Annotated in this window: 58 protein-coding genes and 2 pseudogenes; 37 read left to right on the top strand and 23 right to left on the bottom strand. The window is 73.3% G+C overall.

Annotated features, from left to right (window positions below):
* The first annotated feature begins 89 nt into the window (after nt 1–89).
* From NX794_RS06025 to rocD, 4 genes are all read left to right on the top strand, one after another.
* Entirely contained in the window at nt 90–293 is a 204-nt protein-coding gene (locus NX794_RS06025) for a hypothetical protein (RefSeq protein WP_258777304.1), read from the top strand.
* A 36-nt stretch (nt 294–329) separates the two neighbouring features.
* Nucleotides 330–815: an Lrp/AsnC family transcriptional regulator gene (locus tag NX794_RS06020; RefSeq protein ID WP_258777141.1), complete on the top strand. Its 486-nt coding sequence runs from the start codon at nt 330–332 to the stop codon at nt 813–815.
* 153 nt (nt 816–968) lie between these two features.
* A complete protein-coding gene (gene ddaH, locus NX794_RS06015) occupies nt 969–1781 on the top strand; it encodes a dimethylargininase (protein ID WP_258777140.1) in 813 nt (270 codons plus the stop codon).
* On the top strand, nt 1778–2995 hold the full coding sequence (gene rocD / locus NX794_RS06010; RefSeq protein ID WP_258777139.1) for an ornithine--oxo-acid transaminase: 1218 nt from the start codon (nt 1778–1780) through the stop codon (nt 2993–2995). The genes ddaH and rocD overlap by 4 nt, the downstream gene beginning before the upstream one ends.
* Nucleotides 2996–3039: 44 nt before the next feature.
* Here the strand turns inward: rocD and NX794_RS06005 are convergent, their stop codons facing one another.
* From NX794_RS06005 to NX794_RS05995, 3 genes are all read right to left on the bottom strand, one after another.
* On the bottom strand, nt 3040–3660 hold the full coding sequence (locus NX794_RS06005) for a DUF305 domain-containing protein (RefSeq protein ID WP_258777138.1): 621 nt from the start codon (nt 3658–3660) through the stop codon (nt 3040–3042).
* A gap of 112 nt (nt 3661–3772) precedes the next feature.
* Complete coding sequence (locus NX794_RS06000; protein WP_258777137.1) at nt 3773–4174, bottom strand: DUF6153 family protein; 402 nt, start codon at nt 4172–4174, stop codon at nt 3773–3775.
* 58 nt (nt 4175–4232) lie between these two features.
* Nucleotides 4233–4811 (bottom strand): hypothetical protein, encoded by a 579-nt coding sequence (locus NX794_RS05995; RefSeq protein ID WP_258777136.1) that lies wholly within the window; start codon nt 4809–4811, stop codon nt 4233–4235.
* 138 nt (nt 4812–4949) lie between these two features.
* Between NX794_RS05995 and NX794_RS05990 the strand changes: the two genes are divergently transcribed.
* From NX794_RS05990 to NX794_RS05980, 3 genes are all read left to right on the top strand, one after another.
* Nucleotides 4950–5573, top strand: a complete 624-nt coding sequence (locus NX794_RS05990; protein ID WP_258777135.1) for a TetR/AcrR family transcriptional regulator — start codon at nt 4950–4952, stop codon at nt 5571–5573.
* Nucleotides 5574–5692: 119 nt separating this feature from the next.
* Nucleotides 5693–6418: a lysophospholipid acyltransferase family protein gene (locus NX794_RS05985; RefSeq protein WP_258777134.1), complete on the top strand. Its 726-nt coding sequence runs from the start codon at nt 5693–5695 to the stop codon at nt 6416–6418.
* A 75-nt stretch (nt 6419–6493) separates the two neighbouring features.
* A complete protein-coding gene (locus NX794_RS05980; RefSeq protein ID WP_258777297.1) occupies nt 6494–7507 on the top strand; it encodes an NAD-dependent epimerase/dehydratase family protein in 1014 nt (337 codons plus the stop codon).
* A gap of 52 nt (nt 7508–7559) precedes the next feature.
* Here the strand turns inward: NX794_RS05980 and NX794_RS05975 are convergent, their stop codons facing one another.
* The 8 genes from NX794_RS05975 to NX794_RS05940 form a co-directional block, all read right to left on the bottom strand.
* Entirely contained in the window at nt 7560–9155 is a 1596-nt protein-coding gene (locus tag NX794_RS05975) for an alpha/beta hydrolase (RefSeq protein WP_258777133.1), read from the bottom strand.
* A 138-nt stretch (nt 9156–9293) separates the two neighbouring features.
* Nucleotides 9294–10064, bottom strand: coding sequence for an urease accessory protein UreD (locus tag NX794_RS05970; protein WP_258777132.1), 771 nt, complete (start codon nt 10062–10064; stop codon nt 9294–9296).
* Entirely contained in the window at nt 10052–10726 is a 675-nt protein-coding gene (gene ureG / locus NX794_RS05965) for an urease accessory protein UreG (RefSeq protein WP_258777131.1), read from the bottom strand. Before ureG ends, NX794_RS05970 begins: the two co-directional genes overlap by 13 nt.
* 76 nt (nt 10727–10802) lie before the next feature.
* Complete coding sequence (locus NX794_RS05960; RefSeq protein WP_258777130.1) at nt 10803–11477, bottom strand: urease accessory protein UreF; 675 nt, start codon at nt 11475–11477, stop codon at nt 10803–10805.
* Nucleotides 11478–11488: 11 nt separating this feature from the next.
* Nucleotides 11489–13210, bottom strand: coding sequence for an urease subunit alpha (locus NX794_RS05955; protein WP_258777129.1), 1722 nt, complete (start codon nt 13208–13210; stop codon nt 11489–11491).
* Nucleotides 13203–13514, bottom strand: coding sequence for an urease subunit beta (locus tag NX794_RS05950; protein WP_258777128.1), 312 nt, complete (start codon nt 13512–13514; stop codon nt 13203–13205). Before NX794_RS05950 ends, NX794_RS05955 begins: the two co-directional genes overlap by 8 nt.
* 11 nt (nt 13515–13525) lie before the next feature.
* Nucleotides 13526–13828, bottom strand: coding sequence for an urease subunit gamma (locus NX794_RS05945; RefSeq protein WP_258777127.1), 303 nt, complete (start codon nt 13826–13828; stop codon nt 13526–13528).
* A gap of 226 nt (nt 13829–14054) precedes the next feature.
* Entirely contained in the window at nt 14055–14333 is a 279-nt protein-coding gene (locus tag NX794_RS05940) for a type II toxin-antitoxin system Phd/YefM family antitoxin (protein WP_258777126.1), read from the bottom strand.
* Between the two features lie 88 nt (nt 14334–14421).
* On the opposite strand from NX794_RS05940, the gene NX794_RS05935 reads away from it, so the two are divergent.
* The 3 genes from NX794_RS05935 to NX794_RS05925 all read left to right on the top strand — a co-directional run bounded on the left by NX794_RS05935 (nt 14422) and on the right by NX794_RS05925 (nt 16422).
* Nucleotides 14422–15060: an ATP-dependent Clp protease proteolytic subunit gene (locus tag NX794_RS05935; protein ID WP_258777125.1), complete on the top strand. Its 639-nt coding sequence runs from the start codon at nt 14422–14424 to the stop codon at nt 15058–15060.
* Nucleotides 15061–15067: 7 nt separating this feature from the next.
* The gene (locus NX794_RS05930; RefSeq protein ID WP_258777124.1) at nt 15068–15373 is read left to right on the top strand and encodes a hypothetical protein; all 306 of its coding nucleotides are present in this window, start codon (nt 15068–15070) and stop codon (nt 15371–15373) included.
* A 575-nt stretch (nt 15374–15948) separates the two neighbouring features.
* Nucleotides 15949–16422 carry a C40 family peptidase gene (locus NX794_RS05925; RefSeq protein ID WP_258777123.1) on the top strand — a complete coding sequence of 158 codons (474 nt, stop codon included), beginning with the start codon at nt 15949–15951 and terminating at the stop codon, nt 16420–16422.
* Nucleotides 16423–16535: 113 nt separating this feature from the next.
* Here the strand turns inward: NX794_RS05925 and NX794_RS05920 are convergent, their stop codons facing one another.
* Nucleotides 16536–16994 (bottom strand): ATP-binding protein, encoded by a 459-nt coding sequence (locus NX794_RS05920; RefSeq protein WP_258777122.1) that lies wholly within the window; start codon nt 16992–16994, stop codon nt 16536–16538.
* Nucleotides 16995–17207: 213 nt separating this feature from the next.
* On the opposite strand from NX794_RS05920, the gene NX794_RS05915 reads away from it, so the two are divergent.
* Nucleotides 17208–18068, top strand: coding sequence for a helix-turn-helix domain-containing protein (locus tag NX794_RS05915; protein ID WP_258777121.1), 861 nt, complete (start codon nt 17208–17210; stop codon nt 18066–18068).
* Nucleotides 18069–18077: 9 nt separating this feature from the next.
* Nucleotides 18078–18302 carry a DUF397 domain-containing protein gene (locus NX794_RS05910; protein ID WP_258777120.1) on the top strand — a complete coding sequence of 75 codons (225 nt, stop codon included), beginning with the start codon at nt 18078–18080 and terminating at the stop codon, nt 18300–18302.
* 106 nt (nt 18303–18408) lie between these two features.
* Here NX794_RS05910 and NX794_RS05905 read toward each other — a convergent pair whose 3' ends face one another.
* Nucleotides 18409–19536, bottom strand: coding sequence for an 8-amino-7-oxononanoate synthase (locus tag NX794_RS05905; protein WP_258777119.1), 1128 nt, complete (start codon nt 19534–19536; stop codon nt 18409–18411).
* Between the two features lie 147 nt (nt 19537–19683).
* Between NX794_RS05905 and bioB the strand changes: the two genes are divergently transcribed.
* From bioB to bioD, 3 genes are read left to right on the top strand one after another with little or no spacing between them, the layout of a single operon-like run.
* Nucleotides 19684–20943 (top strand): biotin synthase BioB, encoded by a 1260-nt coding sequence (gene bioB, locus NX794_RS05900; RefSeq protein WP_258777117.1) that lies wholly within the window; start codon nt 19684–19686, stop codon nt 20941–20943.
* Nucleotides 20936–22225 carry an adenosylmethionine--8-amino-7-oxononanoate transaminase gene (locus NX794_RS05895; RefSeq protein ID WP_258777116.1) on the top strand — a complete coding sequence of 430 codons (1290 nt, stop codon included), beginning with the start codon at nt 20936–20938 and terminating at the stop codon, nt 22223–22225. The genes bioB and NX794_RS05895 overlap by 8 nt, the downstream gene beginning before the upstream one ends.
* Nucleotide 22226: 1 nt before the next feature.
* Nucleotides 22227–22955, top strand: coding sequence for a dethiobiotin synthase (gene bioD / locus NX794_RS05890; RefSeq protein WP_258777115.1), 729 nt, complete (start codon nt 22227–22229; stop codon nt 22953–22955).
* Between the two features lie 35 nt (nt 22956–22990).
* Here the strand turns inward: bioD and NX794_RS05885 are convergent, their stop codons facing one another.
* The gene (locus tag NX794_RS05885; protein ID WP_258777114.1) at nt 22991–23365 is read right to left on the bottom strand and encodes a fic family toxin-antitoxin system, toxin component; all 375 of its coding nucleotides are present in this window, start codon (nt 23363–23365) and stop codon (nt 22991–22993) included.
* 4 nt (nt 23366–23369) lie between these two features.
* The gene (locus NX794_RS05880; protein ID WP_258777113.1) at nt 23370–23588 is read right to left on the bottom strand and encodes an antitoxin; all 219 of its coding nucleotides are present in this window, start codon (nt 23586–23588) and stop codon (nt 23370–23372) included.
* Nucleotides 23589–23919: 331 nt separating this feature from the next.
* Between NX794_RS05880 and NX794_RS05875 the strand changes: the two genes are divergently transcribed.
* From NX794_RS05875 to NX794_RS05850, 6 genes are all read left to right on the top strand, one after another.
* A complete protein-coding gene (locus NX794_RS05875; protein WP_258777112.1) occupies nt 23920–24732 on the top strand; it encodes an ABC transporter ATP-binding protein in 813 nt (270 codons plus the stop codon).
* Between the two features lie 4 nt (nt 24733–24736).
* A complete protein-coding gene (locus NX794_RS05870; protein ID WP_258777111.1) occupies nt 24737–27304 on the top strand; it encodes an ABC transporter permease in 2568 nt (855 codons plus the stop codon).
* Nucleotides 27305–27402: 98 nt separating this feature from the next.
* The gene (locus tag NX794_RS05865) at nt 27403–27828 is read left to right on the top strand and encodes a GNAT family N-acetyltransferase (RefSeq protein WP_258777110.1); all 426 of its coding nucleotides are present in this window, start codon (nt 27403–27405) and stop codon (nt 27826–27828) included.
* A gap of 151 nt (nt 27829–27979) precedes the next feature.
* Entirely contained in the window at nt 27980–29332 is a 1353-nt protein-coding gene (locus tag NX794_RS05860) for a hemolysin family protein (protein WP_258777109.1), read from the top strand.
* Complete coding sequence (locus NX794_RS05855) at nt 29329–30348, top strand: hemolysin family protein (protein WP_258777108.1); 1020 nt, start codon at nt 29329–29331, stop codon at nt 30346–30348. Before NX794_RS05860 ends, NX794_RS05855 begins: the two co-directional genes overlap by 4 nt.
* Before the next feature lie 109 nt (nt 30349–30457).
* Nucleotides 30458–31306, top strand: a complete 849-nt coding sequence (locus tag NX794_RS05850) for an SGNH/GDSL hydrolase family protein (protein WP_258777107.1) — start codon at nt 30458–30460, stop codon at nt 31304–31306.
* Nucleotides 31307–31363: 57 nt separating this feature from the next.
* Here NX794_RS05850 and NX794_RS36135 read toward each other — a convergent pair.
* Nucleotides 31364–32297, bottom strand: a pseudogene (locus NX794_RS36135) (alpha/beta fold hydrolase).
* A 149-nt stretch (nt 32298–32446) separates the two neighbouring features.
* Here NX794_RS36135 and NX794_RS05840 point away from each other — a divergent pair.
* On the top strand, nt 32447–33037 hold the full coding sequence (locus NX794_RS05840) for a TetR/AcrR family transcriptional regulator (RefSeq protein WP_258777106.1): 591 nt from the start codon (nt 32447–32449) through the stop codon (nt 33035–33037).
* Between the two features lie 39 nt (nt 33038–33076).
* Here the strand turns inward: NX794_RS05840 and NX794_RS05835 are convergent, their stop codons facing one another.
* Complete coding sequence (locus NX794_RS05835; protein ID WP_258777105.1) at nt 33077–33643, bottom strand: TetR/AcrR family transcriptional regulator; 567 nt, start codon at nt 33641–33643, stop codon at nt 33077–33079.
* Between the two features lie 152 nt (nt 33644–33795).
* Here NX794_RS05835 and NX794_RS05830 point away from each other — a divergent pair, with 152 nt between their 5' ends.
* The 5 genes from NX794_RS05830 to NX794_RS05810 all read left to right on the top strand — a co-directional run bounded on the left by NX794_RS05830 (nt 33796) and on the right by NX794_RS05810 (nt 38176).
* Entirely contained in the window at nt 33796–34701 is a 906-nt protein-coding gene (locus NX794_RS05830) for an SDR family oxidoreductase (RefSeq protein WP_258777104.1), read from the top strand.
* Nucleotides 34702–34896: 195 nt separating this feature from the next.
* Nucleotides 34897–36429: an MFS transporter gene (locus NX794_RS05825; RefSeq protein WP_258777103.1), complete on the top strand. Its 1533-nt coding sequence runs from the start codon at nt 34897–34899 to the stop codon at nt 36427–36429.
* 17 nt (nt 36430–36446) lie between these two features.
* Nucleotides 36447–36803: a hypothetical protein gene (locus tag NX794_RS05820; protein ID WP_258777102.1), complete on the top strand. Its 357-nt coding sequence runs from the start codon at nt 36447–36449 to the stop codon at nt 36801–36803.
* Entirely contained in the window at nt 36695–37183 is a 489-nt protein-coding gene (locus NX794_RS05815) for a siderophore-interacting protein (RefSeq protein ID WP_428985856.1), read from the top strand. Before NX794_RS05820 ends, NX794_RS05815 begins: the two co-directional genes overlap by 109 nt.
* A gap of 6 nt (nt 37184–37189) precedes the next feature.
* Complete coding sequence (locus NX794_RS05810) at nt 37190–38176, top strand: DUF3500 domain-containing protein (RefSeq protein ID WP_258777100.1); 987 nt, start codon at nt 37190–37192, stop codon at nt 38174–38176.
* Nucleotides 38177–38338: 162 nt separating this feature from the next.
* Here the strand turns inward: NX794_RS05810 and NX794_RS05805 are convergent, their stop codons facing one another.
* Both NX794_RS05805 and NX794_RS36025 read right to left on the bottom strand, forming a co-directional pair.
* The gene (locus NX794_RS05805) at nt 38339–38518 is read right to left on the bottom strand and encodes a hypothetical protein (RefSeq protein ID WP_258777303.1); all 180 of its coding nucleotides are present in this window, start codon (nt 38516–38518) and stop codon (nt 38339–38341) included.
* A gap of 19 nt (nt 38519–38537) precedes the next feature.
* Nucleotides 38538–38903, bottom strand: a pseudogene (locus NX794_RS36025) (FAD-binding protein); the annotation flags it as partial.
* Here NX794_RS36025 and NX794_RS05795 point away from each other — a divergent pair.
* The 3 genes from NX794_RS05795 to mug all read left to right on the top strand — a co-directional run bounded on the left by NX794_RS05795 (nt 38884) and on the right by mug (nt 41292).
* Nucleotides 38884–39225 (top strand): DUF4326 domain-containing protein, encoded by a 342-nt coding sequence (locus NX794_RS05795; RefSeq protein WP_258777099.1) that lies wholly within the window; start codon nt 38884–38886, stop codon nt 39223–39225. The pseudogene NX794_RS36025 and the gene NX794_RS05795 sit on opposite strands and share 20 nt — an antisense overlap.
* 73 nt (nt 39226–39298) lie before the next feature.
* On the top strand, nt 39299–40741 hold the full coding sequence (gene purB, locus NX794_RS05790; RefSeq protein ID WP_258777098.1) for an adenylosuccinate lyase: 1443 nt from the start codon (nt 39299–39301) through the stop codon (nt 40739–40741).
* A 62-nt stretch (nt 40742–40803) separates the two neighbouring features.
* Nucleotides 40804–41292, top strand: coding sequence for a G/U mismatch-specific DNA glycosylase (mug, locus tag NX794_RS05785; protein WP_258777097.1), 489 nt, complete (start codon nt 40804–40806; stop codon nt 41290–41292).
* A 28-nt stretch (nt 41293–41320) separates the two neighbouring features.
* Here the strand turns inward: mug and NX794_RS05780 are convergent, their stop codons facing one another.
* The 3 genes from NX794_RS05780 to NX794_RS05770 are packed head-to-tail and all read right to left on the bottom strand — an operon-like array spanning nt 41321 to nt 43448.
* Nucleotides 41321–41767, bottom strand: a complete 447-nt coding sequence (locus NX794_RS05780; RefSeq protein WP_258777096.1) for a hypothetical protein — start codon at nt 41765–41767, stop codon at nt 41321–41323.
* A gap of 41 nt (nt 41768–41808) precedes the next feature.
* On the bottom strand, nt 41809–42525 hold the full coding sequence (locus NX794_RS05775) for an ABC transporter permease (protein ID WP_258777095.1): 717 nt from the start codon (nt 42523–42525) through the stop codon (nt 41809–41811).
* 2 nt (nt 42526–42527) lie between these two features.
* On the bottom strand, nt 42528–43448 hold the full coding sequence (locus NX794_RS05770; protein WP_258777094.1) for an ABC transporter ATP-binding protein: 921 nt from the start codon (nt 43446–43448) through the stop codon (nt 42528–42530).
* A 107-nt stretch (nt 43449–43555) separates the two neighbouring features.
* Between NX794_RS05770 and NX794_RS05765 the strand changes: the two genes are divergently transcribed.
* The 3 genes from NX794_RS05765 to NX794_RS05755 all read left to right on the top strand — a co-directional run bounded on the left by NX794_RS05765 (nt 43556) and on the right by NX794_RS05755 (nt 46631).
* On the top strand, nt 43556–44710 hold the full coding sequence (locus tag NX794_RS05765; RefSeq protein ID WP_258777093.1) for a sensor histidine kinase: 1155 nt from the start codon (nt 43556–43558) through the stop codon (nt 44708–44710).
* 14 nt (nt 44711–44724) lie between these two features.
* Nucleotides 44725–45387: a response regulator transcription factor gene (locus tag NX794_RS05760; RefSeq protein ID WP_258777092.1), complete on the top strand. Its 663-nt coding sequence runs from the start codon at nt 44725–44727 to the stop codon at nt 45385–45387.
* 86 nt (nt 45388–45473) lie between these two features.
* Nucleotides 45474–46631 carry an ROK family transcriptional regulator gene (locus NX794_RS05755; RefSeq protein ID WP_258777091.1) on the top strand — a complete coding sequence of 386 codons (1158 nt, stop codon included), beginning with the start codon at nt 45474–45476 and terminating at the stop codon, nt 46629–46631.
* Nucleotides 46632–46762: 131 nt separating this feature from the next.
* On the opposite strand, the gene NX794_RS05750 is transcribed toward NX794_RS05755, so the two are convergent.
* Nucleotides 46763–47524 carry a GntR family transcriptional regulator gene (locus NX794_RS05750; protein ID WP_258777090.1) on the bottom strand — a complete coding sequence of 254 codons (762 nt, stop codon included), beginning with the start codon at nt 47522–47524 and terminating at the stop codon, nt 46763–46765.
* A 330-nt stretch (nt 47525–47854) separates the two neighbouring features.
* On the opposite strand from NX794_RS05750, the gene NX794_RS05745 reads away from it, so the two are divergent.
* From NX794_RS05745 to NX794_RS05730, 4 genes are all read left to right on the top strand, one after another.
* Nucleotides 47855–48685 (top strand): alpha/beta fold hydrolase, encoded by an 831-nt coding sequence (locus NX794_RS05745; protein ID WP_258777089.1) that lies wholly within the window; start codon nt 47855–47857, stop codon nt 48683–48685.
* A gap of 156 nt (nt 48686–48841) precedes the next feature.
* A complete protein-coding gene (locus tag NX794_RS05740) occupies nt 48842–50428 on the top strand; it encodes an alkaline phosphatase D family protein (protein WP_258777087.1) in 1587 nt (528 codons plus the stop codon).
* Nucleotides 50429–50577: 149 nt separating this feature from the next.
* Nucleotides 50578–51990: an SWIM zinc finger family protein gene (locus NX794_RS05735; RefSeq protein WP_258777086.1), complete on the top strand. Its 1413-nt coding sequence runs from the start codon at nt 50578–50580 to the stop codon at nt 51988–51990.
* Nucleotides 51983–54688, top strand: a complete 2706-nt coding sequence (locus NX794_RS05730) for a DUF7824 domain-containing protein (protein ID WP_258777085.1) — start codon at nt 51983–51985, stop codon at nt 54686–54688. Before NX794_RS05735 ends, NX794_RS05730 begins: the two co-directional genes overlap by 8 nt.
* The last annotated feature ends 28 nt before the right edge of the window (nt 54689–54716 follow it).

Here is a 54716-nt window from a genome sequence, read left to right as displayed (position 1 = left end):
TCACCGGCCGGCCCGGTGTCGGCGGAGCCATCCCCTCCGGGCCGGAACCGGGGCACCATGGGGGGACGGACCACGAGGAGGGTGTCGCGATGCCCAGATCCACGAACGGCTCCACGAACGGCTCCATGCCCGGTTCCACGAACGGCTCCGCCAAGGCGATGGGGGCACTCACGGTCGGCGGGCTCGTCGTGGTGACCGCCTACACGGTCGCGCTCGGCAGCAACGGCTGGCTGTGGTTCGGCTGGGTCGTACTGGGTCTGCTGACCCTCGCCATGGTCGTCACGCAGTCCTGAGACGCCGGGCGGACCGGCGCTGACTACAGTGCCCGCATGAACAGCAGGACGCCCTCGTTCGACGAGTTGGACCGCCGTATCGTCACCGCGCTGATGGCGAACGCCCGCACCAGTTTCGCCGAGATCGGCGCCGCGATCGGGCTGTCCGCGACCGCGGTGAAGCGGCGGGTGGACCGGCTGCGGGAGACCGGGGTGATCACCGGGTTCACGGCGACCGTACGGCCCTCCGCGCTGGGCTGGCGCACCGAGGCGTACGTCGAGGTGTACTGCGAGGGCGCGGCCCCGCCCCGGCGGCTGGCCGAGGTCGTCCGCAACCATCCGGAGATCGCGGCGGCCATGACGGTGACCGGCGGCGCGGACGCCCTGCTGCACCTGCGGGCGCGGGATGTGGAGCACTTCGAGGAGGTGCTGGAGCGCATCCGTGCAGAACCGTTTATTCGCAAGACGATCAGCGTGATGGTGCTGTCCCACCTGCTGCCCGAGAGCCCGGAGGCCGGCGCGACCCAGCCCGCGCCGGAATGAGCGCCGCCATGCGCAGCACTCCTGCGTGTGCTCCCCGGAAGACGCAGTAATACTGCACATGCACGCACCTGATCGTTCTTGTCCGACGCGTGCACTGCTTTCTACCGTGGAGTCACCGCTCAGTGACACACAGGAAAGCGGAGGGAACCCTCTGTGTCCGAACACCGTGTGCCGCGCTCTCGGCGATTCCTCGTCTGCGAACCCAGGCACTTCGCCGTGCAGTACGCGATCAATCCCTGGATGCGCCCCGACCAGCCGGTCGACGCGGATCTCGCCCGCGAACAGTGGCAGGGCCTGCTCCGCGCCTACCGGGCGCATGGTCATACCGTCGAGTCCGTCGAGCCGGTGCCCGGCCTGCCGGACATGGTCTTCGCCGCCAACGCGGCGTTCGTGGTCGGCGGCCGGGTCTTCGGCTCGTTCTTCCACGCGCCCGAGCGGCGTCCGGAGTCGACGCACTACGACACCTGGTTCAAGGCGGCCGGGTACGACGTGCACCGCCCGCTGTCGGTCTCCGAGGGCGAGGGCGACCTGGTGTGGACGGGCCGCTACGTGCTCGCGGGCACCGGGTTCCGCACCACCCGCGAGGCGCACCGCGAGGCGCAGGAGTTCCTCGGTCACCCGGTGATCGGCCTGACCCTGGTGGACCCGTACTTCTACCACCTGGACACCGCGCTGTTCGTGCTGGACGACGACAACGTCTGCTACTACCCGGAGGCCTTCTCGGCGGGCAGCCGGGAGGTGCTGCGGCGGCTGTACCCGGACGCGGTGCTCGCCGGCCGGGAGGACGCGCTGGCGTTCGGCCTGAACTCGGTGTCCGACGGCCGGCACGTCTTCATCGCGCCGCGCGCCGAGGCGCTGGCCGAGCGCCTGGCCGACCACGGTTACGACCCCGTCCCCGTCGACCTCTCGGAGTTCCACAAGGCCGGCGGCGGCATCAAGTGCTGCACTCAGGAGATCCGCTCATGACCGCACCCGCCCGCACGCGTACGTCCGCCGACCTGATCCGGGCGGAGGAGCCCGTCCTGGCGCACAACTACCACCCGCTGCCGGTGGTGGTGGCCCGCGCGGAGGGCACCTGGGTGGAGGACGTCGAGGGCAACCGCTACCTCGACATGCTGGCCGGCTACTCCGCGCTCAACTTCGGCCACCGGCACCCGGCACTGGTCGAGGCCGCGCACCGCCAGCTCGACCAGCTCACGCTGACCTCCCGGGCCTTCCACCACGACCGGCTCGCCGGGTTCGCGGCGCGGCTCGCCGCGCTGACCGGCCAGGACATGGTGCTGCCGATGAACACCGGCGCCGAGGCGGTGGAGAGCGGCATCAAGGTGGCCCGCAAGTGGGCGTACGACGTCAAGGGCGTGCCGGCCGACCGGGCGACGATCGTGGTCGCGGCGGAGAACTTCCACGGCCGTACGACGACGATCGTCGGCTTCTCCACCGACGAGACGGCACGGGCGGGCTTCGGCCCCTTCACCCCGGGGTTCAGGGTGGTGCCGTACAACGACCTGGCCGCGCTGGAGGCGGCGGTCGACGAGACGACGGCCGCGGTGCTGATCGAGCCGATCCAGGGCGAGGCCGGGGTGATCATCCCGGACGAGGGCTATCTGACCGGGGTCCGGGAGCTGACCCGCCGTGCGGGCTGTCTGTTCGTCGCGGACGAGATCCAGTCGGGCCTCGGGCGCACCGGCCGTACCCTCGCCGTCGAGCACGAGGGCGTCGTCCCGGACGTGCTGCTGCTCGGCAAGGCGCTCGGCGGCGGCATCGTGCCGGTGTCGGCGGTGGTGGGACGACGTGAGGTGCTGGGCGTGCTGCACCCGGGTGAGCACGGCTCGACGTTCGGCGGCAACCCGCTCGCGGCGGCGGTCGGCACGGCCGTGGTCGAGCTGCTGGAGACCGGTGAGTTCCAGCGGCGGGCCGCCGAGCTGGGCGTGATCCTGCGGGACGGGCTGACCGAGCTGGTCGGCAAGGGTGTGCTCGGCTTCCGCGCGCGGGGTCTGTGGGCGGGCGTCGACGTCGATCCGGCGATCGGCAGCGGCCGGGAGATCAGCGAACGGCTGATGCGCGAGGGCGTCCTGGCCAAGGACACCCACGGCTCCACGATCCGGCTGGCGCCGCCGCTGACCATCACGGCGCAGGAGCTGCGCTCCGCCCTGGCCGCGCTGGAGAAGGTGCTGGTCTGAGCCGCGACGGGCGGGGGCCGGTGCGCCGGCCCCCGCCCCGGTGCTCAGCTCGTGCCGAGGAGCTGCCGCATCTCCTTGATCTCGGCACTCTGGCCGGTGATGACGGCGTCGGCCGTGCGCTCGGCGGGCCCGTAGGCGCCCTTGGCCTTCTCGGTGCCGGCCATCTCGACGGCGCCCTGGTGGTGCCGGACCATCAGGGACAGGAACCGGGTGTCGAAGTCCTTGCCCCGCGCCTTCTTCAGGGCGGCCATGTCGTCGTCGCCCATCATCCCGGACATGCCGGTCATGCCGCCGTGGGACGAGTGGTCCATGCCGGCCGTCGGGACCTGCTCGCCCCAGGCCTTGAGCCAGCCGGTCATCGTGCGGATCTCGGGGCCCTGCGCCTTCTCGATGCGGTCGGCGAGATCCCTCACCCGGTCCGATGAGGCGCGGCCGTCGGCCAGCTTCGCCATCTCCAGGGCCTGCTGGTGGTGCGGGATCATGCCCTGGGCGAAGGCCACGTCCTGGGCGTTGTGAGCGGCGGCCGTGGCACCGGGGGCGGCGTGGCCGCCGTGTCCGGCCTTGTCCTTGTCGCCGCCGTCCCCGCCGCAGGCGGCGAGGGTGAGCGCGGCGGTGGCGGCGACCGCGACGAGGGCGGCACGGCGCGTCAGAGTACGGGGGGTCATGCGGGAACTCCTGCTGTGTGAAGGGGGTTCTTCGGGCCCACGTGCGCCGGGCAGACGTGTTCCGGGCACGGGTCGGCGGACGGCCGCGGCAGTGTGCGGTCGCCGGGTGCCTCTAGATCCGCAGGAGTTGGAGTTCGGCCAGGGAGGGCGGCGCGCGGGCGCCGTCGGGGGTGGCGGCCGTACGGGGGCACAGGGTGCCCGCCGACGGCGGCGCGGTGACCCGGTCGGGGGTGAGGGCGGGCAGCTCGGGCCCGCCGTTCACGGCGCCCGAGGCGCAGGTCGGGTCGGCGTGGTGCATCCGGTTCCCGCCGCAGTGGCCGTCCCCGCCGGGGCAGTCGTCCATGGCGTCGAACGCCACGGTCGCGTGGGCGTTCCGGACGTGTGTCGTGTGCTCCGCCGCGCCGCCGGGGGCGAGGCCGTGCATCCCGAGCAGGCCGACCAGCAACACGAGCACGGACAGCGCCCGGTACCGCCCGCCGGGCGGTCGCTGAGGGTGCTGTCCGGTGCTGCGCATCGGGGTCATCGTACGGGGGCGGGCGAGGGCGGACGGCCGGGGCCCGCCGTCGCGCCGCTCAGTGGGCGAGTCGGCCGGCCCTGTCGGCCTGCCCGAGGCGGAGCGCGGAGACCAGGAAGAAGACACCGCCCAGGAAGGCGTAGCCCGCCAGGGTGCTCAAGGACGCGTCACCCTTTCCTGCCTGGACGATGAAGGAGGTTCCCGCGAGGGTGGAGAGGGCGCCGCCGGCGATCACCGGCCACTGGCCTGCCATCCCGCGCCGCAGGACGCCGACGATCAGTTGGACGAGTCCCGCGGTGACGGCCCAAGCGCCCCAGACCCTGAGGACGGCCGGGATGCCCGAGGTGGCGGCGGCGACGAGACCCGCGGCGGTGAGGGTACTGAGCACGATGTTCGTGTAGAGGCCGCGCACGGGTCCGCGGTTCGCCCTGGCGGTCCGGATGTCGACGACCGCGCACGCCACGTCGAACGCGGGATAGACCACCAGCAGTGTGCCGCTCAGGGGGCCCAGGGTGTCAGCGGAGGCGAACAGGAGGACGGCCCACACCGCGGCGAACGCGAAGCGCAGGAGGTACAGACGGCGCAGCGCCGCCGTGTCGGCCACGGCGCGGGCCGGAGCGGCGATGGAGGAGTTCATGGGAAGTCCTTTCGGCGGGGGTGTGGCGGGAAGCGGGAGCGAGGAGGGAGAACGTTCGGTCTACCTCCCACACTAAAGAGCCACCCGTCCGCGCTGTCAAGACCGAACGTTCTCCCTCACCGCTGATACCGTGGACGCATGACTACGGGCACAGACGGCACGAGCACGTCCGAGGCACGGGCGCGGCTGCTCGACACGGCGACCCGGATCTTCTACGCCGAGGGGATCCACTCGGTCGGGGTGGACCGGATCATCGCGGAGGCCCAGGTCACGCGCGCCACCCTGTACCGGCATTTCAAGGGAAAGGAGGAGCTGATCCTTTCCTATCTCCAGCAGGCCGATCACGGCATCCGGGGGCAGGTGGCCGCCGTCCGGGCACAGGGCCTGTCGGCGGCCGACACGGTCCGGGCCGTGAGCCGGGGCATCGCCGAGGGGATCCAGTCCTCCGGGTTCCGCGGCTGCGCCTTCCTGAACGCGGCGGCCGAATACCCCGATCCGGCACACCCGGTGCACCAGGCCGTGCTGGCCCATCGGCAGTGGTTCCTGGAAACCGCCACACGGCTGTTGGAAGACGCCGGCTGTGCTCCCGCCGACGCCGCGGGCCGGCACTTCGTCATGCTCCGGGACGGGGCCATGGCGGCCGGCTGCCTTTTCGACCCGACGCTGATCTGCGAGACGTTCCTGCGGGGCGTGGAAGGCCTCTTGAACACGGGCACCGCAGCGGCGCCGGAACCGGACTCCCCCGTCGTCCCGCCCGCATGACACCACTCGAACATGGCTACAGATGACGGCAGGAGCACATCGGCACCGTGCCCGTGATCCCTGGAACGCCCCGGGAAGACACCGGTTCCACGCGGAGCTGTCAGACTGAGGAGTGAGCCGTGTTCTACCACCTGCTCAAGTACGTGTTGCTGGGCCCCCTGCTGAGACTGTTCTTCCGGCCGCGGATCGAGGGGCGGGGGAACGTCCCCGCCGACGGTCCCGCGATCGTCGCCGGCAACCACCTCTCCTTCTCCGACCACTTCCTGATGCCGGCGATCCTGAAGCGCCGTATCACCTTCCTCGCCAAGGCCGAGTACTTCACCGGGCCCGGCGTCAAGGGCCGGCTGACCGCCTTCTTCTTCCGCAGCGCCGGGCAGATCCCGGTGGACCGCTCGGGCCGGGAGGCCGGGCAGGCCGCGGTCCGCGAGGGGCTCGGGGTGCTGGCCAGGGGCGAACTGCTCGGCATCTACCCCGAGGGCACCCGGTCGCACGACGGCCGGCTCTACAAGGGCAAGGTCGGCGTCGCCGTGATGGCGCTGAAGGCGGGCGTCCCGGTGGTGCCCTGCGCGATGATCGGCACCTTCGAGGCGCAGCCTCCCGGCCGGAGGCTCCCGCGCGTCCGGCCGGTCACCATCCGCTTCGGCAAAGCGCTCGACTTCTCCCGCTTCGCCGGCCTGGAGGACGAGAAGGCGGTCCTGCGGGCGGTCACCGACGAGATCATGTACGCGATCCTGACCCTCTCCGAGCAGGAGTACGTCGACGAGTACGCGGCCGTCGTCAAGGAGCGCCGGGCGGCGGAGACGGGCGCGAAGGAGCGCAGATTCCCGCGAGCGCCGATCGGCTGACGCCCCTCTGCCGTCGGCAGAACGGCGTGGCGGGGCGCGCGCGGGCGGTCGTACGGTCGCGGCATGGGACAGGCTGTGGTGATCGGGGCGACGGGACAGATCGGGCGGCCGGCGGTGGCCGCGCTGGCGCGGGACGGCTGGCAGGTGACAGCCGCCTCGCAGAGCGGCGGCCGGGCGGAGGAGTGGCCCGGGGAGGTGCGGGCGGTACGGCTGGACCGGGCCGACGGGGCGGCGCTGGCGGAGGTGGTCGGCGAAGGCTGTGACGTGCTGGTGGACATCGTGGCCTACGACGCCTCGCACGCCCGGCAGTTGACCTCGCTGGCGGACCGGATCGGTTCGGCCGTGGTGGTCTCCAGTGTGTCGGTGTACGAGGACGCGCGGGGCTGCGGCTTCGACACCCAGGACCGGCCGGACGGCTTCCCCGTCTACCCGGTGCCGCTGCCGGAGACCCAGCGGACGGTGGCGCCCGGCGAGCGCACGTACAGCACCCGCAAGGCCGCGCTGGAGCGTGAACTCCTCGCGGCGGGCGAGCGGTTGCCGGCCACGCTGCTGCGGGCGGGCGCGGTCCACGGGCCGCACAGCCGGGTGCCGCGGGAGCTGTACTTCGTCAAGCGGAACCTGGACCGGCGCGGCCGGCGGGTGCTGGCGTACGGCGGTGCGAGCCGGTTCCATCCGGCGAGCGCGCACAACCTCGCGGAGCTGATCCGGCTGGCGGCGGCGCGGCCCGGCTCGCGGGTCCTGAACGCCTGCGACGCCGAGGCGCCCACGGTCGCCGGGATCGGCGCGGCGATCGACGCCGTGATGGGCGCCGAGAACGAGACGGTCCTGGTGGACGGGCCGCCCCCGGCACCGGGCGTGGGCGACAGCCCGTGGGCGGTGCCGCACTCGGTGGTGGCCGACATGACGGCGGCGGAGCGCGAGTTGGGGTACCGGCCGGTGGTCGGGTACGCGGAGTCGCTGCCTGAGACGGTGGCCGGGATCGAACGGCGGCTGGCCGGACGGGACTGGCGTGCCGCCTACCCGAAGGTCGCCCAGGCCTACGGCGATCTCTTCGACTACGCGGCGGAGGACGCCTGGCCGGGGGCATGAGTGAGGGGCGGCCGGGAGAACCGGCCGCCCCTCACTCGCCGTCAGGCGGTGACTACGGCTTGGGCGTGGCGTGCGGCGCGCAGGTCACGTCCTTGGCGTCGACCGTGCCCTTGAGCAGGTAGGCGTCGACGCGCTGGTTGATGCACGGGTTCACCAGGCCGGTGACGCCGTGCGAGCCCGCGCCCTTCTCGGTGATCAGGCGGGAACCCTTGAAGCGCTGGTGCAGTTCGACGGCACCGGGGTACGGGGTGGCGGCGTCGTTGGTGGACTGCACGATCAGGACCTTCGGGAGCCCCTGGTGCGTCTTGACCTCGATCGGGCGCTGCTGCTTGGCCGGCCAGGTGGCGCAGGGCAGGTTCATCCAGGCGTTGGCCCAGGTCATGAACGGGTACTTCTTGTTGAGCCGGGTGTTGTCCCGGTCCCACTTCCGCCAGCTGGTGGGCCACTTGGCGTCGGCGCACTCGACGGCCGTGTAGACCGCGTTGCTGTTCTCCGCGGCTATGTTGCCCGCGGTGTCCGACAGGTCCGGGGCGGCGGCGTCGATCAGCGCCTGGGTGTCACCGGCGACGTACTTGCTGAACGCGGTGGCGACCGGCACCCACGAGGAGTCGTAGTACGGCGCGTTCTGGAAGAAGGAGATCAGCTCGGCCGGGCCGACGACCCCGCCGAGCGGGCTCTTCTTCGCGGTGGCGCGCAGCTTCAGCCACTTGGCCTGGACGGCGTCGCGGGTGGTGCCGAGGTGGAAGGCGGCGTCGTTGGCGGCGACCCAGTCCTCCCAGTCCTTCCAGCGGCCCTCGAAGGCGATGTCCTGGTTGAGGTTGGCCTCGTACCAGATGTTCTCGCGGGACGGGTCGACGACGCTGTCCACGATCATGCGGCGCAGGTGCCCCGGGAAGAGGGTGCCGTAGACCGCGCCGAGGTAGGTGCCGTAGGAGACACCGAGGTAGTTGAGCTTCTTCTCGCCCAGCGCGGCCCGGATGACGTCCAGGTCGCGGGCGGTGTTCGGCGTGGTCAGGTGCGGCAGCATGGCGCCGCTGCGCTCGCCGCAGCCCTCGGCGTACTCGCGGGCCAGCTTGCGCTGGGCGCGCTTGTCGGTCTCGGAATCCGGCACCGGGTCGGCCTTGGGCGCCTTGACGAACTCCTGCGGGTCGACACAGGAGATCGGCGCCGAGTGGCCGACGCCGCGCGGGTCGAAGCCGACGAAGTCGTAGGCCTTGGAGACGTTCGTCCACAGCGGGTTCTTGTTGGTGACCCGGGTGGGGAAGCGCAGTCCGGAGCCGCCGGGGCCGCCGGGGTTGTACACGAGCGCGCCCTGGCGCTCTTCCTTGGTGCCGGTGCTGCCGATGCGGTCCACGGCGAGCTTGATCTGCTTGCCGTAGGGGTGCGCGTAGTCGAGCGGCACGCTGACCCAGCCGCACTGGATGGGCTTGGCGAGCCCCCAGTCGGCCGGGCAGTCCTGCCAGTCGATCCCGGCCTTGGCGGCGCGGGCGGCGGCGATCGCGGCGCCGTGAGCCTCTCGGTCCTGGCCGGGCCGGGACGCGGCACCGGCGGTGGGCGCGGTCACGACCCCGGCGACCAGGGTGGCGGTGACGAGTGCTCCGGCCGAACCGAGCGCCAGCAGACGGCTCTTCGGTCTGTTCTCCCTCAAGGGGGCCCCTCCCCGTACTTCGCTGCGAGTGGTCAGACGGGGATCCTCTCGGCTGTGAGCCTCCTGAGAACAGGGGCAGCCACCCTTCTTTACCAATCCGATAACCGGATGATCACGTCCCGCTGAGCGGGGCGGTCCTCAGCGGGCGAGCAACGCCGCCGCCTCGTCCAGCAGCCGGCGCAGTCGCAGCGCGTCCGGAGCGACCGCGCTGACCAGGACGGCGGGCCCGGCGAGCGGCACCAGCGCGGCGCACTCCCCCAGCATCCGCGCGTCGGCCGGCCGGTCGGCGAACTCGGGTCCTGCGAGGACGAGTTGGCCGACGGCTCGGTGCCCGGCGAGTACGGCGGGCCCGTCCCAGCCGCCCGGTGCTCCGGGCCCGCAGGAGACCTGCTGGTCCAGCACGGCGCGGCCGGCGATCCGTACGGTCAACCGGCTGACGAGCCGCCCCGGTTCCTCCCCGGCCCGCCCGAGCACCTGCTCCTCGCGCAGCACCAGCCGTGCCCCGGCGCCGAGTTCGGCCCGCGTGCTGACACGCAGGTCGCTGCCGTTCGCCGAGATGAGCTGTTCGGGCAGCCAGTGCAGCTCGCCGCCGTCGGCGACGTCGAGCCGCACGTCGTAGTGGGCCTCGGCCTTGGTCTGGCCCGGCAGGGCGAGGGTGGCGGCGGCCGAACCGACGTGCAGCCGGGCACCCTCCTCCACCCGCGCGCTCAGCGTGAGGTGGTCGCCGCCGAGCGGGGCGCTCATCGCGCCGACCACCATGACCCGCGCCTCCGTGCCCTGTGCCCGGGTGCGGCGCAGGGCGAGCGGGCCCTCACCGTCCAGCACCGGCAGGGCGGTGCCGCCCCGGCCGTCGGCGCGGGCGACGATCCGGGCCTCGGCGCGGACCCGGGTGCCGGTCACGCCGTCCACGCGGCGAGCCGCTCCCGGACCCAGGCGGCCACGTCGGCGACCCCGGTCTCGCCGCGCAACGACTGGAAGACCACCGGGAGTTCGGCCCGCTGCGCCTTGGCGTCGGCGGCCATCCGGGCGAGGTCGGAGCCGACGTACGGGGCGAGGTCGGTCTTGTTGACGACGAGCAGGTCGGCGGTGGTGACGCCGGGGCCGCCCTTGCGCGGGATGTCGTCGCCGCCGGCCACGTCGATCACGAAGACCTGCGCGTCCACCAGCCCCTTGGAGAAGGTCGCGGTCAGGTTGTCACCGCCGGACTCGACCAGGATCAGATCCAGCGGGCCGACCGCGTCCTCCAGGTCCTCGACGGCCTCCAGGTTGGCGGAGATGTCGTCGCGGATCGCGGTGTGCGGGCAGGCGCCGGTCTCCACGGCGGTGATCCGCTCGGGCGGCAGCACGGCCTCCCGCAGCAGGAACTCGGCGTCCTCGCGGGTGTAGATGTCGTTGGTGACGACCGCCAGCGACAACTCCTGCCGCAGTTGCCGGCACAGCGCGGCGACGGTGGCGGTCTTACCGGATCCGACGGGCCCGCCGAGCCCGATCCGCAGGGCGCGGCGGGTGCCGTCGGGCCGGTGCGCGTCGGCGCCGACGGCGGGAGCGTGGTGGCTGTGGTCGAGATGCATGGACGGCTCCTGTGGTTCGAGAGACCGGATCGGTTGTCGAGGGGGTTCGGGGTGGCGAGGCCCCCGGGACGGGGTGTCAGGACGCGAAGAGCCGTACCGGCCAGGCGGCGTGCCACTCGGCGCCGACCTCCAGCAGCGGTCCCGACGCGGCGGGCAGCGCGTCGACGCCCTCGGTGACGGCCCGGCGCGCCGCCTCCACCGCCGAGTCCGCGACGCGGTCCAGCTCCGGTGCCAGCCGCGCCAGTACGCCGGTCGCGTCGAACGGGTCGAGGCTGAGCAGCCGTACGGTCGCCGTCGCCGGCCCGCTCACGCTCTCGTACGCCGCGCAGTAGGCCGCGTCCTCGGGCCCCAGGCCGGCCGCGCGGGCGGCGAGTCCGAGCACCACGGGCTGGTGCGCCCCCTTGGGGAACGCGCCTGCCAGGGCGTCGAGTTCGTCCGAGGGCCAGCTCGCCCGCGCGGCCCGCAGCAGTTGCCGCCCGAGCCGCCGCGCGGCGGCCCGCAGCGCCGGCGAGGGGGTGCGCGCGTCGGCCGCCGCGTCCAACTCCGCCGCGTCCATGCCGAGTACGGCGGCTGCCGCGAGCGCGCCCGCGACCAGCCCGGCGGTGTGCGCCCGCCCCCGGCAGAAGTCCTCCAGGCTCGCGGCGCAGGTGACGCGGCCGGCCTTGACCGCGGCCTCGGCCCCGCCGGAGTGCGCGTGCCCCCCGGCCGGGAAGCGGCCGTCGGCCAGGACGAGGAGTGCCGCCCGTGACATAGAGCCGCCCCTCAGAAGAGGAAGTAGCGCTGGGCCATGGGCAGTTCGGCCGCCGGAGTGGCCTCGACCAGTTCGCCGTCGATGTGCACGGCGAAGCTGTCGGGGTCGATCCGGACGTCCGGCAGGGCGTCGTTCTCCCGCATGTCGGCCTTGGTGACCGCGCGCGTGGAGTCGATCGCCGTGAAACGCTTGCCGAGCCGCAGCCGTTCCGGCAGCCCGTCCTCGATCGCCAGGGCGGAGACGAAGTTGACGGAGTTGGCGGCCGGGGCCCGGCCGATGGCGCCGTACATCGGGCGCGGCAGGATCGGCTGCGGGGTGGGGATGGAGGCGTTGGCGTCGCCCATCTGCGCGTAGGCGATCTGGCCGCCCTTGATCACGAGCAGCGGCTTGACCCCGAAGAACGCGGGCTCCCACAGCACGAGGTCGGCGAGCTTGCCGGTCTCGACGGAGCCGATCTCGGTCGCGAGACCCTGGGCGAGCGCCGGGTTGATCGTGTACTTGGCGACATAGCGGCGCACCCGGTGGTTGTCGGCGCGTCCGTCGCCCGGCAGGGCGCCCCGGCGGCCCTTCATCACATGGGCGGTCTGCCAGGTGCGCAGGATCACCTCGCCGACGCGGCCCATGGCCTGGGAGTCGGAGGAGATGATCGAGATGGCGCCGAGATCGTGGAGGATGTCCTCCGCGCCGATGGTGGAGGGCCGGATCCGGGACTCGGCGAACGCGAGGTCCTCGGGGACGGCCGCGTTGAGGTGGTGGCACACCATCAGCATGTCGAGGTGTTCCTCGGCGGTGTTGACGGTGAACGGCCGGGTCGGGTTGGTGGAGCTGGGCAGCACGTTCGGCCGGGAGACCACGGTCATGATGTCCGGCGCGTGCCCGCCGCCGGCACCCTCGGTGTGGTACGAGTGGATGCCCCGGCCGCCGATCGCGGCGAGGGTGTCGCCGACGAATCCGGCCTCGTTGAGGGTGTCGGTGTGGATGGCGACCTGGATGCCGGTGCGGTCGGCGACGGTGAGCGCGGCGTCGATGACGGCCGGGGTGGAGCCCCAGTCCTCGTGCAGCTTCAGGCCGACGGCGCCGCCCCGGATCTGGGAGAGCATCGCCTCGTGGCTGACAGTGTTGCCCTTGCCGAGGAAGCCGACGTTGACCGGGTAGGCCTCCATCGCCTCCAGCATGCGGGCCAGGTGCCAGGGGCCGGGCGTCACGGTGGTCGCCTTGGAGCCCTCGGCGGGGCCGGTGCCGCCGCCGACCAGGGTGGTGATGCCGGACGCGAGCGCCTCGTCGGCGACCTGGGGGCAGATGAAGTGGACGTGCGCGTCGATGGCGCCGGCGGTCAGGATGCGTCCGTTGCCGGCGATGATCTCGGTCTCGGGACCGATGACCAGGTCCGGGTGGACGCCGTCCATGGTGTCGGGGTTGCCGGCCTTGCCGAGCGCGGTGATCCGGCCGTCGCGGATGCCGACGTCGGCCTTGATCACACCCCAGTGGTCGACGACGACGGCACCGGTGATCACGGTGTCCGGGGTGCCCTCGGCGCGGGTGGCCCGGGACTGGCCCATGGACTCGCGGATGACCTTGCCGCCGCCGAAGACCGCCTCGTCCCCGGCGTTTCCGGGGCCGCCGCAGCGGTCCTCCTCGATCTCGATCAGCAGCTCGGTGTCGGCGAGCCGGATCCGGTCGCCGGTGGTGGGGCCGAACAGGTCGGCGTAGGCGGCGCGGGAGATCTCAGGCATCGAGGGCGCCTCCGGTCTCCCCGCGCAGCCCCGGCACGATCCGGGCGCCGGTCAGCGGCACCAGTTCGACCTCGACGGGGATGCCGGGCTCGAAGCGCACGGCGGTGCCGGCGGCGACGTTCAGCCGGGTGCCGCGGGCGGCGGCGCGGTCGAACTCCAGGCCGGGGTTGGCCTCGGCGAAGTGGTAGTGGGAGCCGACCTGGACGGGCCGGTCGGCGGCGTTGAGGACGGTGAGGCGGACGGTCTCGCGGCCCTCGTTGACGCGGACGGGGTCGTCCGCGAGCAGGATCTCTCCGGGAATCATCGCGGGCCCCCTCAGATGATCGGCTCGTGGACGGTGACGAGCTTGGTGCCGTCCGGGAAGGTGGCCTCCACCTGGACGTCGTGGATCATCTCCGGGACGCCGTCCATGACCTCGTCCCGGCTGAGGAGTTTGCGGCCGGAGGACATCAGCTCGGCGACCGTGCGGCCGTCCCGGGCGCCCTCCAGGATGTGCGAGGTGATGAGGGCGACCGCTTCGGGGTGGTTGAGTCTGAGACCGCGGGCCCGGCGCTTCTCGGCCACGTCGGCTGCCACGTGGATGAGCAGCCTCTCTTGTTCGTGCGGGGTCAGTTGCACGTCCCACCTCACCGTCCTCGCTCCGGACCGTGCGGGGTCCGGCTGCCGCAGCCACCGCGACGGGGACAGGTGTAACACACAGACAAATCCCCGGATCGACGTCAATCCGGGCAGAGAAACCCCTGGTGGCGTGGATCGGCAGGCTAGAACGCCGGAGTTTCAACGACGTTAACCAGACCTTGGGCCCGCCATGACCACGGCATGGCGAGCCGCATACCGGCGCGGCTCAGTCGGCGCCCGGCCGCCGGTGCTCGGCGGCGATGCCGAACCGCTGCCGCTCGGACCCGGCCGGCCGGACCTCGCGGACGCCCGAGACGGTGCTGACGACCTGCCCCTCCGCCGCCGCGTCGAGCGCGTCGAGGCGCTCCAGGTCGGCGGCGGAGACCAGGGCGGCCAGCGGCTTGCCGTGCCGGGTGACGACGACGCGCTCGCCGCCGTACACCACCCGGTTGATGAGGTCGGCCAGCTCGGCCCTGGCTCGCGTCACCGGAATCTCGTAGGCCATGGCCCCATCATAACGTCAGGTACGTCCTGTACATTCTGTACAGAAGCCGAGCCCAGTCAGGGCCGCACGAGGAGTAAGGGGTGTGCCCATGTCCCGACCGTCCCGGCCGTCCGCCCGCCATGTCCTGCCCGAGTTCACCGACCGCTCCGGGCCGGTGCCGCGCACGCTCGACCCGTACGGGAAGCTCTTCGAGGACCGGATCGTCTTCCTCGGGACCCCGGTGGACGAGGCCGCGGCGAGCGACCTGGCGGCGCAGTTCATGTACCTGGAGCACGCGGCCCCGGACCGGGACATCACGCTGTACGTCAACTCGCCGGGCGGCTCCGTCGACGCCATGACCGCGGTCTACGACACGATGCGGTACGTCAGCTGCGATGTGGCGACCTACTGCCTGGGCCAGGCCGTCTCCGTCGCCGCGGTGCTCCTCGCGGCCGGCGCCCCGGGCAAGCGGTTCGCCCTGCCGGGCGCCCGTGTGGTGCTCCGTCAGCCGGCCCTGCCCGAGGCGGTGCGCGGCACGCCGAGCGACCTGGAGATCGAGGCCCGGGAGCTGGCCCGCACCCGTGACCTCATGGAGCGGATGCTCGCCCGGCACACGGGGCGCGCAGTGGAGCGGGTGGGCCGGGACCTGGAGCGTGACCTGGCGCTGGACGCCCCGGCCGCCCTGGCCTACGGGCTGGTGGACGGTGTGGTGCCGAGCCGCCGGGGCACGCCCGGCGCGGCGAGGTGAGCGGGGCGTGGTGCCGGAACTGCCGCCGCTGCCCGCGCTGACCCGCGCCGAGGGCGAGCTGATCGACCGTTACCTGGAGGCGGTCGACCTGCTCGGCCGGGTCAATCCGGCCCGGGACGGGGACACCTACCGCGGGCTGCGGGCGGCACAGGCCCTGGTGCGCAAGGCCGCGCAGCTGCGGGACGCGCTCGCGCTGATGCACGGCCGGGGTGAGACGGAGCTGCACGGGGACACGCTGGCACGGGCGTTGCGGGTGCTGGACGGCGAGCGCCGCACCGCGCGCGTCGCGCTCCCGCCGGACACCGTCGGCTGAACCGGACGGCCCGAACGGGCGGCGGGGGCCCGGGTGTCGGCATGTCGCTCGGACCGGATCCCAAACGGCCCGAACGACGTACCGCCGATCGAGGTACTTCCGTCTCCCGTTCCGGAACTTTCGCCTTGCGCCGGCGCCTGTCCGGTTTGGCGGGCGGGAGTGCTCCACCGCAGGTCGGAGGCTACGCAGGGTTTCTGACGGTGTCTCGAACAGAGCACAGTCCACCCGAACGGGTGAGTGGTGAGTAACCCCACAAACCCTCGTTTCCGTTGGGATTTTCAGACAGTTGTGAGTGAAGATCCCTGTCTGACGACAAGCCCCCGCCACCGCGGCGGGGCGGTCCGGGCGGACGCCGAGTCCTGCCGCCGCCTGGATGACCGGTCGACAGGAGTGGATCGGCAGGAGTGGAGGACCCGAGCAAGGCGGGTCGCCGGAACGGATGTCCGTCCGCACGTCGCGGACGGCCAAAGGTTCCGAGCAGCCCTTGGGGTGAAGCCGTGGTAACGCGGCCGGGCTACTTCGCCAGCCCGAATCCGACAGGTCATCCTTCACAGGCGGCTGACGAAGGGTTGCGCATGACTGCGCTCAATCGTGTCCCGTCGCTGATGGCCCGGGCCGGCACGGCCTCGGCACTCACTCTCGCCGCCGTGGGCGGCTCGATCGTGGTCCCGGGCCTCGCGTCCGACGCCTCGGCCGCGACCATGGCGACGAAGGCACTGAAGGTGGCGGCCTCCAAGAAGGGCGCCCCCTACCGGTGGGGAGCCGTCGGACCGCGCCGGTTCGACTGCTCCGGGCTGACGCTGTACTCGTTCAAGAAGGCGGGCAAGAAGCTCCCGCGCACCGCCGCGCAGCAGTACAACAGGACCCACCACATCTCCGCGCGGAGCCGCAAGGCGGGCGACCTGGTCTTCTTCCACTCGGGTTCCAGCGTCTACCACGTCGGCATCTACGCCGGCCACGGCAGGATCTGGCACGCGCCCAAGACCGGTGACGTGGTGCGGCTGCAGAAGATCTGGACCAGGAGCGTCTGGTACGGCCGGGTGAGCTGACCCGCCGACGGGACACGGGCGGCCTCCGGCAGCGGGGCCGCTTCCGGCGCCGTCAGCGCCCGCCTGAGGCCGCGCGCGGCCCCCGGGGCGGTACGACACGCCTCCCGGCCGGTCTACGGGTCCTGGCTGCCCGCCGTCGTGACCGGCTCGGCCGGGGTGGTCCAGGGCAGTTCGATGAAGACGGTCTTGCCGCCCTCCCGGGTGGGGCGGACCCGGAGCTTGCCGCCGCACTCGGCGGTGAGCCAGCGGATGATGACCATGCCGCGGCCGTTGTCCTGCTGGACGGCGGCGGGCAGCCTCTTGGGGAAGCGGGGGTGACTGTCCGTGACCCCGATGCGCAGGTGCTCGTCACGGTCCAGCGCGATGTCCACCGTGAAGGTCGGGGACTGCCCGAAGGTGTGCTGCACGGCGTTGGTGGCGAGTTCGGAGACGATGAGCCGTACGGTGTCCGCCACCTCGGCCTCCGGCGGCAGACCCCACTCCGCGAGGGTCCCCACCACGTAGGTACGGGCGGCGGAGACCGAGGCGGGATCGCTCGGCAGAGTGACGGATGCTTCCAGATGGTCTGCCATGGCGACGTCGTCCTTTTCCCATGGGACCGGAGTCCGGCATGGAGCGGATGGTTCGAGTACGGTCCCGGACTGGTGCTTCGCCGCCAGACTGCCACCACCGGGCCGGTCACGGGGAGCGATCCACCGAGATCTGCATATATCTGTCGCTCGAAGCGGTGAACTCTGCGACGCGAGACCGTATATGGGCCGCCCGCGGGGAGTAAGGAGGAACCCATGCAGAACGGGCCGGCCGTACGCCGTCGCAAGCTGGGGGCGGAACTGCGTGCGCTGCGCACCGGCGCGGGAATCACGAGTGGGGAGGCGGCGCGGCTGGTCGGCTGGCACCAGTCGAAGGTGAGCCGTATCGAGACGGGCGCGAGCGGCGTGAAAGCAACGGATCTACGGGCCCTGCTGGACGCGTACGACGTGCGGGACGCCCAGTTACGCGAGCTGCTGCTGGTGCTGGCGGGCTCCGAGGACACCGGCGGCAACGACCGCTGGTGGCACGCCTATCGCGGGGTGCTGCCGCCGACGTACCGGGATTTCATCAGCCTGGAGTCGCAGGCGAGCGCGATGCGCACCCTGGAGACCACGGTGGTGCCCGGGCTGTTGCAGACCCCGGAGTACGCCCGCGCGGTGACCCGGGCGGCCGTGAAGGACCTGGCCGAGGACCGTCTCGACACGCTGGTGGCGGTCCGGCTGGCCCGGCAGGACGTGCTGCGTTCGGCGTCGCCGCTGCGGCTGAGCGCCGTACTGGACGAGGCGGTGCTGCGCCGCGAGGTCGGCGGTCCGGAGGTGATGGCCCGGCAGCTGGAACGGCTGGCGGAGGACGCCCGACTGCCCCAGGTCCGGCTCCAGGTGCTGCCGTTCCGCGCGGGAGCACATGTCGGCCTCACCGGGCCTTTCGTTGTCTTCTCATTTCCGAGCACTTCTGATCTGGACGTGGTTGTTGTCGACCAGTTGACGAGTAGCCTCTACCTCGAACGGAAAGAAGACCTGGAGGCCTACTCGGAGGCCTTCAACTCCCTTCAGATGCACGCCCTTTCGCCCGAGGACTCATTGGACTACATCGCCGCGATAGGTGACGGCGCGTAAGGAGGCACCATGTCCGCACCGCCTCGGAACGTCCCTGCCAGTACCGATCTGCACGACGTGCGCTGGCTGCGCAGCAGCTACAGCACGGGCGCCAACAACTGCGTGGAGACCGCCCGGCCGGGCACCGGCCCCTGGGCCGGGCTGCTCGCCGTGCGCGACTCCAAGGCCCCGGCCGGACCCGCGCTGCTCTTCTCCCCCGGGAGCTGGGCGGGGTTCCTGACCGCGCTGCGGTGACCGGGCACCCCCGGCCGGCCGTTCCCCGCTGACCGCGTCCGGCCCTTCCGTCAACTCTCTTTTCCGGCCCACCCCTTCGAGCGAAGCACGGCCGTGTCACGCCGACTCATGGTCGCGTCTCGCCGATCACCCGTACAGCGCGTTCGATCTCCGCCCCGGACAGGTCCGCCCGGGCGGTCAGCCTCAGCCGTGAGACGCCGTCGGGCACGGACGGGGGGCGGAAGCAGCCCACCGCCAGGCCCGCCGCACGGCAGTCGGCCGCCCAGCGCACCGCCTGCTCCGGGGACGGAGCCCGCACGGAGACCACCGCGGCGTCGGGACGCACCGCCTCCAGTCCCGCGGCGGTCAGCCGTGTGTGCAGGTCCGCGGCGACCTCGCGGGCCCGGGCCGCGCGCTCCGGCTCGCGCACCAGCAGCCGCAGCGCCGCCAGCGCCGCGCCGGCCGCCGCCGGGGCCAGGCCGGTGTCGAAGATGAACGTGCGGGCCGCGTTGACCAGATGGCCGATCACCCGGGCCGGACCGAGCACCACGCCGCCCTGGCTGCCCAGCGACTTCGACAGGGTGGCGGTGACGACCACGTCCTCGGCGCCCGCGAGCCCGGCCGCCCGCGCCGCGCCCCGCCCGCCGTCGCCCAGCACGCCGAGCCCGTGGGCGTCGTCCACGACGAGCCCCGCGCCGCGCTCCCGGCACGCCCGCGCCAGCTCGGCCAGCGGCGCGCGGTCCCCGTCCACCGAGAACACCGTGTCGGAGACGACGATCGCCGCGCCCGCGTGTGTGGCCAGCGCCTTGCGCACCGCCTCCGGGTCGGCGTGCCCGACGACCTGCGTGGTGCCCCGGGCCAGCCGGCAGCCGTCGATGAGGGAGGCGTGGTTGCCCGCGTCGGAGACGATCAGCGAGCCGTGCGGGCCGAGCGCGGTCACGGCGGCCAGGTTGGCGGCGTAGCCGGAGGAGAAGACCAGCGCGGCCTCGAAGCCGCAGAACGCGGCCAGCTCGCCCTCCAACTCGGTGTGGAGTTCGGTGGTGCCGGTGACCAGCCGGGAGCCGGTGGCACCGCCGCCCCAGGTCCGGGCGGCCCGGGCGGCGCCCTCGGTGACCTCCGGGTGGCGGGCGAGTCCGAGGTAGTCGTTGCTCGCGAGGTCCAGCAGCGGCGAGTCGGCGGGGCGCGGACGCAGAGTGCGGACGAGACCGGCGCGGCGGCGTGCCTCGGCCTGTTCGTCGATCCAGCCGAACGCCATGTGTCCTCCGGGGCTTTTGTAGGTAGCGGACAGACACTAGCGGTACGTCCCGCCGCCCAGGGTGTGGCGATACCCACACGGTGAACCGCTCGCGTTGTCCGTTCTCTCCTTGGCCAGGGGCGGTTCCGTAGGACAGGATCGGACCTCATGGACCTGCTGAACACGCTGGTGGACAAGGGGCTTCGGCGCGAGCTGCCGACCCGCGAGGAAGCGCTCGCCGTGCTGGCCACCTCCGACGACGACCTGCTCGATGTGGTGGCCGCGGCCGGGAAGGTGCGCCGGCACTGGTTCGGGCGGCGGGTGAAACTCAACTACCTGGTCAACCTCAAGTCCGGGCTGTGCCCCGAGGACTGCTCCTACTGCTCCCAGCGGCTCGGCTCCCAGGCCGGCATCCTGAAGTACACCTGGCTCAAGCCCGACGAGGCCTCCGAGGCGGCGGCGGCCGGACTGGCCGGCGGCGCCAAGCGGGTCTGCCTGGTGGCCAGCGGCCGCGGCCCGACCGACCGGGACGTGGACCGGGTCTCGGACACCATCAAGGCGATCAAGGAACAGAACGAGGGCGTCGAGGTGTGCGCCTGTCTCGGCCTGCTCTCCGACGGCCAGGCCGAGCGGCTGCGCGCGGCCGGCGCGGACGCCTACAACCACAACCTGAACACCTCGGAGTCGACGTACGGGGAGATCACGACGACCCACACGTACGCCGATCGGGTGGACACGGTGCAGAGGGCGCACGCGGCCGGTCTGTCGGCGTGCTCGGGTCTGATCGCGGGCATGGGCGAGTCCGACGCGGACCTGGTCGACGTCGTCTACTCGCTGCGTGAACTGGACCCGGACTCGGTGCCGGTGAACTTCCTGATCCCGTTCGAGGGCACCCCGCTGGCCAAGGAGTGGAACCTCACCCCGCAGCGCTGCCTGCGCATCCTCGCGATGGTCCGCTTCGTCTGCCCGGACGTGGAGGTACGCATCGCGGGCGGCCGTGAGGTCCATCTGCGCACGATGCAGCCGCTCGCGCTGCACCTGGCCAACTCCGTCTTCCTCGGTGACTACCTGACCAGCGAGGGCCAGGCGGGCAAGGCCGACCTGGAGATGATCGCGGACGCGGGCTTCGAGGTGGAGGGGGCCGGCGAGGTGACACTGCCGGAGCACCGGGTCACGGCCGGCGCGGGCGGCGGCTGCGGGTCGCACGAGGGTGCCGGGTGCGGGTCGCACGCGGAGGGCGGCTGCGGCTCGGCGGCCGGGGCGGGGTGCGGGTCGCACGCCGGTGGCGGGGTCTGCGGTACGGCGCCCGAGCCGGCCGTCGCCGAGCAGCGCACCGAACCGCATACCGAGCCGCACACCGGGCCGCGCACCGATCTGGTCGCCGTCCGCCGCCGGGGTGCCGGAACGGATCTCGCGCCCAATGCCTGACCTGTCCCGCCCGGACGTGTCCGCCCTGCTGGAGCTGGACCGGCGGCACGTCTGGCATCCGTACGGCCCGATGCCCGGCCGGGTCGCCCCGCTCGTCGTGGAGTCGGCGAGCGGGGTCCGGCTGCGGCTCGCGGACGGCTCGGGCGAGCTGGTCGACGGCATGTCGTCGTGGTGGTCGGCCATCCACGGCTACCGCCACCCCGTCCTCGACGAGGCCGCGCACCGGCAGCTCGGCCGGATGAGCCACGTCATGTTCGGCGGGCTCACGCACGAGCCCGCCGTAGAGCTGGTGAAGCGACTTGTCGACATGTCACCGGAAGGGCTCGAACACGTCTTCCTGGCCGACTCGGGATCGGTCTCGGTCGAGGTGGCCGTCAAGATGTGCCTCCAGTACTGGCGCTCGCTCGGCCGGCCCGGCAAGCGTCGGCTCCTGACCTGGCGCGGCGGCTACCACGGGGACACCTGGCAGCCGATGTCGGTGTGCGACCCCGAGGGCGGGATGCACGAGCTGTGGTCCGGGGTGCTGCCGCGCCAGGTCTTCGCGGACGCGCCGCCGACGGAATACGAGGAGTCGTACGCCGAGCAGCTGCGGGAGCTGATCGCCCGGCACGCGGACGAACTGGCCGCGGTGATCGTGGAGCCGGTGGTGCAGGGCGCGGGCGGGATGCGTTTCCACTCCCCCGCGTATCTGCGGGTGCTGCGGGAAGCGTGCGACGCGCATGACGTGCTGCTGGTGTTCGACGAGATCGCGACCGGGTTCGGCCGTACCGGCGCGCTGTTCGCTGCGGACCACGCGGCCGTCTCCCCCGACGTGATGTGTGTGGGCAAGGCGCTGACGGGCGGCTATCTGACGATGGCGGCCACGCTGTGCTCCGCGCGGGTCGCCGACGGCATCTCGCGCGGCGAGGTGCCGGTGCTCGCGCACGGGCCGACCTTCATGGGCAACCCGCTGGCGGCGGCCGTGGCCTGCGCCTCCCTGGACCTGCTGCTCGGCCAGGACTGGGCGGCCGAGGTCAAGCGGATCGAGACGGGCCTGCGCGAGGGGCTGGCGCCGGCCGCGGTCCTGCCCGGTGTGCGGGACGTGCGGGTGCTGGGCGCGATCGGGGTCGTCCAGCTGGACCACGAGGTGGACATGGCCGCGGCCACCGCGGCCGCCGTACGGGAGGGCGTATGGCTGCGTCCCTTCCGGGATCTGGTGTACACGATGCCGCCGTACGTCACCTCGGACGAGGACGTGGCACGGATCGCGCGCGCGGTGTGCGCGGCGGCGCGGGAGGGTTGAGATGCCGGTACTGGTGATCACGGGCACGGGCACGGAGGTCGGCAAGACCGTCACCACCGCCGCCGTCGCCGCCGCCGCGCTCGCGGCCGGACGGTCGGTGGCGGTGCTCAAGGCCGCCCAGACGGGGCTACGGCCGGACGAGCGCGGGGACGCCGACGAGGTCGCGCGGCTCGCGGGCGCGGTGACGGCCACCGAACTGGCCCGCTTTCCGGAGCCGTTGGCACCGGAGACGGCGGCCAGACGGGCGGGACTGACACCGGTGCGCCCTCGTGAGGTCGCCGAGGCCGCCGCCAAGCTCGCCACCGAGCACGACCTGGTGCTGGTCGAGGGGGCGGGCGGGCTGCTGGTCCGGTTCGACCCGGAGGGCGGCACCCTGGCCGACGCCGCCGCGCTGCTGGACGCGCCGGTACTGGTCGTGGCCCCGGCCGGCCTGGGCACCCTGAACGCCACGGAACTGACGGCCCGCGAGCTACGGCACCGGGGGCTGGACCTGGCCGGCGTGGTCATCGGCAGCTGGCCCTCGGACCCCGACCTGGCCGCCCGCTGCAACCTGGCCGACCTCCCCCAGGTCTCCGACGCCCCCCTCCTCGGCGCCCTGCCCTCGGGCGCGGCGGCCCTCTCCCCGGCCGGCTTCCGCACGACGGCCCCTTCCTGGCTCGCGCCCCGCCTGGACGGAACGTGGGACGCGGCGGCGTTCGGGGCACGGGAGGGCGCGGCGGCGTTCGGGTAGGGGACGGGCTCGGAGCAGGCAGGAGGCGAGTCTGGTCAGCCGTTCCAGCGGCGCAGTTCCGCCGCGATGTCGTCCACGCTCGCCGTGCCGTCCTTGACCAGCCGGGCGAGATCGCGGACCTGCTCCGGCGTGGTGACGACCTTGGTGCCGCTCGCCACCAGGTAGGCGTAGGCGACGGCCGAGGCGAACAGCGCGTTGGAGCGCTCCAGCGCCGGTACGTGGATGAGCAGTTGGAGCAGGGCCGCCGCGCGGGCGTGCGGACTGTTGTAGACGGGGACGCCGAAGATCTCCGCCCGGTGCCGGGCCACCGCGGCGACGAGCGCGCCCCAGTCGGTGACCTGCGGGTCGCCGGGCGTGCGCTGCTCGGCGAGCATGAGCAGCCAGGCGAGGTCGACGGTGAGATCGTTCAAGGGATCAGCCGCGGCGGTCGGCCAGTTCCTCGGTGAACACGGATTCGTACCGCTCCATGAAGTCGGCGGCGGCCTCGACGAACGTGCCGCCCGTCTCCCCGGCGTCCTGCCGGACCAGTTCCTCGATGTAGCGGTTGACGCTGATCCCCCGGGCCAGGGCGCGTTCGCGGGCCGCGCGGGCGGTGCCCTCGTCCACGCGCACGTTCAGCTGGGTCTTCGCCATGCTTCGACGCTAGCGCGGGGGTGCTAGGCCCTGTCGTCAAACTCCCGCCTGCTCCGCGACGCCATGCACGCACTCTCGCCGCACCGGGCCCTGACCCAAGTACGTCCAGTACGAGGATCAGGGCCCGGCACGCCGAGAGCACGCACCTGACGCCGCGAAGCCCGCCCTCCGGGCGAACGGCGGGAGTTTGACGACAGGACCTAGCGGCGGCAAGCGGTCCCGGCACGCGACGCGTGTCCCGTGCCTGACGCGGATTATTCGTGTGGTTGGGGTCACACTGGGCTCAGTCCCGGACCAAGAGACCGGGACATCGAGCGACCGGGAGGCGGTCTTGTCCACACCTGCTGCGGAGCACGCCCCGGGCCGCGCTCCGGACACCGCCGTCGCGGCCCGCGCCCGGGGGCTGACCAAGGCCTACGGGTCAGGCGAGACGGCCGTCCTGGCCCTGGACGCGGTCGACGTGGACATCACCCGGGGGTGTTTCACGGCCGTGATGGGCCCCTCGGGCTCCGGGAAGTCCACCCTGATGCACTGTCTGGCAGGCCTGGACACCGTGTCGGCCGGCCGGGTGTGGCTCGGCGACACCGAGGTCACGGGGCTGCGGGACCGGGAGCTGACCCGGCTCAGGCGGGACCGCGTCGGGTTCATGTTCCAGTCGTTCAATCTGATCCCGACCCTGACCGCCGCCGAGAACATCACCCTGCCGATGGACATCGCGGGCCGCCGCCCCGACCAGGAATGGCTGGACCGGGTCATCGACGCCCTCGGCCTGCGCGCGCGGCTGTCGCACCGGCCGGCCCAGCTCTCCGGCGGTCAGCAGCAGCGCGTCGCCTGTGCGCGGGCGCTGGCCGCACGCCCGGAGCTGATCTTCGCCGACGAGCCGACCGGCAACCTCGACTCGCGGGCCGGTGCGGAGGTGCTGGGCTTCCTGCGCGGCGCGGTGGACGACCTCGGCCAGACCGTCGTCATGGTCACCCACGACCCGGGCGCCGCCGCCCACTCCGACCTGGTGCTCTTCCTCGCCGACGGACGGATCGTGGACGAGACGCGGCACCCCACGGCGGACGCGGTCCTGGAACGCATGCGCGACCTGCCCGGCACCGGCCCGCTGGCCGCCGGCGCCGTCACCGTCCAGGAGGACTGACCCGGTGCTCAAGGCGACCCTGAGGAGTTTCCTCGCGCACAAGGGACGGCTCGCGCTGTCCGCGCTGGCCGTGGTCCTGTCCGTGGCGTTCGTCGCGGGCAGCCTGATCTTCTCCGACACCGTCACCCGTACCTTCGACCGGCTCTTCGCCTCCACGGCGGCCGATGTGACGGTGCTGCCGAAGGACGACCCGAGGTCGGCGCGGCTGAGCGGCGCGGTGCCGACGCTGCCGGCCGCCCTGCGGGACCGGGTGGCCCGGGTGGACGGGGTCGCGGCGGCCCGCGCGGAGGTGTCGGTGCAGAACGTGGTCGTGGTGGACGGCCGTGACAGGTCCGTCGGGCCGACGACCGGCGCCCCGACCATCGCCACGGCCTGGTACGCCACCCCGCGCAGCGCGGTACGGCTCACCTCGGGGCACGCCCCGCACGGCGCGGGGGAGGTCCTGCTGGACGCGGACACGGCCGGCCGCGCGCACGTCCGGATCGGCGACCCGCTGACCGTGCAGGCGCAGCCGGGCGCGTTGCGGGTACGGGTGGCCGGCATCGCCACGTTCACCACCACCAACCCCGGCTCGGCGCTGGTCTACCTGGACCCGGCGGTGGCGGGCCGGGAACTGCTCGGGTCGGCGGCGAAGGCCACCGGCATCGCGGTGGACGCGGCACCCGGTGTGCCGGACGCGCGGCTCAAGCAGCGGATCGGTGCCGCGCTCGGCACCGGCACCTACAGCCTGCGGACGGCGGACGAGCAGGCCAAGTCGGCGGCGGCCGGCCTCGGCACCTTCCTCGACGTGATCAAGTACGTGATGCTCGGCTTCGCCGGTGTGGCGCTGCTCGTCGGTGTGTTCCTGATCGTCAACACCTTTTCCATGCTGATCGCCCAGCGCACCCGGGAGCTGGGGCTGCTGCGGGCGCTGGGCGCGGACCGGCGGCAGGTGCGGCGGTCGGTGCTCACGGAGGCGCTGCTGCTCGGCCTGGTGGGCGCGACGCTGGGCCTCGCGGCCGGGATCGGGCTGGCCCTGGGGCTGATCCGGCTGGTCAGCGCGTTCGGGCCGAACCTGCGCACGACACGGATGGTCATCGGCTGGGGCACCCCCGTCGCGGCGTACGTCGTCGGGCTCGGCGTCACCTTCGTGGCCGCCTATCTGCCCGCGCGGCGTGCGGCGGCGGTCTCCCCGATGGCCGCGCTCACGGACGCCGAAGTGGGCGGAGCGGGAAGGCCGTTGCGAACGCGCGCGATCGTGGGCGCGGTGCTCGGGGCCGTCGGCGCTGCGGCGCTGGCCGGGTGCGCGGCGGCCACCCGGACCGGACCGGCGGCCGGGCTGCTGGCGGCCGGCGTGGCGCTGACGCTGGTCGCGACCGTGGTCGCCGGGCCGCTGCTGGTGCGGCCGGTGATCCGGGTGCTGGGCGGCGCCTTCCCGGTGCTGTTCGGCCCGGTCGGCCGGATGAGCCAGCGCAACGCGCTGCGCAATCCGCGCCGTACCGGGGCGACGGCCGCCGCGCTGATGGTGGGGCTGGCCCTGGTGGGCGGGATGTCGGTGGCGAGCGCGTCCATGTCCGCGTCGTTCGACCGGCAGATCGACCGGACGCTGGGCGCCGACCTCATCGTGCAGGGCGCCAACTTCACCTCGTTCAACGGGCGGGTGCGTGACGCCGTGGCCGGGACGCGCGGCGTCGGGCTCGTCGTGGCGCAGCGGCAGACCCCGCTGAGCGTGCGGATGCCGGACGGGCGGGAGGTGCGCACGAACGCCACCGGGTACGGCGACCGGGTCGACGCCGTCGTGCACATCCCCTACACGCGGGGTAGTGCCCGGGACGCGCTGGCGGCCGGGCACCTCGCCATGGACGCCGGTTTCGCCGCCGACCACGGTGCGCGGGTCGGCAGTGTGCTGCCGGTCGAGTTCCCGGGCGGGCGCCGCGCCGAGCTGGCGGTCGGCGCCCTCACCCGGCAGGAGTCGGCCCAGGGCTTCGGCTCCGAGGGCAACCTGTTCATGGGCCTTGCCACCCTGCGGAGGTACGTGCCGGGCGGGCAGGACTCCGCGCTGTACGTCGACGCGGCCCCGGGCACGAAGGCGGCGGACCTGCGGCCCCGGCTGGAGCGGGCGCTCGCGCCGTACCCGCAGGTGCAGGTGCGGGACCAGACCGACTACAAGAAGCTGGTGCACGACCAGATCTCGGTGCTGCTGTACCTGGTGTACGCGCTGCTGGGCCTCGCGATCGTCATCGCCGTGCTCGGCGTGGTCAACACGCTGGCGCTGTCGGTGGTGGAGCGCACCCGGGAGATCGGGCTGCTGCGGGCGATCGGGCTCGGGCGGCGGCAGTTGCGGCGGATGATCCGGCTGGAGTCGGTGGTGATCGCGGTGTTCGGCGCGGTGCTCGGGCTGGGGCTCGGGCTGGTGTGGGGCGTGTGCATGCAGCAGGTGCTCGCGCTGCGCGGGCTGACCGCGTTCGCCGTCCCCTGGGGCACGATCGTCGCGGTGGTGGCCGGCTCGGCGGTGGTGGGGGTGGCGGCGGCGCTGCTGCCGGCGCTGCGGGCGTCGCGGATGAACGTCCTGGCGGCGATCGCCCACGAGTGACACCCGCTGCCACACCTGGGCCGGGATGTGGGAGTGGTACGGAGTCCGCATGACGGAATCCCGGGAGCCGGCGCCCCGCACGGTGCTCTGATGACCGTATGAGCGACCTGCGGATACGCCCTGCCGTCCCCGACGACCTCGACACCGTCCTCGCCTTCTGGAAGACGGCCGCCGAGGGCACCAGCATCAGCGACGACCGCGCCGGTGTCGAGCGGCTGGTCGCCCGTGACCCGGGGGCGCTGCTCCTCGCGGAGTCGGCGGGCGAGCTGGTCGGCACGGTGATCGCGGGCTTCGACGGGTGGCGGTGCCATTTGTACCGGCTCGCGGTGTGTCCGAAGCGGCGGCGCCGGGGCATCGGCTCGGCGCTGCTGACCGCCGCCGAGGAGCGGTTCGCGCGGCTCGGCGGGCGGCGCGCGGACGCGATGGTGCTGGTCCGCAACGAGCGGGCGCGGCACGCCTGGCGGGCCGCCGGCTACGAGCCCGAGGAGCAGTGGCGGCGTTGGGTGAAGCCGCTCACGGACTGATATCCACAGGCATTTTTGCCCATCCTTTACTCTTGTGGGAGCACTCGGCTCTCTATGAAAGGTTGTGAGCGTCCGCCCATGGGCGAGCCTCCCAGTCCGCGACACCGCGCGTCCCGCCCCGCCCTGTCCGATCATGGGAGGGGGTGACCCGATGACCGAAGTACTCCTCCTTCTGGCGGCGATCCTGCTGTCACTCGCCTGCGGCGCCTTCGTGGCGGCGGAGTTCTCGCTGACCACGGTCGGGCGCGGCGAGCTGGAGCGGGCCGCCGAGCGTGGCGAGCGCGGGGCCTCCGGCGCCCTGAAAGCCGTACGGAACCTGACCTTCCAGCTGTCCGGCGCCCAGCTCGGCATCACCGTCACGAACCTGGTGGTCGGCATGCTCGCCGAGCCGTCGATCGCCAGACTGCTCGCCGGTCCGTTCCGGGCGATGGGCCTGTCGGGGTCGGCGGCGGGTACGGCCGCGCTGGTGCTGGGCACCGCGCTGTCCACGGTGTTCCTGATGGTCGTCGGCGAGCTGGTGCCGAAGAACTGGGCGATCTCCTCGCCGCTGGCCGTGGCCAAGCGGGTGGGCAACGCCCAGCGCTGGTTCAGCGCCGCCTTCCGGCCCTTCATCACCCACCTGAACAACACGGCCAACCACGTCGTACGACGGTTCGGCATCGAGCCCGCCGAGGAGCTGGCCTCGGCGCGCGGGCCGCAGGAGCTGGCCGCGCTGGCCCGGCACTCCGCCAAGGCGGGCGCGCTGGAGGCGGACACCGCCGAGCTGTTCGTGCGCACGCTGAACCTGGCCGACCTGACCGCCGAGAACGTGATGACCCCGCGCGTCCAGGTCGTCGCTCTGGACACCCAGGCCACCTGCGAGGACGTGGCCAACGCCACCCGGGCCACCGGCCTGTCCCGGTTCCCGGTCTACCGGGGCAGCCTGGACGCGGTGGTGGGCACCGCGCACATCAAGGACGTGCTCGCCGTGCCCGCCGGCGAGCGCCGGCACCGCACGGTCGCCCAGGTGATGCGCGAACCCCTGCTGGTGCCCGAGTCGCTGACCGTGGACCGGCTGCTCGACCGGCTCGGCGGCCGGCGCACCATGGCCGTCGTCATCGACGAGTACGGCGGCACGGCCGGTGTGGCCACACTGGAGGACATCGTCGAGGAGGTCGTCGGCGAGGTGCGCGACGAGCACGACCCGCACGAGACGCCCGACCTCGCCCCGGCGGGCGCCGACGGCGACGGCCGGGCGCTGTACTCGGCCGACGGCGCGGCCCGCACCGACCAGCTCGCCCGCGTCGGCCTGCGCGCGCCCGAGGGTCCCTACGAGACGCTGGCCGGCCTGGTCGCCACCGAGCTGGGCCGGATACCCGAGACCGGTGACACCGTCCAGGTGGCCGGCTGGCGGCTGGACGTCGTGGACGCCTCCGGGCGCCGGGCGGCCCGGGTGCTGCTGCACGCGCCGCTGGACGACGAGCGTGCCGACGAGAGGCCCGAGACTCCGGAGGGGGCGCGATGACCGCCGTACAGCTGCTGATCGGTCTGGCGACCCTGGTCGTCAACGCCTTCTTCGTGGGCGCCGAGTTCGCGCTGATCTCGGTGCGCCGCTCGCAGGTCGAGCCCCTCGCCCAGGAGGGCGACCGGCGGGCCAGGAGCGTGCTGTGGGGTCTTGAGCACGTGTCGGCGCTGCTGGCCGCCGCCCAGCTCGGCATCACGCTGTGCACCCTGGTCCTCGGCGTGGTCGCCGAGCCGGCCATCGCACATCTGCTGGAGCCGGTGTTCCACGCGCTGGGCGTGCCCTCGGGCGCGGGGCACGCGGTGTCCTTCGTGATCGCCCTGACCCTGGCGACCTATCTGCACATGCTGCTGGGCGAGATGGTCCCGAAGAACATCTCCCTCGCGGAGCCGGTGCGCAGCGCGCTGCTGCTCGGGCCGCCGCTGGTCGCCCTGTCCCGGGCGCTGCGTCCGGTGATCTTCACGGTGAACGCGTTCGCGAACGGGCTGCTGAAGCTGCTGCGCGTGGAGGCGAAGGACGAGGTGGCGGCGACGTTCACGGACACCGAACTGGCCGAGATCGTCAAGGACGCCAGCGAGGCCGGGCTGATCGACGACCGGGCCCAGGAGCGGCTGCACGACGCCCTGGAGCTGGGCAGCCGGCCGGTGCGGGACGTGGTGGTGCCGCTGGAGCGGGTGGTCTACGCGCGAGTGGGCGTCACCCCGGAACAGTTGGAGGGGCTGTCGGCCGAGTCGGGTTTCTCCCGGTTCCCGGTGGTCGACTCCGGCCGCCGGATCGCGGGCTACCTGCACATCAAGGACGCGCTGGACGCCTCCCCGCACGACGTGCCGTTCCGGCTCCGGGACATGCGGCCGATCCCCCGGGTGCGCGAGCAGACCCCGCTGGACGACGTGCTCACCGCGATGCGGGGCAGCCGTACGCATGTGGCGGCGGTCCTCGGCGGGGACGGCCGGCTGGCGGGCCTGGTGACGATGGAGGACGTGCTGCGGGAGCTGTTCGGGCAGCGGACCCCGAACTGACGCCGAGCCAGGCCACGGGCTGACACCGAGCCGGCCACGGGCTGCTTGTGCCGGGCGGACCGGGGCGACCGACCGGCGGGTATGTGGCCGGGATACCATCGCTGTCGCCATGCAGACGAATCCCGCACCTCCCCCGTACGCCAGCCTGGTCGCGGTCGGCGACTCCTTCACCGAGGGCATGTCGGACCTGCTGCCCGACGGTTCCTACCGGGGCTGGGCCGACCTGCTCGCCACCCGGATGGCGGCCCGCTCGCCCGGCTTCCGGTACGCCAACCTCGCCGTGCGCGGGAAGCTGATCGGGCAGATCGTCGAGGAGCAGGTGGGCGTCGCGGCGGCCCTGAAAGCCGACGTCGTGACCCTGGTCGGCGGCCTCAACGACACCCTCCGCCCCAAGTGCGACATGGGGCGGGTCAAGGGCCTGCTGACCGAGGCGGTGGAACGGCTCACCCCCTCCTGCGGGCAGCTCGTGCTCATGCGCAGCCCCGGCCGGCAGGGCCCGGTGCTGGAGCGGTTCCGGCCGCGCATGGAGGAGCTGTTCGCCCACGTGGACGAGCTGGCCGCCCGGCACGGCGCCCTCGTCGTCGACCTGTACGGGGCGCCCGCGCTGGCCGACCCCCGGATGTGGGACGTGGACCGGCTGCACCTGACGGCGGAGGGCCACCGACGGGTGGCCGAGGCGGTGTGGCAGACACTCGGCCACGCGGCCGAGGACAGCGACTGGCACGTCCCGATGCCGGCCACGCTCCCGCCGGGCTGGCTGACCCGCCGGGTCGCCGACGCGCGCTTCGCCCGCCAGTACCTCCTCCCCTGGATAGGCCGGCGTCTCACCGGCCGCTCCTCCGGGGACGGCCGGACCGGCGCCCAGTTCAGCCCTGAGCTGGGCGAAGCCTTCTGGGTCACCCCTACGGACCACACGATCCCCGGCCCCGTCACGGACTGGCGGCGGGTGGGGCCCTGACCCAGGACCCTCACCTCGTGACCCGCGGAGCGGACCAAGGCGGAGTAGCCACCGGTCTCAACGGCCTGCGGTGATGAAGTCGGTCAGTGCGGCGGCGACGGCACCGGGCTGTTCGTCGGGGATGAAGTGTCCGGTGTCCGGCACGACGATCCCGGTGGCGTGGTCGGCCCACGGGCTGAGGGAAGCCGCCATGTCGGGGATGGAGCCGTGGCTGCCGGAGATCCCGAGAACCGGGAGCGTCAGGCGCTGGTGGTCCAGCGCTTCGTGGTTCTTCCGCGCCGACTCGGCCGCGTGCCGGTAGTAGGCCAGGGAGGCGCGGAGACCGCCGTCGGCGGCCACGGACGCGGCGTACCGGTCGACCTCGGCGTCGTCGAAGGTGCCGACGGAGAAGGTCTTGGCCCTCAGGAACCAGCCCGACGTACTCCCGTTCGCGGCCGGCGAGCAGTGCCTCGGGCAGGTCGGGCACGAGGTGAAAGGCGAAGTGCCAGGTCTTCCAGGCCTGTTCGGGGTCGGTCGGAATGGCGTCGGGGAGGGTGATGCCCGGGATGCCGGCGTCGAGCAGTGCCAGGCCGCGCAACCGGTTCCGGTACTTCAGGGCGAGAGAGAAGGCGACCCACGCGCCGATGTCGTGGGCGACCAGCCAGTATGCCGAGACTCCGAGCGCCTCGACCGCGGCATGGACATGCGCGGCGACCGTGTGCGTGTCATAGCTGATGTCCGGGCGTTCGGAGTGGCCCTGGCCCGGCAGGTCGAGCGCGATGACATGGCATCGGTCGGCCAGGTACGGCATCACCTTGCGCCATGCCCACCAGGTCTGCGGGAACCCGGCGAGCAGCACGACGGCCCAACCGTCCCTCCGGCCGCCCTCGACCGCGTGCAGGCGGACGCCGCCCGCGTCGACCCAACGGTGGGTGAAGCCGGCCAGGTCGGGCAGCGGCAGGCCGCGGACCGGGTTGCCGGGGACGTGGGGGCCGCTCGCGGGGTCGTTCATGACTCTCCTCCACTGGTGTGAGGTGTGCCGGCGGTCTGCTCTCGCTTTCACCCTAGCCCATCTTGAACTGATTGGTTCAAGATGGGAAAATGGCCTCCACCAGGGAGGATGGCCTCCACCACGAAGGCGGAGCAGGAGGGATGCGCGGCATGGCGGGCAGGAAGCAGTTCGACATCGCCACGGCGCTCGACGCCGCGATGACCCAGTTCTGGCGGGCCGGCTACGCGGACACGTCGCTGGACGACCTGTCCCGGGCGACCGGGCTCAACCGCAGCTCGATCTACTCCTCCCTCGGCGACAAGGACACGCTCTTCCTGCGCTGCCTGGAGCGCTACACCGCGCGGTACGGAGACAAGTACGACGCCGCGTTGTCCTGCGCCGCCGACCGGCCCCTGGCGGCCGCGCGGGCGTTCTTCGACGTCACGCTGGAACGCATCGCGGACCCCGAGCTGCCCGACGGATGCCTGGTGGCCCAGACCGTCATGGCGACCCCGGTGCTGAGCGCGAGCGTCGCGGCGCGCGCACGGGAGGCGATCGGCCTCCAGCACACCCGGCTGCGCACCGCGCTGAAGGCGGGCCGGCTGCACGACGAGGCGGCCGAGTCCTTCGCGGCCCACCTTGCGGCCGTGAACCAGTCCCTCGCCGTCATGAGCAGAGCCGGAACGAGCACGGAGCAGCTGCGCGCCATCGTCGACGTGACCCTCGACGCGCTCGCGCGGGTTCTCGGCCCGAGCGACTGAGACGGAGCGGCACGTCTGCCCCGTCCCACCCGGCCGGGCCTACCGGCTCGCCGCGCCGAGGAACCGCTGGGCGAGTGAGCGGAGGTCGAGCGAGGCCGTGCCGCGGCCGCTGAGGACGGCGAAGAACAGGGGCCCAACCAGCTCGGCACTCGCCTGCTCAAGGCCGATCACGGGTGATCGGACCGTTCGCTCGATGACGGTTTTCGCGCTCTCGTTCACGACGTCCCTGGAAGCGATCAGGTTCGCCACCTCCCTGTCGTGCTGAGCCTCGCCGAGCAGCGCCCGGTACGCCGCCCCGGCAGGAGACTCGGTCAGGAACTCCGCGAGGGCCTGGAGGTAGGACACCAGCTCGTCGAGAGCGGTCTCCGCGGGGGGCACCGCCAGCTCCTGCACCGCGTCGAGGACGCTGGCCTCGAACAGGATCTCAGCCTTGGTGGACCACCACCGGTACACGGTCTGCCGCGAGACGCCGGCTCGTGCCGCGATGCCCTTCATGCTCATCGCGGCGTACCCCTCCTCGATGAGCAGGTCGTCAACGGCGTGGAGCACGGATGCTCGCGCGGCTTCGCTCCGCGGCCTGCCGACGCGGGTCTCATTCTCGTTCATTGCACCGACTCTACCTTTGCTGGACACCGTGCACCGTTACTGTTAACTTTACGGTGCACGGTGTCCAGTAATTGTGCTGTCCGCAGACGGACGACCCGTGCTCAGGGATTCCGTGCGATCAGTGCCCCACGGGGCTGGGAGGAATGGCAGACATGCGCGTCTTTGTCACTGGAGCGACCGGGTGGATCGGTTCCGCCACCGTCGGCGAACTGCTGTCAGCCGGCCACAAGGTGGTGGGACTGGCCCGCTCGCAGGCCGCGGCCGACGAGCTGACCGCCAAGGGAGCCACCGCACTGCGTGGCGATCTCGACGACCTCGACTCGCTGCGCGCGGGTGCACGCGAGGCCGATGCCGTCGTACACCTGGCCAACAAGCACGACTGGGGCAACCCGGAGGAGAACGACCGCACCGAGCGGGCAGCCGTCGAGGCGATGCTGGAGGTGCTCGCGGGTACGGGGAAGGCGTTCTCGATCGCGAACGGCCTTTCCGGCATCGTCAAGGAGCGTTCGGTGCTGGAGACCGACGCCTCTCCGGAGGTCGGTCCGGGATCGGACCGCGGGGGCAGCGAGAACCTCGCTCTGGACCACGCCGAGCGCGGGGTGCGCGCCATCGTGACCAGGTTCGCCCCTTCGGTCCACGGGCGGGGCGACTGGGGCTTCGTGAACTGGCTGGTCGCGGCGGCACGCAAGCAGGCCGTCTCCGGCTATGTCGGCGAGGGCACCGCCGCGTGGTCCGCCGTCCATCGCACCGACACCGCCCGGCTCATCCGGCTCGGCATCGAGGGCGCTCCCGCCGGAACCCGGCTGCACGCGGTGGCCGAGGAGTCGATCACGACGCGGGCCATCGCGGAGGCCATCGGTACGGCCCTGGAGATCCCGGTGGTCTCGGTCGCCCCGGAGCGGGCGCGCGAGCACTTCGGCGTGGTGGGCCACTTCTTCGGCCAGAGCATGACCGGATCGAACGACCTGACCCGCGCCACGCTGAACTGGGAACCGACCGGACCCACCCTGACCGAGGACATTCTGTCGGGCGCCTACACCGACGGGGCCACCAAGTGACCGGCCCGCAGGTCTCTCCCCTGCCCACCCGCCCCGGGTCAGGCGGCTGACCGTCGAGTGCCGCGATCCATCGACGACGACACGGCGGATCGCGCTCACGGGCGACGGCTCGACACCTCCTTGCCACGGCGCCGGCGGCGCCGCCCCAAGCCGCCGCACCGCCGGCGACCAAGACTCCCCAGAACGGATCACACGATGAGCAGTACCCGTGCCGTGCCCGCCTCCATGGACGGCAGCCACGAGATCGACACACCTGCCAGGCATCCCGGCTGGGTGCTGGCCTGCGTCTCGGTGTGCACGATCCTGGTGGTCGGATTCGTGGCCTCGATCAACCTCGCGGTACCGAAACTGGCCGCGAGCGGGCTGCACCCGAGTGCCTCGCAGCTGCTGTGGATCGTGGACGCCTACGTCGTCCTCTTCGCCAGCCTGGTCATCCCGGCCGGAGCGGTCGGTGACAGGTTCGGCCGCAAAGGCGCGCTGATCGCCGGGTTGGTGATCTTCGCCCTCGGCTCCGTCGTCTCCGCGGCGGCGGGCGCCGTACCCGTCATGCTCATCGGCCGTGCCGTCACCGGCATCGGCGCGGCCTGCGTGCTTCCCAACGCCCTGGCCGTGCTGATCCACGCCACCGAGCCCGCCCGCCGCCCCCGCGCCATCGCGATCTGGGCGGGGATGACCGGCATCGGCGGCGTCATCGGCAACGTCGGCGGCGGAGCGGTCCTGTCAGCGGGCTCCTGGCGCTGGCTCTTCATCGCCGTCGCACCCATCGCGGCCGGCTGCGCGCTGTGGGTCGCGCTCGGTGCCCCCCGGAGCTCCCGCCATGACCGCCCCCTCGACCTCCCCGCCGCGGTGGTCCTGACGCTCGCGATCCTCGCACTTCTCCTCGGCATCACCCAGGGCCCCGAACGCGGCTGGGCCGGCGCCTTCGTGATCGGCTCCTTCGCCGCGGCGGTCGTACTCTTCGGTGCCTGGACCGTCATGGAACTGAGGGTCGCCCACCCCTTGCTCGACCCTCGGCTGTTCAAGATCCCCGAGCTGCGGGCCGCGAGTCTGGGGATGCTGATCGTCTTCTTCGGCATGTTCGGGTTCTTCTACCTCAACGCCTCCCTCATGCAGTACGGCCGCGGGTTCACCGTCCTGCAAGCCGGGCTCGGGGTCGTGCCCATGACGATCCCCGTCGTGGCGCTCGCCCGGTTCGTGCCGGATCTCGTGCGCCGATACGGTCAGCGCACTGTCATCGGTGTCGCCTTCGTCGTCATCGCCTGCGGCATCTACGGCCTGGCCACCGCGCTGCACCACGGCTACCTCGTCTACGCCTGCTGGCTGGTCGTCGTCGGCACCGGCACCGCCCTCTCGGTCCCCGCCCTGACCGCGGCGATATCCGGCGCTCTTCCCCCTCGGCAGGCAGGAGTCGCCGGCGGTCTGCAGTCCACGACACGCGAGTTCGGCAGCGCACTCGGCGTCGCCGTCATCGGCACCCTGCTGACCGCCCGGTTCACGCGTCACCTCAGCGAGGTCACCCCGGATGTGACGAGCGGTGGCAGGACACCCGGCACCGTCGCCGAAGCCCTCGCGGCCGCGCCGGGCCGACACGACGCCGTCATCGCCGCCTACACCGCCAGTGCCGGGACCGCGCTGAAGGTCGTCGCTGCCCTGGTACTGGTCGTGGCCGTCCTGATCCTGGCCGAGATGACCTGGGCGGCCCACCGCACCCGGCGATCCGGGGACTGAGAGGGAGGTACCGCGTCATGAGACGACTCCTCGACCCGCTCCTCGACTGCATCCTCGCCTCGGCCACCGTCGGCAGCGTCGGCGTGGCCCGTGGCCGCGTGCTGGCGATCACCCTGACCGGCGACGACATCGCCGGACTTGAGGTCACCCCGGGCCAGCAGATCCGCATCCAGGTGAACGCGGACAACCGCGTCGTCGACCGGCTCGCCGGCGCCCTGCGCACCTACTCGTCTGGGCCTACGACGGGCAGCGCCTCGAACTACGGGTGTTCGACCACGCCGGCGCGCACGGCGACGGCCCGGGAGCCCGGTGGGCACGGAACGTGCGGGAGGGTGACGCGGTCCACCTGCTCAAGCCGCGGGGCACCTTCGTGACCCGGCCCAGTTCGTACCATCTGTTCGTCGGCGACGAGACCGCGCAGGTCGCTTTCGGCGCCATGATCCGCGGACTCGGGAACACCCGGGACACGCCGGTCCACTCGGTGATCGAGGTCGACACCCCCGAGGATCGGCTCGACATCCCAGGCACCCCCACATGGCTGCACCGCCACGGCCGGCCGGCAGCGAACTCGGCCCCTCTCGTCGCCGGCGTCGCGGCCCTCTCCCTCCCGAGCACACCGGGCACGGCCTACCTCGCGGGCGAGGCCCGCACCATCCAGCTCGTGCGCGCCCACCTGGTCCGCGACCGTGGCTGGAACCACCGCGACATCATCACCAAGCCGTTCTGGACCCCCGGCAAGACCGGTATGGAGTAGCGACCGATGACCATCCTGAACCAAGATGCCTCACCGCCCGGGGCCGGGACTCCGCGCCTGGCGGCACTGGCCCACGCCTTCGCCGACACGCTGAGCCACGCACAGCGGAAGGACCTGTTCCAGACGCGGACGCTGCGCAACGCCGCGAACTGGTCCAACTTCCCCGAGTACCACCTGAACCGAGGCCGCGTCGGCGTACGCACCGGCACACTGTCCTCCCCTCAGTGGACGGCCCTCAACGCCCTGCTCGCCATGGCCCTGTGCTCGTCGCCGGGCTTGGGATACGACAGGATCCGACAGCACCTCGACGCGGACGAGTACCTTCACCGGCACGGCGGTGGCGACGCGTACGGGCGCGGCAACTTCTTCGTCGCCTTCCTCGGCACACCCACCGACACCGGGATCTGGCAACTGCAGTTCGGCGGCCATCACCTCGCGGTCGCCAACACCTACGCCGACGGACGCCTGATCGGTGCCACACCCGCCTTCCGCGGCATCGAGCCGTTCCGGTCCTTCACCCGGCACGGCATGCCCGACCAGCCCGAACGAGCGGAACAGCAGGCCCTCTCCGCCCTGCTCCAGTCCCTCGACGCCCCGCAGGCGGCGACGGCCGGACTCAGGGGGCGGCACGACGACCTTCTGCTCGGCCCGCACCGGGACTGGAGGTTTCCCCGGAGGTCCGAAGGCATCGCCGCCCGCGATCTGACAGCCGCGCAACGTGACCTGCTCGTCGCCGCCATCGTCCGCTACGTCGGCGACCTGCCCGAAGCGGACGCCCGCAGGTTCCTCGACCGCTACCGGGCCGAACTTCCCGACACCCACGTCGGCTTCACCGGATCGACACTGCTGACCGATCCCGGTGACTACGTCCGCATAGACGGCCCGTCGGTGTGGATCGAGTTCTCCATGCACGACGGCATCGTCCTCACCGATCCCCATCCCCACGCCGTCTGGCGCGACAAGCACACCGACTACGGCGGACTCAGGTCCTGAGCCGAACCACGACGGCGGAGGGCGCCGGGGCCGTTGATTCGCCGTGTCCCATGAGCTGCGGCGCGCCCTCTGGAAGGCGTTGAGCGGCGCCTTCCAGTCGGACGCTCGGTGCCTGGAGCAGGCGCACCCCACACGGTGCTCCTATCGCTCCGGTCGCTCCGGTCACGGCCTCCGGCGGGAACCGGCCAGGAAGCCGCACTGCGCGGTCAGCTCGTCGGGCCCTTCGGGTATGAGCTCGGCCGGCCGGGCCAGCACGGCGGACGCCCGCGCCCAGGGGAACAGGATGCGGCCGGACAGCAGCGCAGGCGTCCGGTGGAGCTGGACGCGCCGTGCGGTGACCACGCCGAAATCGCCGCCCGTAGCCGCCGCCGAGGCTCAGGCCTGCCATGCCGACCGAGCCGACGGTGCCGGTCGCCGCGGTGGGGCCGAAGGGCCGGGCGGCGCGGGCGAGGTCGGCGTTGGTCACGCCTCCCGCCACCTCGGCCACCGTGGTGTCCGGATCCACCCGCACGTGACGCAGACCGGACAGGTCGAGGGTGAGGCCGCCATCGGTCGGCGGCCGGCCGGTCCAGTCGTGTCCGCCGCCGCGCACCGAGTGGGGGACACCCTGCTCCCGGGCGGCGTGGATCGTGCGGCGAAGGGCGGCGCTCAGACAGTGGGGTCGGCCTCCCGGGCCGGTGCCGTACGGCCGGAGTAACCTCGCCGGTATGCGGACTCGTGTGGTCAATGTCCGGGGCCGGATCCATGAACTCGGCCCCCGGCTGGAGCACGCCCCGGCCGGCCTCGTCTATGTGGGCCGGCGCTGGACCATGGGCGGCTGGGACCTGCCCCGGCATCCGCTGTACAACCCCTTCGCCTACGACACCCCGAAGAAGAAGCGGGACGGCACCCGGTCCGAGGTGATGGCGATGTACCGGGCGCGGCTGCTGGAGCGTCCGGAGCTGTTGGAGCTGGTCGCGGAGCTGCGCGGCAGGACGCTGGCCTGCTGGTGCGCGCCCGAGCGGTGCCACGCTGACGTGCTGGCTGAGCTGGCGGACGCCGCCCGGTGACCAGGCTCTCGTAGCTTCCGCCGAACCACCCCATGGCGCTGGCCTGCACGAATCGCCAGTAGACTCTGGACACGTGACTTCTGCGCCCGCCAAGCCCCGCATCCCGAACGTCCTCGCCGGACGCTACGCCTCCGCCCAGCTCGCCACGCTCTGGTCGCCCGAGCAGAAGGTGAAGCTGGAGCGGCAGCTCTGGCTCGCCGTGCTGCGCGCCCAGAAGGACCTCGGCATCGAGGTGCCGGACGAGGCGATCGCCGACTACGAGCGTGTCCTCGACACCGTCGACCTGGCCTCGATCGCCGAGCGCGAGAAGGTCACGCGGCACGACGTGAAGGCCCGCATCGAGGAGTTCAACGACCTCGCCGGGCACGAGCACGTGCACAAGGGCATGACCTCGCGCGACCTCACCGAGAACGTCGAGCAGTTGCAGATCCGGCTGTCGCTGGAGCTGATGCGCGACCGTACGGTGGCCGTGCTGGCCCGCCTCGGCAAGCTGGCCGGCGAGTACGCGGAGCTGGTCATGGCCGGCCGCTCGCACAACGTCGCCGCGCAGGCCACCACCCTCGGCAAGCGTTTCGCGACGGCGGCCGACGAGCTGCTGGTGGCGTACGGCCGCGTCGAGGAGCTGCTCGGCCGCTACCCGCTGCGCGGCATCAAGGGCCCGGTCGGTACCGCGCAGGACATGCTGGACCTGCTGGGCGGCGACGCGGCGAAGCTCGCCGAGCTGGAGCACCGGATCGCCGGCCACCTGGGCTTCGCGCAGGCGTTCACCTCGGTCGGCCAGGTCTACCCGCGCTCGCTGGACTACGAGGTCGTCACCGCGCTGGTGCAGCTGGCGGCGGCGCCGTCCTCGCTGGCCAAGACGGTCCGGCTGATGGCCGGGCACGAGCTGGTCACCGAGGGCTTCAAGCCCGGTCAGGTCGGCTCCTCGGCGATGCCGCACAAGATGAACACCCGCTCCTGCGAGCGCGTCAACGGCCTCATGGTCATCCTGCGCGGCTACGCCTCGATGACCGGCGAGCTGGCCGGCGACCAGTGGAACGAGGGCGACGTGTCCTGCTCGGTGGTGCGCCGGGTGGCGCTGCCCGACGCGTTCTTCGCCCTGGACGGCCTGCTGGAGACCTTCCTGACCGTCCTCGACGAGTTCGGCGCGTTCCCGGCCGTCGTCGCCCGTGAGCTGGACCGCTATCTGCCGTTCCTCGCCACCACCAAGGTGCTGATGGGTGCCGTGCGGGCCGGCGTCGGCCGCGAGGTCGCGCACGAGGCGATCAAGGAGAACGCCGTGGCGACCGCGCTCGCCATGCGCGAGCAGGGTGCCGAGCGCAACGACCTGCTGGACAAGCTCGCCGCCGATGAGCGCCTGCCGCTCGACCGTGAGCGACTGGCCGCGCTGATGGCCGACAAGCTGTCCTTCACCGGTGCCGCCGCCGACCAGGTCCGGGTGGTCGTCGGCCGCGTCGAGGAGATCGTCGAGCGGCACCCGGAGGCCGCCGGCTACACCCCCGGAGCGATCCTCTGACTCCCCCGCCCCGCCTCACCAGGGCCGACCTGGAGGCCGCCCGCGACCGTCTCGTACCGGACGTGGTCGCGGACGGCCTGCGGGTGCTGTTCTGCGGTATCAACCCCGGGCTGATGTCGGCGGCGACGGGCCGGCACTTCGCCCGCCCGGGCAACCGGTTCTGGCCTGCGCTGCACCTGTCCGGCTTCACGCCGAGGCTGCTCAGGCCGGCCGAGCAGGGCGAGCTGCTGTCGTACGGGCTGGGCATCACCAACGTGGTGGCGCGGGCCACCGCGCGGGCGGACGAGCTGAGCGCCGAGGAGTACGCCGAGGGCGGCCGGCTGCTGTCCGACAAGGTGACGCGGTGCAAGCCGAGGTGGCTGGCCGTGGTCGGGGTGACCGCGTACCGGGCCGCCTTCGCGGACCGCACCGCCAAGGTCGGACCGCAGGAGCGGGTCATCGGGGACACCCGGGTGTGGGTGCTGCCCAACCCCAGCGGCCTGAACGCCCATTGGACCGTGGCGACGATGGCGGAGGAGTTCGCCCGGCTGCGGGTGGCGGCGGACGGCTGAGCGGCCGCCTCCCTCGCCGCGGCGTCGCTCAGACCGGGTCCGTCTCCGTCACCACAGCCAGCAGCCGGTACGGCGGCTCCCCGCCCCACCGTGACACGCCGAGGGCGAACCAGCGGCCGGCCCCGGGTATGTGCCAGAGCTGGACGTCCGGGACGTGTCCGCTCAGGGTGCCCCACGGCTCCGCCACGACCGCGTCGCCCACCGTCAACCGCTCCAGCACGCTGTACAGGCTGAAGTGCTGGGGTGGCCCCCAGCGCTCGCTGAGCCGCTCCGCGAGCGCGTCACGGTCGGCCTCGTACTGCGCCTCGGTCTCCTCCCGGTCCGCGGCGTCGGCCTCGCCGGGGTCTCCGCTGTGGAGTAACTCGGCCGTCAGATACCCCGGGCCGCCCGTGCCCACGTCCGTCCTGCCGCGCTCGGCCGGGAACTCCCGGGCGCACAGCCGGTCGATCAGGGCCAGCTGGTTCGCGATGTCCATGCGAACCAGTAAAGCGGGCACCACTGACAATTGGCGGGCCGTCAGGCGTCCCGGCGCCGCACGCACCAGGCGCCCGCGAACAGTGCCGCGCCCGTCCACAGCGCGCTGACCGCGAGCCCGCCCCACGGCCCGAGGGTCCCGTCCCCATCGCTGTGCAGGGCGACTTGGCCCGCCCGGTCGGGCAGGAAGTCGGCCACTCCGCCGGACAGGTCGCCGACCACGAAGGACACGATCAGCAGGAACGGGATCAGGACCGACAGGGTGGCCGTCCCGCTGCGCAGCACGGCCGCGAGTCCGGCGGCGAACAGGGCCATCAGCGTCAGGTGCAGCCCGCAGCCGACCGCGCCGCGCAGTCCCTGCCCCCAGGACGGCCCGGAGTCCCCGAGGACCGCCTTGCCGACCAGCAGGGTCGCCAGGCCGGTGAGCAGGCCGACCCCGAGCGTGGGCAGCGCGATCGCCGTGGCCTTCGCCGCGAACCAGCGCAGCCGGTCGGGCAGCGCCGCCAGCGTCACCCCGAGCGCCCCGTTCCGGAACTCGGCCGACACCGCCGTGGTGCCGAAGGCGATCGCGGCGATCTGTCCGAAGCTGATGCCGAAGAACACCGAGAACAGCGGGTCGGCGTCACCCCCGTCGGCCTCGGCCGTCGCGAGCGCGGCGAAGGCGGCCGTGGCGAGCAGCATCGCCGCGAGGGCGGACAGCAGCGAGCGCAGGGTGCGGATCTTGATCCACTCGGCGTGCAGCGCGGGCGCGAAGGGCATGGTCAGGCCTCCTGGGACAGTGCGGTGAACTCGGCTTCGGACGCGGTCAGATCGAGGTAGGCCTGTTCCAGGGTGGCCTCCTGGGCGGCGAGTTCCAGTACGGGGATGTTCGCCTCCGCCAGCAGCGGGCCGAGCTCGTCCACGCGCGCGTGCCGCACGGTCCAGGTGCCGTCGGCCGCGCGGGAGGCGTCGTAGCCATGCCGGGTGAGGAGGTCGCCGAGCGCGCCGGGCTCGGTGGTGCGGACGCGGACGTCGGGCCGTACGCGCGCGTGGATGAAGTCCTTGACCGGGGTGTCGGCGAGGAGCCGGCCGCGGCCGAGGACGACCAGGTGGTCGGCGAACGCGGCGGTCTCGTTCATCAGATGGCTGGAGACCAGCACCGCCCGGCCCTGGGCGGCGAGCCGGCGCAGCAGCGTCCGGATCCAGACGATGCCCTCGGGATCCAGGCCGTTGGCGGGCTCGTCGAGCAGGACGACCTCGGGCTCGCCGAGCAACGCGGCGGCGATGCCGAGCCGTTGGCGCATGCCGAGCGAGAACGTCCGCACCCGGCGTCCTGCCACCCCGGCCAGCCCGGTCTCCGCCAGGACGGCGTCGACCCGGCGGACGGGGATGCGGTTGCTCGCGGCCAGGATGCGCAGATGGTCGCGGGCGGTGCGCGAGCCGTGCGCGGCGCCCGCGTCCAGCAGGGCGCCCACGTGCCGCAGGGGTGTGTGGAGCGCGCCATAGGGGCGCCCGCCGATGGTGGCGGTGCCGGAAGTGGGCCGGTCGAGGCCGAGGACGAGCCGCATGGTGGTGGACTTCCCGGCGCCGTTGGGACCGAGGAAGCCGGTGACGCGGCCGGGCGGGACGCTGAAGGTGAGCCCGTCCACGGCCCGCCGGGCGCCGTACTCCTTGGTGAGGTCGCGTACGTCGATGCTGGTCATGGCAGCAGCCTGGCCGGGCGTCGGCTTCCGGTCGTCCCCCGCCGGTGGGGATCGTCTCCCCCGCGCGAGGGAGGCGGGTTGTCAGTGGTGGCTGCGAGGATGACCGCATGGCCCGCTTCCTGCGCCCGCTGCTGCGCGGGACGACGTACACGCGCCTGCTCCATCTGTGGGTGCCGATGCTGGCGCAGAGCGTGTGGATGTTCGTCGACATGTCGAGACCCTGGGTGCCGGCGCTCGTGCTCGTGCCGGTCGGGCTGCTGCCCGCCGTGCGGGTGGGCGAAGGAGTGCAGGCCCGGATGCTGCTGACGCCCGGTCAGGGGGACCCGGACATCTCCGTGACGCCGTCGGCGAGCGCCCGGGACCGGGTGCGCACGGTGCTGTGGCTGGAGCTGCGGATGGTCCTGGGCGGCGTGACCGCCTGCGCGTCGGTGTGGCTGCCGGTCATGGCCGTCGAACTGGCGCGGTGCGGCTGGGGGCGGGCGCCGTCCGGTGTCCCCGTGCTGGACCGGCTCGGACCGCACCCGGCGTACGCCCTGCTGGCCCCGGTGCCGCTGCTCGCCCTGTACGGCGCCGTGGTGGGGCTCGGTGAGCTGGTCACGGGGTGCGCGCGCCGGCTGCTGGGTCCGTCCGCGGCCGAGCGGCTGGCCGCCCTGGAGGAGCGCACCGAGCAGCTGCTGGAGCGCACGCGTATCGCGCGCGAGTTGCACGACTCCATCGGGCACGCCCTGACCGTGGCGGTGGTGCAGGCGGGCGCGGCGCGCGCGGCGGGCGATCCGGCGTTCACCGACCGCGCGCTGGAGGCCGTGGAGGAGACCGGGCGAGCCGCGCTGGCCGACCTGGAGCGGGTGCTCGGGGTGCTGCGTGAGTCCGAGCACCCGGCGAGCGCCCGGCCCACGCTGGCCGACGCCGAACGGCTGCTGGAGTCGGCCCGCGCCTCGGGCGCCGAGGTCGACGCGCGGGTCACCGGACCGGTGGCGGAGGTGGCCGGCCCGGTCTCGCGCGAGGGGTACCGCATCCTCCAGGAGGCGCTCACCAACGTGCTGCGGCACGCCGGTGCCGTCCCGGTGCGGGTGCGGGTGGCCGTCGCCGCGGACGCCCTCCGCCTGGAGGTGCGCAACCCGTTGCCGGCCGGGGCGCCCGGGGCCACGCGGGGCAGCGGGCTGCGCGGTATACGGGAGCGTGCCGCCCTGCTCGGGGGCAGCGCGCGCACCGGTCCGGACGGGGGTGAGTGGCAGGTGCGGGCGGAGCTGCCACTCGGCTGATCTAGGGTGGCCGGATGCCGGTCAGCGTACTTCTGGTGGACGACGAGCCCCTGGTCCGCGCGGGTCTGCGCGCCGTGCTTGAGGCGCAGCCCGACATCGAGGTGGTGGGCGAGGCGGCCAACGGGGCGGCGGTCATCCCGCTGGTGCGCCGGCTGCGCCCCGACGTCGTCGCGATGGACGTCCGGATGCCGCTCATGGACGGGATCGAGGCCACGCGCGCGGTGCTGCGGACGGTCGACGCGCCGCCGAAGATCCTGGTGGTGACCACGTTCGAGGACGACGAGCTCGTGTACGAGGCGCTGCGCGCGGGCGCCGACGGCTTCCTGCTGAAACGGGCCCGGCCCGCCGAGATCGTGCACGCGGTACGGCTGGTCGCGGAGGGCGAGTCGCTGCTGTTCCCGGCCTCCGTACGCCGCCTCGCCGCCCGGTACGGCGACGGCGCCGCCGCTCGCCCGGCCCGCGCGGTGCCGGCGCGGGCGCGGCTGACGGAGCGGGAGGCGGAGGTGCTGCGGCTGATGGCGCGCGGGCTGTCGAACGCGGAGATCGCCGAGCGGCTGGTGGTGGGGACCGAGACGGTGAAGTCGCATGTGAGCGGTGTACTGGCCAAGCTCGGGGCGCGCGACCGGACGCAGGCGGTGATCGCCGCGTACGAGTCGAGGTTCGTGGAGCCGCGCTGACGGGCCGCGCGGAGCCCGGCTCTCGCCGGGGTGCGCCGGGCCGAGTACGATCCGGCCAACACGGCCGCGAGCTGGGAGGACGGACGGTGGGGCAGCTGACCGGTGGCGATCCCTCGCTGCTGCGAAGGATCAATTCCGCGGTGGTGCTGCACGCGCTGCGTGCCACGGACTGCGCGACCCTCACCGAGGTCACCCGGGTCACGGGGCTGTCCCGGCCGACCGTCGAGGGCGTCGTCGAGGGGCTCATCGAGGCCGGTCTGGTCGTGGAGACGGTGGCCGAGGGGAGCGCCACGCGGCGCCAGGGGCGGCCCGCCCGCCGGTTCCGGTTCCGCGCCGAGGCGGGGCATCTGCTGGGCCTGGAGATCGGTCCGCACCGCGTCGCCGCGCTCCTGTCCGACCTGGACGGACGGGTGTTGGGCGCGCAGGCCAAGGAGGTCGACGTGAGCGCGTCGGCCGACGACCGGCTGGACCGGCTGCGCGGCGCCGTCGCCGAGCTGCTGCGCCGGGCCGGGGTCGCGCGCGGTTCGCTGCGGGCGGTCGGCGTGGGCACGCCGGGCATCGTGGAGGCGGGCGGCACGGTACGGCTGAGCACGGCCCTGCCCCAGTGGACGGGCCTGAGCCTCGGCGACCGGCTCAGCCGCTCCTTCAAGTGCCCGGTGTTGGTGGAGAACGACGCCAACGCGGCGGCCGTCGCCGAGCACTGGAAGGGTGCGGCCAGGGAGACGGACGACGTGGTGTTCGTGCTGGCCGGGCTGAGCCCGGGGGCGGGTTCGCTGATCGGCGGACGCCTGCACCGCGGGTACGGCGGGGCCGCCGGGGAGATCGGCGCCCTGCACCTGCTGGGCCGGGAGGCGACCCCGGAGACGCTGCTGTCGACCACCGACGAACCGCTGCACCCGCTGGACGAGCAGGCGGTGGCCCAGGTGTTCGCGCTGGCCCGCGAGGGCGACCAGCGGGCACGGGCGGCCGTCGAACGGTTCATCCGGCGCCTCGTGCACGATGTGGCGGCGCTGGTGCTGGCGCTCGACCCCGAGCTGGTGGTGATCGGCGGCTGGGCGGCGGGCCTGGACGGCGTCCTGGAGCCCCTGCGCCGCGAACTGGCCCGTTACTGCCTGCGTCCGCCCCGGGTGGCCCTGTCCCTGCTGGGCGAGGCGGCCGTGGCCACGGGCGCCCTACGACTGGCCCTGGACCATGTCGAGGAACAGCTCTTCGCGGTCGAGAGCACGGTGACGGCCCGCCGGTGAGAGGTGGCGCGGTACGTCTGCCGACGGCTTGGATCACCGCTGCGACGGACATCGGCACCCCGGGGTCGGAACCGGTCCGGTCCCCGGGGTGACTCCAGAGCGCGGGTACAGCGGAGCTGACCCGGCCCGGGTCAGGAGGCCCGCTGTTCGGGGGTGTGGTGTATCTCCACGCCGGGTGAGTCGCCGAAGGTGAGCCGGCAGGTGTCGGCGCGGTAGGTGGCCACGGAGAGGGCGGCGGTGCGGCCCTGGGCGAAGAAGCGGGTGGTGACGACGAGGACGGGCGAGCCGGGGAGCCGGTCGAGGTCCCTGGCGTCGTCCGCGCGCGCGGAGCCCAGTTCCACGGCGCGGTCCTGCCCCTCCAGCGGAAGGTGCTGCACCTCGCGCAGCACCGCACGCGCGCGGGCCGCGCCGGACGGGGCGTCGATCGCGGTCAGGTCGGGCACCGAGGCGGCGGGGATGTAGAGCAGTTCCGTGGCGACGAGCTGGCCGTGGGACGTGCGGGAGCGGCGGACCGTGTGCACGGTGTCGTCCGAGCCGGTCTCCAGGGCGGCGGCGACGGCCGCCGGCGGGACCTCCATGGCGCTGTCGACGGGCTGCCAGGCGTCTTCCGGGGCGCCCGGCCAGGCGTGCTGCTCGGTGCCGACGGCCACTCCCACGCGCGGGGGCGCGACGGTCGTACCGACACCGCGGCGGCGTTGGAGCCGGCCCTCCAGCTCCAGTTGCTCCAGGGCCTGGCGGAGCGTGGCGCGGGCCACCCCGAAGCGGGCCGCGAGGTCCCGCTCGTTGGGCAGGATCTCACCGACCGAGAACTCCGAGTCCAGTGCCTCACTGAGCACGGTCCTGAGATGCCAGTACTTCGGTTCCGGCACCGATTCCAGCTGCGTGGTCCCCACCCTGTCCTCCGCAAGAGCCGTGGTCCGGCAGTTTTTAGCGCCCTTGTTTATTAAAGGTTGTTGCACTTATCTGTGACGATAGGGCCGCCGCCACCCTTGGTCAAGACCAATCGTCGGCCCCTCGGTCCCCGCACAGGCGACCCGGCGCGGAGCGTTCACGAGGCGTTCGTACGCGCGGTCGTGTGTGACATCGCGGCAAAGCTCCCGTCGCAGAGCCCGGCCCCAAGGGGCTACCCGTCGGTAGCAATTGCTGACAAGCTGTCTCACGCCGTCCGCCGGCAGCCCGGACCGTCAGCAGCCAGACCGTCAGCAGCCAGACGAGGAGCAGTCATGTCCGCCACCGCCTCCTTCGCAGTCCCCACCGCGCACGGCCCGAAGGACGTGACCGTGTCCTACGCGCGCGTGGGACGGGGCGATCCGCTGGTCCTGCTGCACGGCATCGGACACCACCGGCAGGCCTGGGACCCGGTCGTGGACATCCTGGCCACCGAGCGCGAGGTGATCACCGTCGACCTTCCCGGCTTCGGCGCCTCCCCCGCCCTGCCGGACGACCTCGCCTACGACCTGCCGACGACCAACTCGGTGCTGGGCGCGCTGTTCGAGGCCCTGGAACTGGACCGCCCGCACATCGCCGGCAACTCGTTGGGCGGCCTGCTCGCCCTGGAGCTGGGCCGGGAGAAACTCGTACGGACCGTCACCGCCCTGTCCCCCGCCGGGTTCTGGACGGAGGCCGAGCGCCGGTACGCCTTCACGCTGCTGCTCGCCATGCGGGGCATCGCCCAGCGGATGCCGGTGCCGCTGGTGGAGCGGCTGAGCCGTACGGCGGCCGGACGCACCGCGCTGACCAGCACGATCTACAGCCGTCCTGGGCGCCGTGCGCCGGAGGCCGTGGTCGCCGAGACGCGCGCGCTCGCGAGTGCCGTCGGCTTCGAGGCCACCCTGCGCGCGGGCGCCACCGTACGGTTCACCGACGGCCTGCCGGGCCTGCCGGTGACGGTGGCCTGGGGCACCCAGGACCGCATCCTGGTGCGGCGTCAGGGCGTCCGCGCCAAGCGGCTCATCCCGCACGCGCGCCTGGTACGGCTGCCCGGCTGCGGCCACTGCCCCATGAACGACGACCCGGCGCTGGTCGCCCGGGTCATCCTGGACGGCAGCCGCTGACCGGTCGTCGGCGCCTTCCGGCCCGTACGGGTGCCGGCCGCCCCGACTCCCGCGCGCGCGGGTCTCGTTGTTCACCTCCGGTTCGCGTGCGCGCCGTGGCGGGTCAGTAGGTGTGGCTGCGCACACCGGCCTGATCCCGTGCCTGGAGGCGCAGCCATGTCACACCGTCCGTCCCCCGGCCGCCGCAGTGTCCTGCGCGGCTCGCTGGCCGCGTCGGCGGCCCTGACCCTGCCCGTGGGCCTCGGCGCGGCCCCGGCCTTCGCCCGGTCCGGGCGCCCCCGGGCGGACTGGGGTGTGCAGACGGGCGATGTCACCGCCGACTCCGGTCTGGTCTGGGTGCGGTCGGACCGGCCGGCCCGGATGATCGTGGAGACGGCGGCCACCGAGTCGTTCCGCCATCCGCTCCGCCGGCACGGCCCGCTGCTGGGCGCCGGCACGGACTTCACCGGCACCACCCGGCTGCACGGCCTGCCCTCGGGCGAGCAGATCCACTACCGGGTGCTGCTGGCCGACCCGGACGACCCGCGCCGCACCGGCGAACCGGTGACCGGCACCTTCCGCACCGTCTCCCGGCGCCGCCGCGAGGGTGTCCGGTTCCTGTGGTCGGGCGACCTGGCCGGGCAGGGCTGGGGGATCAACCCCGAACTGGGCGGCTATCGCATCTACGACGCGATGGCACGGCTCGACCCGGACTTCTTCCTGTGCAGCGGCGACAACATCTACGCCGACGGCCCCCTCACCGCCACCCAGGCCCTGCCCGACGGCGGCACCTGGCGGAACGTCACCACCGAGGAGAAGTCGAAGGTCGCCGAGACCCTCGCGGAGTTCCGGGGCAACTTCCGCTACAACCTGCTGGACGCGAACCTGCGCCGGTTCAACGCCCAAGTGCCCTCGATCATCCAGTGGGACGACCACGAGGTCCGCAACAACTGGTACCCGGGCGAGGTGATCGCCACCACGGACACCCGGTACACCGAGAAGAGCGTCGACGTCCTCGCCGCGCGCGCCCGGCGGGCCTTCGGCGAGTACTTCCCGGTCTCGACGCTGCGTCCCGGCGCCCGGGAGGGCCGGGTCAACCGGGTGCTGCGGCAGGGCCCGCTGCTGGACGTGTTCGTGCTGGACATGCGGACGTACCGCAACGCCAACTCCCCGGACGACCAGACCACCGACCCGCAGGGGATCATGGGGCGGGAGCAACTGGAGTGGCTGAAGCGGGAGCTGGCCCGTTCCCGTGCGGTGTGGAAGGTGCTCGCCGCCGACATGCCGCTCGGTCTGGTCGTGCCCGACACCACCGAGAACCGGCCGAACTTCGAGGCGGTGGCGCAGGGCGACCCGGGCGCGCCGCTCGGCCGTGAGCTGCAGATCGCCGAACTGCTGCGGTTCGTCAAGCACCGGCGGATCACCGGCACGGTGTGGCTGACGGCGGACGTCCACCACACTTCCGCCCAGCACTACCAGCCCTCGCGGGCGGTGTTCACCGACTTCGAGCCGTTCTGGGAGTTCGTGTCCGGGCCGCTGAACGCCGGTGCCTTCCCGGCCAGCGAACTGGACGGCACGTTCGGTCCGGAGCGGGTGTTCGTGAAGGCACCGACCGCGTCGAACGTGTCGCCGGCGGGCGGCTACCAGTTCTTCGGCGAGGTCGACATCGACGGCGGCAGCGGCGAACTGACGGTCCGGCTGCGCGAGCAGGACGGCACCGTGCTCTTCTCGCGGACGCTCCAGCCGGGGCGCGTCGGCCAGTAATCACCGGGCGGGGCCGGCCGGTCCCGTACGCTGCGCAGCGTGTCGCGCGCCGGCGTCATCCCCCGGCGCGCGGCACGGCAACTCCCCTGCCGGACGGGGTGTTTCCGCAGGTCAAGGTCATTGTCAGTGGTCGCCTCTACGGTTTTTCCATGACGCGATCACTGCAGGCCGTGGCCTATCGCCGGTCCTCCACGCTGGAGTCCGCCGCGGACGGGCGCCGGCTCGGGCTGGAAACCTCCCGAGGGGCGACACCCACCGGGGTCCAGGACCATCCGCGTTTCTTCGCGGGCTTCCTGACCTCGCCCCGGACGGCCGCCGCCGGGCTGCTCGCGGTGGCCGACGTGGCCGCGGCACGCTACTACCAGCCGCGGCTGCGCGCCTCGCTCGACCCGGTGGTGACGGGCAACGGCGACCGGCTGCGCTTCGAGTCCTTCTCCGGCTGCGGCGGGGTGTACGCGCGCCTTGACGTGCTGACGCAGGGCCTCGACGGCGGCGAGGTGGGGCACGGCACGACGAACGTCGACGTCAACAACCCGCTGCGGGAGGCGCTGTCCCGGCTCGGCGGCGACGATCCGCTGCATCTGCGGGTCGGCCCGGAGGAGCTGGCGGTCACCACACTGGACGGTCCCGTGGTGGAGAAGAAGGTCCCGCTGCCCGACCGCTGGCTGCGGGGCTTCGCCGAGGCCCAGGTGGTCGCGGCCGGCTTCGACCTGCGGGCGGCGCTGCCGGCCGACGAGGCGGTGCGGTTCCTGCGCGGACTGCCCCGGGCGGACGCGGCGCGGCGGGCCCCGGCCGGCCCGCGCTGGGTGGTGCCGGTGGGCCGCGGCCTGCGGCCGACGACCCGGGCGGTGCCGGGCGCGGTCTGCCTGCCGGGCCCGGAGCGGCTGGCCGCGCTCCAGCGGGTGCTGCGGTACGCGACGGCCCTACGGGTGTACGGCCCGGCGGCCACCGGTGCCGCCCCGGCCGCCGCGGCCTGGGAGGTCGTCCTGCCCGGCATGCGGCTCACCTTGACGCTGTCACCGGACGCCTCGCGCGGCTTCTCCGGGGAGGGCGGCGTGCTGGAGGCGCTGGCCGCCGAGGAGACCGCGGCGGACGCCGAGCTGGTCTCGGTGCTGCTGGCCTGGGAGCCCCGCGTGGACGTCGCGGACCTCGCCGCCGCCTCCGGCCTGACCCCGGAGCGGGTCCGCGCCGCCCTGGTCCGGCTCGGCACCTCGGGCCAGGTCGGCTACGACACGGCGGAGGCGGCCTACTTCCACCGCGAGCTGCCCTACGACGCCGGGCGCGCCGAGCGGCACAACCCGCGGCTGCGCTCCGCCCGGGCCCTGGTGGCGGCCGGCGCGGTGGCACTGGACGGCGCCCTGGCCACGGTGACGGCGGAGGACGGGCATGCGCACCGGGTGCGGGACGAGGCGGGGACGCTCAGTTGCAGTTGCCTGTGGTGGGCGCGGTACCGGGGCGGGCGCGGGCCGTGCAAGCACGCGCTGGCGGTGCGGCTGGTGCGCCGCGGAGCCGTCGTGGAGGCGGCGGGCACCTCGGTGGCCGCAGGGGTGTGCGATGAGTGAGCTGATGGAGGCGGTGCGAGCGGGCCGCACGACGTACACGCTCCTGCTGCTGACCGCCCTCTCGGACAGCGAACGGCGCTCGTACGTACCGGAGTTGAAGGAGCTCCGCAAGGAGCTGCGGACCACGCGAAGTGGGGACTACGAGTCCGCGCGGATCCAGCCGGCGCTGTATCTGGCCGGGGCCGCCTGTCACTCGGGGGCGGCGGCGGTGGCGGGCTGGCTCGCGGCGGCGGACATGCGCTGGGGCCGGGCACCTACCGCGTCCGTCCTTCGGGTACTGGAGCACCGGGACGCCGACTGGCTCGCCGACCTCGCGCACCGGCTCGCGGCTCGGCCGGTGGCCGCGGAGGTGCCGTACCCGCTCATGGCCGAACTGGTGCGCCGCGCGGAGTGCGAGGTGCCGCTCACCGACGCCTATGTCATCGGCTGGATCCAGCACGTCAGCGAGGGCGGGGACCGGTCCGGCCTGCTCGACCGGCTGCGCGGCGAGCCGCATCTCGCGGTGCTGGTCTCCGGGATGTTCACGCTCACCGATCTGCGCGAGGTCCGGTGGCTGCCGGCGGACGGTCCCGGGGCGTGGCAGAGCGCCCTCGCGGAGCTGGCCGGCGCGGGCACCCTGGACCGCTCAGTCCTGCTCGACGGCTGCGTGGCCCGGCTGCTGCGCGGCGGCGGCCCCACGGACCACCGGGTCTTCCTGCCGCTGCTGACCCGGCTGGAGCCGGACCCGCGGGAGGAGCGGGCGCGGATCGCCGACTGGGCGGCTCTGGCCCGGGACGCGGTCTCGCCCGTCGCCGCCCACGCCCAGTCGGTGCTCACGGCGCTGACCCTGGCCGGCGAGCTGACGACCCGGCAGCTGGCCGAGGTCTCGGAGGGGCTGTTGTTCCGCGTCGAGAAGAAGCTGGTGCGGGCGCAGTTGGTGCTGCTCGGCAAGGTGCTCGCCCGTGACCCGGGCGCGGCGGCGGAGCTGCTGCCGGTGGTGGCCCAGGCGTTCGGGCACGAGGACAGCCAGGTGCGGGAGCGCGCGCTGAAGCTGGTCGAGCGGTATGCCTCCCGGCTGGACTCGGTCGAGGAACTCGCCTGGGCAGCCGACCAGTTGAGCCCGGCGCTGCGGCACCGGGCGGCGGCACTGCTCGGGCTCGCCGAGGCGCCCCCGGAGGTGTACGAGGAGGTGCTGCCGCCGGTTCCCGAGCCGGTCCGGCTGCCGCCGGCGCCGAAGACGGCGGTGGAGGTGGCCGAAGAAGCCGGCGCGCTGCTGGCCTCCGGCGGTGCCGACGTGGCCGCGTACGAGCGGACGCTGGACGGACTGGTGCGCCATGCCCACCGGGACCCGGCGGCCCTGCGTGAGGCGCTCGCGCCGGTCGTCGCCGGCCGTTGGTGGACCGGCTCGCACGCCGCCCGCTGGGCGCCTTCCTCCGACCCCTTCGGCAACTCCCGCTACGGCACGCTCGCCGCCGGCGAGGGGATCGACCTGCTCCTGGCGACCCTGCACGGCAAGGTGGGCACGGACACGCTGCACGCTGCCGTGCGGCGCGGTCCGCAGGAGCACCCGTGCCCGCACAGCGCGCTCAGCCGGGTGTTCGACGCCCGGCTGCGCGAGGTGGCGTACCGCATACGGACCGAGCCGCTGCCGCTGCTGCTGGCCACGCCCACCTGGGGCACCGGCCTGCTGGATCCGGCGGACCTGGTGGCCCGGCTCGCCGAGTACCGGCGGCTGGACGCGCGGGTCGGTGAGGCCGACTTCGCCCAGGCCCTGCTGCGGCTGCGCACGGACGACCGGGCGGCGGTGCGGGAGGCGGCGGTGCGGGCGCGGGCGCTCGGCACCCGGGAGGGCGAGCGGCTGGCCCGGCTGCTGAGCGGCGACACCGTGCCGACCGGCGGCAGGCTCGCCCGCTGGCTGCGCGGCGGCTCCCGCGCCTGTGCCGGCGAGCCGGTCCGGCGCCGGACCAAGGGCGAGCGGATCCTCGTGGAGCTGGGCGAGGTCCCGGAGTTGCGGGAGGGGTTCCCGAAGGCGTTCCGGGGGCTGGGCCTGCCGGTGTCCGCCTTCGGTGACCGTACGCGGTGCCACCACTGGGACGACGCGCGCCGTCCGCACTGGACGGCCGTCCTGCCCGGGCGGCGGGAACTGACGGCGGCCCGGCTGCTGCCCGACCTCGCGGACACGGCCATGGACCACGACCGGGGCACCGCCGTACTCCCCTTGCTCGCCGAGGCCGGCGGGGAGGCGGGCGACGCCGTGCACCTGTGCGTGGCGTACGGGCTCGGTGCGCGCCGCGCCGAGGGCCGGCTGGCCGCGGTGGACGCGCTGCTGGTGCTGGCGGCGCGGGGCCAGTTGGACGCGGCCCGGCTGGGCTCGGACCTGGGCCGGCTGGTGAGCGGCGGCGCGGTGAAGGCGCAGCGGCTGGCGGACGCGTTGCGGACGGCGGCGGGCACCGGTGCCCACGCGACGACATGGAGCGTGCTGCGGCACACCCTGCCCGTCCTCCTGACCGATCTCGCGACCGCGTCGGCGGCGAACACCGCGCTGGTCAGAGGAGTCGGTGAGCTGCTGGCCGCCGCCGCGGACTGTGCCGAGCGCTGCGGGGCGCACGGGGAGCTGCCGCACCTCGCGGACGCCGCCGGCCGCAAGGGCGGCTCCCGCATGGTCACCGAGGCACGGCGGCTGCGGGCCGCGCTGACCCCGCGGGAGGTGGCCGCCTGAGTCGCCGGTCCGGGCCCGCCCCGGTGCT

The organism is Streptomyces pyxinicus, assembly GCF_024753135.1.
Lineage (GTDB): Bacteria > Actinomycetota > Actinomycetes > Streptomycetales > Streptomycetaceae > Streptomyces > Streptomyces pyxinicus.
The sequence above is the reverse complement of the archived record's forward strand: the minus strand, read 5'-3'. Positions and strand labels throughout refer to the sequence as shown.

Coding starts and splice junctions, on each gene's coding strand:
- NX794_RS06025 (WP_258777304.1), top strand. CDS start 90: ATGCCCAGATCCACGAACGGCTCCACGAACGGCTCCATGCCCGGTTCC.
- NX794_RS06020 (WP_258777141.1), top strand. CDS start 330: ATGAACAGCAGGACGCCCTCGTTCGACGAGTTGGACCGCCGTATCGTC.
- rocD (WP_258777139.1), top strand. CDS start 1,778: ATGACCGCACCCGCCCGCACGCGTACGTCCGCCGACCTGATCCGGGCG.
- NX794_RS06005 (WP_258777138.1), bottom strand. CDS start 3,660: ATGACCCCCCGTACTCTGACGCGCCGTGCCGCCCTCGTCGCGGTCGCC.
- NX794_RS06000 (WP_258777137.1), bottom strand. CDS start 4,174: ATGCGCAGCACCGGACAGCACCCTCAGCGACCGCCCGGCGGGCGGTAC.
- NX794_RS05995 (WP_258777136.1), bottom strand. CDS start 4,811: ATGAACTCCTCCATCGCCGCTCCGGCCCGCGCCGTGGCCGACACGGCG.
- NX794_RS05990 (WP_258777135.1), top strand. CDS start 4,950: ATGACTACGGGCACAGACGGCACGAGCACGTCCGAGGCACGGGCGCGG.
- ureG (WP_258777131.1), bottom strand. CDS start 10,726: ATGCATCTCGACCACAGCCACCACGCTCCCGCCGTCGGCGCCGACGCG.
- NX794_RS05960 (WP_258777130.1), bottom strand. CDS start 11,477: ATGTCACGGGCGGCACTCCTCGTCCTGGCCGACGGCCGCTTCCCGGCC.
- NX794_RS05955 (WP_258777129.1), bottom strand. CDS start 13,210: ATGCCTGAGATCTCCCGCGCCGCCTACGCCGACCTGTTCGGCCCCACC.
- NX794_RS05950 (WP_258777128.1), bottom strand. CDS start 13,514: ATGATTCCCGGAGAGATCCTGCTCGCGGACGACCCCGTCCGCGTCAAC.
- NX794_RS05940 (WP_258777126.1), bottom strand. CDS start 14,333: ATGGCCTACGAGATTCCGGTGACGCGAGCCAGGGCCGAGCTGGCCGAC.
- NX794_RS05935 (WP_258777125.1), top strand. CDS start 14,422: ATGTCCCGACCGTCCCGGCCGTCCGCCCGCCATGTCCTGCCCGAGTTC.
- NX794_RS05925 (WP_258777123.1), top strand. CDS start 15,949: ATGACTGCGCTCAATCGTGTCCCGTCGCTGATGGCCCGGGCCGGCACG.
- NX794_RS05920 (WP_258777122.1), bottom strand. CDS start 16,994: ATGGCAGACCATCTGGAAGCATCCGTCACTCTGCCGAGCGATCCCGCC.
- NX794_RS05915 (WP_258777121.1), top strand. CDS start 17,208: ATGCAGAACGGGCCGGCCGTACGCCGTCGCAAGCTGGGGGCGGAACTG.
- NX794_RS05910 (WP_258777120.1), top strand. CDS start 18,078: ATGTCCGCACCGCCTCGGAACGTCCCTGCCAGTACCGATCTGCACGAC.
- NX794_RS05905 (WP_258777119.1), bottom strand. CDS start 19,536: ATGGCGTTCGGCTGGATCGACGAACAGGCCGAGGCACGCCGCCGCGCC.
- bioB (WP_258777117.1), top strand. CDS start 19,684: ATGGACCTGCTGAACACGCTGGTGGACAAGGGGCTTCGGCGCGAGCTG.
- NX794_RS05895 (WP_258777116.1), top strand. CDS start 20,936: ATGCCTGACCTGTCCCGCCCGGACGTGTCCGCCCTGCTGGAGCTGGAC.
- bioD (WP_258777115.1), top strand. CDS start 22,227: ATGCCGGTACTGGTGATCACGGGCACGGGCACGGAGGTCGGCAAGACC.
- NX794_RS05880 (WP_258777113.1), bottom strand. CDS start 23,588: ATGGCGAAGACCCAGCTGAACGTGCGCGTGGACGAGGGCACCGCCCGC.
- NX794_RS05865 (WP_258777110.1), top strand. CDS start 27,403: ATGAGCGACCTGCGGATACGCCCTGCCGTCCCCGACGACCTCGACACC.
- NX794_RS05860 (WP_258777109.1), top strand. CDS start 27,980: ATGACCGAAGTACTCCTCCTTCTGGCGGCGATCCTGCTGTCACTCGCC.
- NX794_RS05855 (WP_258777108.1), top strand. CDS start 29,329: ATGACCGCCGTACAGCTGCTGATCGGTCTGGCGACCCTGGTCGTCAAC.
- NX794_RS05850 (WP_258777107.1), top strand. CDS start 30,458: ATGCAGACGAATCCCGCACCTCCCCCGTACGCCAGCCTGGTCGCGGTC.
- NX794_RS05840 (WP_258777106.1), top strand. CDS start 32,447: ATGGCGGGCAGGAAGCAGTTCGACATCGCCACGGCGCTCGACGCCGCG.
- NX794_RS05835 (WP_258777105.1), bottom strand. CDS start 33,643: ATGAACGAGAATGAGACCCGCGTCGGCAGGCCGCGGAGCGAAGCCGCG.
- NX794_RS05830 (WP_258777104.1), top strand. CDS start 33,796: ATGCGCGTCTTTGTCACTGGAGCGACCGGGTGGATCGGTTCCGCCACC.
- NX794_RS05825 (WP_258777103.1), top strand. CDS start 34,897: ATGAGCAGTACCCGTGCCGTGCCCGCCTCCATGGACGGCAGCCACGAG.
- NX794_RS05820 (WP_258777102.1), top strand. CDS start 36,447: ATGAGACGACTCCTCGACCCGCTCCTCGACTGCATCCTCGCCTCGGCC.
- NX794_RS05810 (WP_258777100.1), top strand. CDS start 37,190: ATGACCATCCTGAACCAAGATGCCTCACCGCCCGGGGCCGGGACTCCG.
- NX794_RS05795 (WP_258777099.1), top strand. CDS start 38,884: ATGCGGACTCGTGTGGTCAATGTCCGGGGCCGGATCCATGAACTCGGC.
- NX794_RS05780 (WP_258777096.1), bottom strand. CDS start 41,767: ATGGACATCGCGAACCAGCTGGCCCTGATCGACCGGCTGTGCGCCCGG.
- NX794_RS05775 (WP_258777095.1), bottom strand. CDS start 42,525: ATGCCCTTCGCGCCCGCGCTGCACGCCGAGTGGATCAAGATCCGCACC.
- NX794_RS05770 (WP_258777094.1), bottom strand. CDS start 43,448: ATGACCAGCATCGACGTACGCGACCTCACCAAGGAGTACGGCGCCCGG.
- NX794_RS05765 (WP_258777093.1), top strand. CDS start 43,556: ATGGCCCGCTTCCTGCGCCCGCTGCTGCGCGGGACGACGTACACGCGC.
- NX794_RS05760 (WP_258777092.1), top strand. CDS start 44,725: ATGCCGGTCAGCGTACTTCTGGTGGACGACGAGCCCCTGGTCCGCGCG.
- NX794_RS05745 (WP_258777089.1), top strand. CDS start 47,855: ATGTCCGCCACCGCCTCCTTCGCAGTCCCCACCGCGCACGGCCCGAAG.
- NX794_RS05740 (WP_258777087.1), top strand. CDS start 48,842: ATGTCACACCGTCCGTCCCCCGGCCGCCGCAGTGTCCTGCGCGGCTCG.
- NX794_RS05735 (WP_258777086.1), top strand. CDS start 50,578: ATGACGCGATCACTGCAGGCCGTGGCCTATCGCCGGTCCTCCACGCTG.
- NX794_RS05730 (WP_258777085.1), top strand. CDS start 51,983: ATGAGTGAGCTGATGGAGGCGGTGCGAGCGGGCCGCACGACGTACACG.